Consider the following 57,671-nt stretch of genomic DNA (forward strand, 5'->3'; position numbering starts at 1 on the left):
TATCACCTATGTTATTCAGTGCAATATATCCTAAAGAAGCATTGTTATTCTAAAATTAATAATATACTTAAAATTCTGAAAAGTAAATAAAGGTTTATACTCATTGTTTTTAAGCTTATTTACTAGCAAGCTAATCGTTAAAAATATACAACCTTTTAAAATGCATAATTCTCATAAAAAATGGACTGGTAAAACGAGGAACGTTTGTTTACCAGTCCAAATTTATAATAAAGGGATAACTTCAAAACTATTACAAATAGATTTAATTTTCTATTAAGCTCTTAAAGTCGCGCCTTCAGCTTCTAAAGCAGAAAGAATCTGTTCGTGAACTTTTGCGACTTGTTCTTCAGTTAGCGTATTTGTTTCATCTAAATATTCAAGTCGAATCGCAATGGATTTTTGACCTTCTTCCATGTGTTCTCCTTCATAGACATCAAACACAGAAGCATCTTTCAAAATTTCTCCGCCATTTTCACGAATCCTTTGTATTAAGTTAGCAGCTCTTACTTCTGACTTCACAACTAATGCAATATCTCTTGTTACACCTGGGAATTTAGGAATAGGTTGATAATTGATATATCCCACAGATTGTTGCATGATTTTTTCATAATTCAATTCAAAAACGTAAGTACGTGATAGGTCATAAGATTTTGCTACTGTTGGATGAAGCTCACCGATAAAACCAGTCGCTTCTCCATTTAAAATTACAGCTGCAGTGCGACCAGGATGTAGCCCGTCGATTTGTGCTGTTTCATATTCAAAGTCCAATGCTAATTTATCAGCTACACGATCAACAACACCTTTTAACAGATAGAAATCAACTATTTCTTTTTTACCTTGCCAAGGATTAGAGACATATTCTCCAGTCATGATACCACTTAAGTATTCCACTTGGTCTGGTAACGTGCCTTCCCCGTTACCAAAAAAGACATTACCCAATTCATATAAAGCAATATTATGATTTTTACGTGCTACGTTATATTGTGTTGCATCTATTAAATGTGGGATAAGGCTTTGGCGTAATGTTGAATGTGCTTCACTCATTGGCATTAATAATGAAATCGTTTCTCGATCTACTGTTGTAAATGCAGAGGCACGTTCTTGATCAACTAAAGAATAAGTAATCGCTTGAGATAAGCCTGCACCTTCTAATGCATTTTTAACCACACGTGTTTTACGTTGACGATCAGTAAGTGCGCCACTTGTTACATGCTCAAATACTGGTAGACTTGATGGAATGTTGTCATAACCGTATATTCTTGCGATTTCTTCAATTAAATCAGCTTGTATTGTAATATCACGACGACGTGATGGCACTTTAACAGTGATTTCTGAACCATCTACTTCAGTTTCAAAGCCTAGTTGATTAAAGACACGGATAATGTCTGCCTCTGTAAGATTAAAACCGACTGTTCGATTTACTTTATCAGTAGTAATCTTAATTTCTGTAGTCAACGTGCCCAAATCTCCATCTGAAACGCGACCACTTAAAACTTGTCCACTCGCAAGTGTTTCTAGTAAATAACACGCACGATCGACCGCTTCATCTAAGAATTCTGTTGCCAGTCCTTTTTCAAAACGGCTAGAAGATTCGCTTCTTAAATTTAAACGGCGTGAAGTATGACGAATCGATACTGAATCGAAAATGGCACCTTCGACCACCACGTTTTGTGTTTGTGGGGTAACTTCAGAAAAATCTCCACCCATAACACCACCAAGCGCAATCGGTTGTTTGCCATTTGTGATAACAATGTCTGTATCCACTAATTTTCTTTCTTGATCATCTAAAGTCGTCATCAACTCATTTTCATGTGCTTGTCTAACTACAATTTCATTTGAACCGATTTGATCTTTATCAAACATATGTAGTGGTTGACCGTACTCCAACATGACATAGTTAGAAATATCTACAACATTGTTAAATGGGCGAATACCTGCTTTCATTAAACGTGCTTGCATCCATTCTGGTGAAGGCTCAATTTTTACATTTTTTACAACGCGCGCACTATAATAAGGTACTTTTGAGGCATTTTCTACTTTGACTGATATTGCATCAGCTGCGTTTTCTTCTAATTCAGTCGCTGTTGTTTCAGGTCTTGCTACTTTTTTACCATAAAGCGCCGCTGTTTCATAGGCTGTTCCAATCATACTTAATGCATCTGCACGGTTTGGCGTTAAATCGAATTCCATAGATTGGTCATTGAGATAGAGTGCTTCAAGTGCGTCTGTTCCTGGTGTAATTTTAGATGAAAATTGATAGATTCCGTTTTCAAAAGCTTTTGGCACAACACTACTTGATAAGCCTATTTCTTGTAATGAACAGATCATACCATGAGAGACTTCTCCACGTAATTTTGCCTTTTTAATTTTTATGCCACCCGGTAATCTAGCGCCAACTTTTGCGACAATGACAGTTTGACCTTCACCAATATTCGGAGCCCCACAGACAATTTGTACAGGTGCTTCTTCACCAATATCAACTTGGCAAATATTTAATTTAGCTGCATCTGGATGTGCTACCACTGATTCAACATAACCTACAACTAAATTTTTAATATCTTTTGTAAAATCATGAATATCATCTACTTCAATACCTGTACGTGTAATACGTTCTGCTAAATCTTCGACAGCAACATCAATTTCAACATATTCTTCTAGCCATTCTTTAGATACTAACATCTTGGTCACCTCTATCTTCTACTGCTTTAAATTGATTTAAGAAACGTACATCATTTGTATAGAAATGGCGAATGTCTTCTATACCGTATTTGAGCATTGCAATTCGGTCAGGCCCCATACCAAAAGCAAATCCAGAGTATTTAGTTGAATCAAAGCCTGCCATTTCTAGCACGTTTGGATGCACCATGCCTGCACCTAAAATCTCTATCCAGCCTGTGTGTTTACATACATTACAACCTTTTCCTTTACATTTAAAACAAGACACGTCAACTTCTACTGATGGTTCAGTGAACGGGAAATAACTTGGACGTAAGCGAATTTCACGATCGGCACCGAACAGTGATTTTGCTAATAACTCCAACGTTCCTTTTAAGTCACTCATTTTAATGTTTTCATCTACAACAAGACCTTCAATTTGTGTGAATTGATGACTATGTGTTGCATCATCTGAATCGCGTCGATAAACTTTACCTGGACAAATAATTTTAACAGGACCTTGCCCCTGTCTTTTTTCCATAGTCCGTGCTTGTACAGGTGATGTGTGTGTACGAAGTAATATTTCTTCTGTGATATAAAAGCTATCTTGCATATCTCTAGCTGGATGTGACTTCGGTAAGTTTAATGCTTCAAAATTATAGTAATCCTGTTCTACTTCATAACCTGTAACAATTTCATAACCTAATCCTAAAAATAAATCTTCAATTTCTTCTATAGTCCGCGTTAACGGATGTTGTGCACCGTTCGCAACTTTTCTACCTGGAAGTGTCACATCAATTGACTCTTCTGCAAGCTGTTGATTTAATTTAGCTTCAGCTAAAACCGTTTGACGTGCTTCAATATCACTTTCGATCGCTTGTCTAACGACATTCACTTGTTGACCGTAAGCTGGTTTTTCTTCTTTAGGCAAGTCTTTCATATGTTTCATAAGTCCAGTGACTAGACCCTTTTTACCTAGATATTTAACCTTAACATCTTGCAATGCTTTTTCATCTTCTGCTTGTTGAATGTCTTCAATCGCCTGATGTTTGATTTTCGTCATTTCATCATTTTGCACCATTATTGTTCCTCCTTTAATTAAACCAACACTTGCCTCGTCATCAAAAAAGTAAAAAGTTAATTTTTTACCTTCCCCACTTTATCATTTTAGATTTTTCGTTGACTAAGCGGCAATTTTGTCCTAGCCTATACTTCTTTTCCATTCATTTAATGAAAATAAAAAAGATTCCACCCCAATAGAAATGGGACGAAATCTTTCCGTGGTACCACCCAGTTTTATGTAAAATAAATACATACACTCTGATTTGATGTTGATAACGGATATCACTCCGACTTAAATCTCTTTAAGTAGCTAAAAAGGTGAAAAAAACTATGTAAGTTGAGTATCACTTTCAGTTAATGTCATACTTCCCTAGGCAACTTCTTTAATAGTTTACGTCTTTTTGTTCGCAATTGTTGAATTGTTAATACGTTTATTATATACATGCAGTTAGAAAGGGTCAACCCAGATTCGTTCTCTTTTATCCTTTCAAATAAAACATTAAAACCCCTGCAGCGACTGCTACATTTAAACTTTCAGCTTGTCCATAAATTGGGATGGTTAAATTTTGAGTCGTGTGTTGCAATAATTCAGGTGCAACCCCTTGTCCTTCGTTTCCAACAATTAATCCGAAGCGAGATTGGCGCGTAGCCACTTGATGATAAACTGTTGCTTCTTCAAGTGCCGTTCCATATATCGGGCCATCGAAGTGAGTGATAAAATCTAAAACATTATCGACAACTTGGATAGGAATATGAAAAACACTTCCTTGACTCGCACGCAAAACCTTATCTTGATAAACATCTGCAGTCCCTTTAGTGAGTATCACTAAATCTAAGCCTGCAGCATCCGCTGTTCGAATAAGCGTCCCTAAATTCCCTGGATCTTGGATACGATCTAAAATAAGCACTTGCTGTGCTTGCTTGGTATTCACTTCAGACTTTTCTATTACCGCGAAAACACCCTGTGGGGTCATCGTACCCGACAAACTCTCAGCAACTTTTTGAGTGATTTCATACGTTTCTTCAGTATGTTGAATCATCTCTTGGTCGACCCGTTGTGGTTCAATCATAAATAATTGCCTGATTTTAATGCCACTTTGATAAGCGGCCTCAATTAAATGTGGTCCTTCTATAATCGCTAAACCTTGTTTATCCCGCTCTCTCTTCTTTTTTAACTTATTAAAATTTTTGATTTTTGCATTTTGTATAGATGTGATTTGTTCCATAATAACCTCTTTTCACTTCCGCCTATGCTGTATATGTGGCAACTGTCTCAATTTTGGTTAAAGTATATTATAATATCCAGAAAAATAAGGCTGGAACAGCAATAGTTCCAGCCTTATTTTAACTTAATATTATTAAACTGTAAAAAGTCTATTATTTAGAAACGACTTCTTCACCTTTGTATGACCCACAGCTTGGGCATACACGGTGAGCTAATTTAAATTCACCACAGTTTCCGCACTCTTGAAAACCAGGTACTGCTAATTTAATGTGAGTACGACGTTTGTTTTTTCTTGTTTTAGAAGTTCTTCTTTTTGGTACTGCCATGATTAATCCTCCCTTTTATTCGATTAGACGCATGTATTTCAAAAAGCTTAGCGTGCATGGTTACGATCATCGTATAATTGTTGTAATTTCTGAAGCCTTGGATCGACATTTACTTTTGATTCATCATGAGATGGGTCATTATGCAAATCATCTTCGTCAATAACTTCCCAACCTTGACCACCAGTCAGCATGTCTTCGCTATCATCAGCAACAACGCGCATTGGCTTTTCAAGCATTACGATTTCCTCGGCGATATCTCGGAGGTTAATCATGCCATCCGTTGCAAGATGATAATGCTCATCGTCCTCATCTTCATACAAACCATCTAAGTCAAACACTTCTGTTGTTGATGCATCTAATGGAACATCCACAGGGACTAATGTTCGCGCGCATGCCATAGTATAATTCCCAGTTAAATGCATTTGAGCAACTACTTCGTTGGATTTAACGGTAAGCTCCCCTTCTATTTGAATAGGAGATAAGTCCAAAATATCTAATTTTTGAACAAGATCGTTAAATGTCACGGTTTGACTAAATTTAAAAGGTTGTCCTTGGTATTTTCTTAATTGTGTTATTGACCATTTCATATGGCTTCACCTCTAACAAGCACAAAATTTATTTTAACTTTTGAATCTTAAGTTGTCAAGATTTTTTCTTAACATCTTATGTTCTGATACAATATTTATAATGAAACACGAAAGGACAGAATGCAAATGAAAAGCGTCGCCATGATTACAGAATATAATCCATTCCACAACGGGCATCTCTACCATGCAACTCAAAGTCAACGAGAGGCTAATGCTGATGTCGCTATCGCTATTATGAGCGGTCAATTTATGATGCGTGGCATGCCTGCTATATTTAATAAATTTAAACGTGCACGAATGGCTACAGTGGCTTGTGATATTGTTGTAGAATTGCCTTTACTCGGATCACTTTCATCTAGCGATATTTTTGCTGAAATGGGAATCAAAGTGGCTTCGTATATGCAAGCAGATGTACTCAGCTTTGGTAGCGAAAGTGGTGATAGGATTCAGTTGAAACAAACTGCAGAGCAATTGCTTGAACTAGAAGAGACAGACGCTTTTAAACGTGAAGTTAAATCTGGTAAAAGCTATGCACGCATCGCAGGTGAAATTTTACATACCGACATTTTAGCAGAACCTAATAATGTACTTGCAATCGCTTACATTAAAAATATATTGCGCCATAATCCAAAACTTCAGCCGATGACTATAAGTCGAGCGCACACGCACCACCACGATGACCAATTTCAACATGACTCCCTAGCAAGTGGTACCGCCATTCGCAAAAGTTTATGCGGTAAAGATGATGTTTGGAAAACGATGGTTCCTAAACAAAATGTTCAACTCATGACGCAACCCTATTGCGACTCAGAACGGTTATTTCAATTGATTAAATTGTCAATATTACAACAATCTCCTTCAAGTTTAAAAAGTATTTATACGATGAGCGAAGGGTTTGAGAATAGATTACATAAAGTTATTACTAAAGTTTCAAACTATGATGAATTGATGACAGCACTAAAAACAAAACGCTATACTTATACACACATTCAACGCATTTTGATGAATATTTTACTTAACTTTCAATATAGCGATGTCAATAAGCAACTCCCCGGTGTGAGAATACTGGCAATGTCTCAAAAGGGCCAACAATATTTAAAACATTTAAAATCGATTGCACCCGAAAAACAATTCATTACTAATGTCAATCGTGAAAATGCTCCCCTTTTCAAACATGAAATTAAAGCAACAGAGATATACAATTTATTAACAGATGAAACCATAAATGATTTCAACACACCTGTTTATATCGCACAATAAAGTTTTACAGCTGCAAAGTGCAATAGAAACTCTTTTTTTACAAATAACTATCATAAATAATAAGAAAACGTTTTGAATAGCTAGCACCATCGGTTCACTCCAACTCAAAACGTTTTCCAGTTTGTTATTAAATTTGTTATTCAAGGTTGTACTGAGAAAATCATTTTTTCACCGTAAACATTGTAAGAACAGATGCTTACGTTGAACAGTACACCATTGAACGCAATTGACGTCATAGCGTTTTTAGCGCTTCATTTTCAATTAATTGTATATCTTTTAATAAATGCTCATGGTTCGACGTTGGTTTTTGTCTATTTTCCAAACTTTTTTAATAAAGCTGCTTCAACGTGTTTTGGCACAAACTCTGAAATATCAGCGTCGTATTGTGCCACTTCTTTCACGACACTCGAACTTATAAAAGAATAATCCATAGAACTCATCATATACAATGTTTCGACTTTATCATTGAGTTTCTTATTCATTGAGGTGATTCTTAGTTCATATTCAAAATCACTGACCGCACGTAATCCTCTAATAATTGTCGTCGCACCAATTTCATCACAAAAATCAACAAGCAAACCACTAAATGAATGCACGTATACATTTGAAAGATGTTCTACAGACTTCTCAATGAGAGAAACACGTTCCTCATTTGTAAATGTCCCTTTTTTACTACTATTACGCAACACACAAACGTGTAATTCATCAAAACGGCCAGCACTTCTTTCTATGATGTCTAAATGGCCTTTCGTAATGGGGTCAAAACTTCCAGGAATGACTGCTTTTGTATTAACCATGGTTATTTTCTCCTCTTTTCAAAACACAAGTATCTGTCAAACCATAATGATAACGTTTAACTTCTTCAAATAGTGACGTATCAATTGATTCACGGTGACTATATTCACAAACAATCATACCATTTTGCTTTAATAAATTAAATTTATGAATTTTTTGAAGTGCTTGATCAATAAGCCCCTTTTCATAAGGAGGATCTAAAAAAATCACATCAAATTGAATTTCTCTTTTAGACAAAGCTTTCAAAGCGCGTTCTGCACTATTTTTGTAAACTTCTGCCTGTTGTGTTAAACCTAATTTGTTCAAATTTTGATGTATAATCTTTACCGCTCGGATGTTTTGATCAACAAAAATAACTTGATCCATACCACGAGAAAGTGCTTCTATCCCTAAACTACCACTCCCCGCAAACAAATCTAAACCTAAGCCAGATACTGAGTGAAGACTATTAAATATTCCTTCTTTCACTTTATCCATCGTAGGCCGCGTATGACGCCCTTCCAATGTTTCTAAAGGCTTACTTTTATGTTTTCCTGCAATGACCCGCATTGATTCACACTTCCAATCTGATTTCATTTTTAATATACTTTGAATTATAAGGAGGATATCATCATGCAACAATCTTTTATCGTATTAGGACATGGTCTTACCGACCTTTATGAGTTTAAAACATTAATTCAATATAACTATAAGCGTATTAATCGTATTGTTTTCTTTCATACGCCTAAGTCAGAAAAACAATTAACATCTGTCGCTATGATTATGCAACCTACTGAGGGACGTAAATTTCAAGCAATATATATGATGTTAGATGCAGTACGTTATCCATACCCAGAGAGTAATAAAAAATATGAGCTGATACAATCATTTGCCAAACCCTATAATATTGAAATGGTAGGTATTGACGTGCATGCACCTGATGATTATCCTGAATTAGCATTATATTTTAATTATTTAAAAAGTGTGTTACGATTACAAAATTGGATTCCTCATTTAGAATGACATTATTCGTTCACTTCTTTTGAGTATTCTCTTTTTAAATATTTATAAGGCGAGCCAACAACTCGAGTCACATATTTTAGTTTCATTAATTTTGTCACAACTTCATCTACACGATCTTGGCTGACATACATAGAAACGTATTGTTCTTGCGGATTACTATAAACGATATGGCCATATTTTCTAATATGACGTTCATGTTTCATATTTTTTAAATAAATAATAATCTTTTCACGTTGTATGATATTCATATTTTCACCTCAATCTTTACAATAGTATCGTACCATGAGACTGGTCATCCGAAAAGGCGCTTTAAAGAATCTATCATTCGATGGGAGGAATGTGGAATGACACAATCACGACGTTTGATTACTCGAACTCTATTAAGCATCACCTCGCTCATAGGCGGTGCAGCTTTTATTAAACATTATAAAAAAGGATCGATGCATCGACAAATCCCTGAATTTTTCCAGCATCCTGCCCCCTATATATTTAGCCATCGTGGCGGTATGGCAGAACGCCCTGAATCAACTATCCTTGCTTTCGATCATTCAGTTGAAATGAATCTAACAGGATTTGAAACAGATATTCGCATAACTAAAGATGAAAAAGTGATTGTATTTCATGATGCTGACGTTAACCGTACAACAAACGGTTCAGGTTACGTCCGTGACCATACTTTGGATGAATTAAAATCGCTTGATGCAGGTTATCGTTTTAAAGATATGAATGGTAAAAAACCTTACCAAAATCATCCGGACGCAAAAATTATGACGATGGATGAACTCTTATCTCGCTATCCTGATCAATTAGTCAATATTGATATTAAAGATCAACCTCAAAGTTACGAAGGACAAATAGCTGCCCAACGTTTATATGAGGCAATCAAGCGGAATCACGCAGAAAAACGTGTCTTAGTAACTAGCTTTTATAAAGTACAAATCGAACGTTTTTACGCCATCAGCCGCGGTGAAATTGCACTTGGCGCAAGTCAAGCTGAGGTAACTGACGCAATTTTAAAATTATATTTAGGGCTACATGCATGGTATCGTGGACATGCACAAACGTTTCAAATGCCTACTTATTTTCATCGTATTCCACTCGTTCAGCCAAAATTGATCAACTGGCTCAACCAATCTCATATTATCCCTGGCTATTACGGGGTTAATAGTGTGGATGCAATGCATGACCTTGTAGAACAAGGTGTGCATACGATTGTCACTGATCGTCCTACGATTGGACGTCAGTTTCTCACTGCTTATCAATCCAATATCCAGAATTCATCGCACACATCATCCTAACGCAAAAAGCCAATTTAAACATTTAGAAAAACAAATTTCTTAACATGCTTAAATTGGCTTTTTGCTATTGCTCATTATTTGATGCACTTTTTACTTAACATCCACTTAAAGTTGTGGATGACATTGACAGCTTGCGCCTGTCGCACAACCGCCTGTAGTCAAAGCCTCAAATAGAGGTGTACCTGCATCAATCTTTACATTTTCTGAAACACTAGTTCCAATAATCGTTACGACTTCATCTAAGAGTTGCTGCAATTCTGTTTCACATCTTTTAAAATTAACAACATTTTCATGCATTTCATACGCTCTTTTGAGACGTCTTGTTTGTTTCATCACTTCTTGATAATCAGGATGATAGCGACCAAAACGTTGAACTTCATCATACTTCACTTTACTTTTTAAAAACTCTGCATAGAGGCTTTGCGCAACTTGATCGGATTCTAAAGATGATTTTGCCTTTTGGTAAGCATCGAAAGCTTCTGAAGCTTTAATTTTATCAGCCAATTCATCAGCTTGATCTAAAACTGCCATGAGCGCTTCATCGTACACTTTCTTCATCACCTTTCTCTAAAAATATTAATAAATAATATTGTTGTTCGACTTCGCCACCCATTTCTTGATATTTTTTACTTAACATCCGTGAGCGGTGAACATCTGAATTAATCCAACTATGAACGAGAGATGGAACATCATTGAAATTATAACCTACATTTTGCGATACGGATTGATAATGTAAATCTGTTTTGTTAACAAGGTCGTTTAAGTTACTTTCTGTAAATTCTGTATTAGCAAGATCTCCAGAATTAAATAAATCAACAGTTGCAACATCTTCTAAAGTCTGATTCACTTTTAATGGTTGACGCCCATTTAGTTTGCGAATTTCATTGGTTAGCTCATACAATGTCAATCGTTGGTTCACATTTTGATCTGAAGGCTTATCTTTTGCGTCCTCCTTATCCACTTCTTTAGAGCTACTATTGTTTTGGGCATAAGGATTGATATCTGCTAATGCTTCTTTGTCGAGATAACGAATACCGATAACTTTATTTCTTTGTTGATCAATAAAGACTTGCGCATAAATATTACCGAATTGGATAAGAGACTGCGTTTTAATGTCTTTATCAGATAATTCATAATGATAATTTTGATTTTTTACGGTAAATTCAGGCTCAGTGTTTATTGAATATGAATTAAATAGATTCGACGCTGTTTCATTGATTTTGATAGGACCTGTTTCATTTTGAGATTTCTCCCCCGTCACATAAACCGATTTCACTTTATTGTGTTTTGTTAAAAACAACATATAACGGTCGTTATCTTTAAAAACAAAACATTTATAATCTTTCTGATATGAATAGATGCGATCCGCGATACCGTATCGATCCATAACATGTTGAATCGGCTTACCCATTAAAGTTCCGACACCTCTCGTTAATTTTGGATTTTCACCTTCATTTTTTTTAATATGCGGCGTCTTTTCTTTCTTTGTCGTTGTAGATTGATTCGGATTTTCTAGAACATCAAATTCTAACTTTGGCGAATAAAAAAGATACACTAAAAACCCTACTAACAATAAAACTGCAACTACTTTTAAAACTTTACTTTTCATTGTATCCTCCCTTCACCTATGCTTGTCGTCTATATAACGAACTTTGTCATTTTGTATAATCTGTAATATTGGAAATACGTATTTTCAATGCTACAATTATTAATTTGAACTATTAGGATTCAAAACAAATATATTAATGAGTTAAAAACGCCAATATTAAATGTATGTCTGTCACTCTCATCAAGTCGCTAGAGTCGTAAACTTTAATTGATTAACAAATGACATTACTATCACAAAATGCATATTGTAAAATCGTCGTGCTTTTTATACCATCATTTCAATGCCTTAGTCGTTTAAAAGACAATCGTATTTATTTTAACAAAACAATACCCTTTGTGAGAAAAAATTAACCCCAAATCCATTCCATCATTTAACACGCGTGTCTCAAATTTCAAAAATGACTAAAACGCCATAGTCGAAAAATAAGCTAAAAAGAGCGGAACAGAAATCTAAAGTCACAAAGTAGATTTCGATGCTCCGCTCTTCTAAAATAATGCGATTGGTCTTAAAGAGGCTCAATCAAAATATTTAAAGCCCAAATGTTGCTTTAATTAGAGAAGTTGTTTCTCCACCAGGATAAAGAACATATAAAAGAACATAAACAGCTACACCTGTAATAGCGGTAAAAAACCAAACTACCGATGCAATAGGCCCCACTTTTCTATGTACATTGTATTTGTCTCTTAATCCCGTAATAATTTGTACTAAACCTAACACACCACCAACTGTGGCAAGTGTAATATGAAATATTAGAAAAATCGTGTAATAAACTTTGACGGAAGCAGGCCCACCAAAAGCAGTGTTACCGATAAATATCGTACGACTCGCATAAATTAGAAAGAACGTCACTGCAAACACTGCTGCCCATAGCATTGTTTTTTTATGCTGCTCGATGCGACGTTTCCATATCAAGCGCCAACCTATCGCAACTAATATGGCACTGATAACAATACACGTCGTACTTATTGTAGGTAAAATAGGTACATTCATGATATTCATTCCTCACTCGTAATCTTTTTAAATCATTTTAATTAAAGAGATAACGACAACAAGAGCAAAAAACAGAACGAGGTAATTTAAAGAATAGATAAACATCTTTGTTGCCCATTTTGTTTGATTCGTTGACGTTTTAAAACTTGTCAATCCTAATAATATCCACCCGATATTCAATAATGATGCTAAGACAATAAATACACTACCTAATTCGTGCATTAAGAACGGAAGTGGCAAGAGTAAAACCAACCACAAAAACATACCTAAACGTGTACGCTTAAATCCTTTAACAGACGGCAACATAGGAACTTGAGCCATCGCATATTCATCTTTACGCTTAATTGCGAGTGCATAAAAATGAATAGGTTGCCAACAAAATACAACTAAAAATAATGCCCATGCCATCAAGCTAAGTTCGCCGTTGATTGCAACCCATCCAATTAAAGGTGGTACCGCTCCAGGGAAACTGCCAATGACAGTATTCCATGTTGTATGACGTTTTGACCATATAGAATAAAATGACACATAGCCGACAATACCTGTTAAACCAATCACGCCAGCCGGCATATTAATCATAAACAATAAGATTTCACCAACAATCATCATTCCAAAACTTAATAGAAGTAACTGACGGTTTGAAATACGATCGTTAACGGTCGGTCTATTTTGTTTACTTGGCATCACTTGGTCGATATCTTGGTCATAATAATTGTTAAGTGCACATGCGCCTCCCATTACGAGTGTTGACCCCAACATCATAATAATAATTTGCGGAATAGAAGCTAAAAACGCATGATGAGACATCACAATCGCTAACCAAGCACCCGCAAATGAAGGAATTAAGTTGCCTTGAACAAGACCTAACTTAATAATTTGTTTCAGTTCCTTATAAGTGATGCGGCCGGAAGTGTGTGATATAACTTCTGACTTTGCCATCAATTCCCCCCCTTTTTTCAAATAACATATACACCAATGATATATGAAAGGCGTAAGAATGACCAGTTTAAATAAGAAAAATTTGTGACACTTTATCGACATTCTGAAAAACTTCACTCTAAAACCACATTTTTATGGAAGCTTTTTGATATAATGGCAGTAATGTAAATTAATAAAAATGATTTACTATTTTATGTAATAGTGGGGTGTTTGAGATTGTTTAATAAGCGAAACCTAAAGTGGCTAGCTGTCGTATCAACATTGATAATGACTTGGGTTCAACTTGGTGGTGCACTCGTTACAAAAACGGGCTCAGAAGATGGATGTGGATCTGACTGGCCACTATGCCATGGTGCTTTCTTGCCCCAAAATCTACCTATAGATACCATCATTGAATTGAGTCACAGAGCAGTATCTGGTTTATCAGTGATATTTGTAACATGGCTCGTCATTACCGCTTGGAAAAATATCGGTCATATTAAAGAGGTAAAACCTTTAAGTCTTATTAGTATCGGTTTCTTACTTATTCAAGCTTTGGTAGGGGCTGCTGCTGTCGTTTGGCAACAAAATGATTATGTTTTAGCACTACATTTTGGTATTTCGTTAATTAGTTTTTCATCAGTCTTTGTTTTAACATTAATTATTTTTGATTTAGACCAAAAATATGAAGCGAATAAGGTACATATTAAAAAACCACTTCAAGTATACACTTGGGTGATGACTATCATTATTTATTTAACCATTTATACAGGTGCACTTGTACGACACACGGATTCTAGTCTCGCATACGGTTCATGGCCTATACCATTTAATGACATTGTCCCACATGATGTACATGATTGGGTACAACTCGCTCATAGATTTATGGCACTGATTGCCTTTATCGCAGTCCTTGTTGCTTACATTCATGCGGTCAAATATTATCCGAATATCCGAACAATCCAATACGGGTACACTGCAAGTTTTATACTGATTATTTTACAAGTAACAACTGGGGCATTATCTATCGTTACAAACGTTAATTTAATCATTGCATTATTCCACGCCTTATTTATCACGTTGCTCTTTGGACTAATCAGTTATTTCCTTCTACTTATATTGCGGTCAAATCGCGGAGAACAATAGCACAATTTGCAACTAATCATTTTATTTAACATAAAAGCTAATTCCCTTTTTAAAAGTTGGGAATTAGCTTTTTTATTGTAGAAATCGCTACAACTCGAAATATTTTATGATTCTGCTTCTATCTCAATAAGTAAGTCTTGAGATTCAATACTGTCATTAGCTGAAACATGAACTTTTTTGATTGTTCCTTTAAAAGGTGCTTGTATAGTAGTTTCCATTTTCATAGCTTCACTAATAATCAATGACTGTCCTGCCTCAACTTGCTCACCTTCAGCTACTTTAACTTCTATAATTGTCCCCGGCATCTGTGCACCAATATGTGATGAATCTGTTTTATCCGCTTTCGGTTTCGCTAGATGAGAAGCTTGAATGTTTTCATCTTTCACTTGAATACGACGCGCTTGACCATTCATATCAAAGAAGACAGTTCGTACACCATTTTCATCAGGATTTGTAATTGTTTTAAGTTGGATAATTAAAATTTTACCTTTATCAATCTCAATTTCTATTTTTTCATTATCTCTCATGCCGAAGAAGAATGTTGGTGTATCTAAAATAGCAACATTACCAAACTGCTCATACGTTTTAACATATTGCTCGTACACTTTTGGATATAGCGCATAACTAATGAGATCTTGCTCTGTCACCTTTTCTTGTTGCTTTTCTTGCAATTCTTCACGGAGTGCATCAAAATCGATTGGCTCTAAATATTCACCAGAACGCTCAGTGAGTGGCGCTTGTCCTTTCAATATAACACGTTGCAAATCCTTATTGAAGCCATTAACAGGTTGCCCAATCTCACCTTTAAAAAATGACACAACAGATTCTGGAAAATCTAATTTATGCCCTTGAGAAACAACATCTTTTTCGTTCAACTCATTTTGAACCATATAAAGCGCCATGTCACCGACAACTTTTGAAGATGGCGTTACTTTAACAATATCACCAAATAAGAAATTCACGCGACGATACATGTCTTTCACTTCACTAAAACGTTCACCTAAACCTAAGCTTTTAGCTTGTTGACGAAGATTTGAATATTGGCCACCTGGCATTTCATGTTGATAAATTTCCGTATGTGGCGATTTCATATCACTTTCAAAATCACTATAGTATGGACGTACTGCATCCCAATAATGAGAAAGTGTTTCATGACCTTCGATGTCCATACGAATCTTACGCTCAAAACCACTCATTGCGTAGTAAATTGAGTTACTACTTGGTTGACTCGTCAAACCTGACATCGCAGCAACCGCAGTATCAATAATATCTACGCCAGCATCAATAGCTTGCTTGTATGTTAAAATGCCGTTTCCACTTGTATCATGTGTATGCAAATGAATAGGAAGATTAACTGCTGACTTCAGTTCACCAATTAATTCGTATGCAGCTCTCGGTTTTAATAAACCAGCCATATCTTTAATGGCTAACATATGGAAGCCTTCTCTTTCGAGTGTCTGTGCCATCTTCACATAATAATCTAACGTATAAACATTCGAACGTTTTGGGTTTAAAATATCGCCTGTATAACAGATCGTCCCTTCTGAAATTTTGCCTGCTTTTTGAACCGCTTCATTCGCAATTTTCATTTGCTCTACCCAGTTGAGTGAGTCAAATATTCTAAAGACATCAATACCCGCTGCAGCACTTTCATCAACAAACTTTTGAATGACATTGTCTGGATAATTTTTATATCCTACAGCATTTGACGCACGTAATAACATTTGAAATAGTACATTCGGTATCGCTTTTCTTAATTTATCTAAACGTTCCCACGGATTTTCTTTCAAAAAGTTATAGGCTACATCAAATGTAGCGCCGCCCCACATTTCAAGTGAAAAATTGTCTTTCATCACATTGGCTGTTTCAGGCGCAATTTTCAAAAGATCATGTGTCCGCACGCGTGTCGCTAATAAAGATTGGTGCGCATCTCTAAACGTCGTATCTGTTAATAGGACTTCATCCTGCGCTTTAACCCAATCCGCAACAGCTTGGGGACCTTTCTCATCTAACAACTGTTTCGTCCCTCTTAACTGGGCAATTGCTTTCATATCAAAAGTAGGAATATCAGGGTGTTCAAAATTTGGTTTTGGTCGTTTCTCTACATTCGGAAAACCATTTATTGTAACATTACCGATATATTCTAATGTTTTTGTACCTCTGTCACGCGAAGGTTGAATCACAAATAGCTCTGGTGAAGCTTCAAGAAACTTCGTTGTGTAATCGCCAGATGCAAATTGGGCATGATTAATGACGTTACGCAAAAATGGGATATTCGTTTTTACACCCCTAATACGCATTTCTTGTAATGAGCGCTCCATCTTTTCTCGTGCTTCCTTATAACTGATGGCGTGTGTTGATACTTTAACAAGCAATGAATCATAATAAGGTGAAATTTCTGCACCTTGGAATGCATCACCTGCATCTAAACGAACACCAAAACCACCACTTGAGCGATAAGCTACGATGCGACCCGTATCAGGCATAAAATCTTGAGTAGGATCTTCAGTCGTGATTCGACATTGTATTGCATAACCTAAAGTATGAATCTCATCTTGGCGGGGCATTGCAATCGCTTCATCATGTAGAGACTCACCGTCAGCAATCAAAATTTGTGTTTTAACAATATCAACACCTGTAATCATTTCAGTAATCGTATGCTCAACTTGAACGCGTGGGTTTACTTCTATAAAGTAAAAATCGTCACCAGAAACTAAAAATTCAACGGTTCCTGCGTTGACATATTTAATCTTTTTCATTAAATCGACTGCCGCATCACAAATACGCATTCTTAATGACGTCGATAAACTTACAGAAGGTGCCACCTCTACCACTTTTTGATGACGACGTTGGACTGAGCAGTCTCTTTCATATAAATGAATGATATTGCCTGCCTCATCACCAATGATTTGTACTTCAATGTGTTTTGGATTATCAATAAATTTTTCAATATAAACTTCACTATTACCAAATGACTTTTCTGCTTCGGACTTGGCACGTGTAAAGGCTTCTTCAAGTTCTGATGCTTCTTTTACAATTCTCATCCCTTTACCGCCACCACCGCTTGTCGCTTTAATCATTAACGGGAAGCCTGCTTCTTCCGCAAATGCTTTAGCTCGTTCAAAATTATCAACCGGGCCATCTGTTCCCGGTATCACGGGTAGCTCTGCTTTAATGGCTGTTTCACGGGCTTTGACTTTGTCACCAAACATATCTAAATGTTCGAGGTGCGGTCCAATGAAGATAATATCTTCTTCAGCACATCGTTTTGCAAAATGCATATTTTCACTTAGGAAGCCATAACCCGGATGAATAGCATCAACATCTGCATCTTTTGCCACTTTAATGATGCGTTCAATATTTAAATAACTTTCTGATGGCCCAAGATCTTCGCCAACTAAATACGATTCGTCTGCTTTGTATCTATGTAATGAACTCATGTCTTCTTTTGAATATATTGCAACCGTCTGAATGCCTAACTCTGTCGCCGCTCGGAAAATACGAATAGCAATTTCACCACGATTAGCTACTAATAGCTTATTGATGCGTTTCATTTTATAAGCCTCCTAAATAGTTCGAAAATTCGAAAAATACAATATTAATTATAACAAAAATAGCTCAGTATTTTAAAGTGTCAAGTTTAAAAATCATTTGTATTTTAAAATCAACTATCAAAATTACGATAAATAAAACTTATCATTTACAATAATTTATACAAATAGATAAAATCATTTTATCTGTTATCGTGATTGATGTCAAAAAGAAAAGTGATCTTTAATGGCGTTTGCCATTGTATAAAGCTTTTTAAGATATAAAAAAAGTGCATAAAAACGATATTTAAAATTAAAATTTCGCTTTTATGCACACATGCTTTTAAATTTGTGAAGTTCTTTGAGATGGCTAGATTTTATTTTGCTTTTCATAATAACGTTGCTTTGCATCGTCGTATTTAATTTGTTTGGCAACAATTAAAAGTAATCCCATCGCAGCACTTAAGCTGAGCATAGATGAACCACCAAAACTAATAAATGGAAGTGGCACACCTGTTAATGGAATTAAGCCTGAGATACCGCCTAGATTAACAAATGATTGTAAGGCAATATAACTTGCAATACCTACACAAACTAACTTATAGAAATATGATTTTGTTAGTGATGCAAGCTCAAAAGCGCGATAAACGATAAAGAAAATCAAACCGATTACCAAAAACGCACCCACCAAACCAAGTTCTTCACATATAATAGCGAATATAAAATCGGTATGGGGTTCAGGTAAATAACCCAGTTTCATAATACTATTTCCAAGGCCTCGACCAAACAAGCCACCGTTACCTATTGCTAATAGTGAGTTAGAAAGATGGTAACCTATACCTGATTCATAGTTAAATGGATTTTCCAACGCGCTAAATCGTGCAGTCAAGTATGAAGGTAAAACATTAATTCTAAAAATAACAATAATGATAATGACTACAATTAATGCCCCTAAAGCGTAAGAACCAATCTTAATTAGGTTTTTGACACCAATACCTGAATAAACGATAATACTAAAAAATATAGCACCAGTGAGTAACGTTTGACCTACGTCTTTTTGTAAAAGGACGAGACCTAAACAAAAACCTACAAATAGGATTGGCCATAAAATAACAGAAGGATTTCGCTGAATTTCGAAACGCTTTCTTTCTATAATATATGGAACATATAAAATAATTGCGATTTTTAATAACTCAGAAGCTTGTAAATTCATAAATCCTAAATTCAACCAACTTTTAGAACCGTTAATTTCAGATCCAAATGCAAGTGTCGCAAAAAGTAAGAATATAATCATCGCCATCATGCCGAGTTGTACATTACGTTTTTTTAAGATTTTAACATCCATAATGTAAGCCATGAAGAATACAATACTAAAACCCATCAATACGTAAATAATCTGTCTTGTATAAAAATATGTTCCAGCCACCGGTCTACCGCCTGTTAAAGTTCCTCGTGTCGCAGCTACCATACTTGCACTGTAAACCATTGTTAATCCAATAAAGCAGAGTACAAGATATGTAATTAATAATGGAAAATCGATATATTTAGAGGATCTCAAAATATATCGAAATAATCTTTTCATATTATTCATATGTTAATTCATCCAATTCATCGCACTTACGATGCGAAAAACGTGCTACACTTTGTACCGATAGCAAACGTTAGACACGTGTAAATGCTTCGTGTAATTTTGATAATTCTTTTTCTAAACGTAACATTAGCTTTTTGCCATCTTCTTCACTCACAAGGCCAAGGTTGACTGCAAAATCAACTTCTTTTTGTAAGCCGTACATTTGTGTATCTAAAACTTCCTCATATAAAGGACATTGAGGTAATGTTAAATTATCTATTTGAACTTTAATTAGTTGCAAAATACGTTCTGCATCTTTATTCAACTGGTCATATGCAACATTGCTCATATGTTGTTGCTTACTCATGACAGCGTCCCCCCATAAATTTTCTTTTATAGTAAAAATTTTATCTTATCGGATATTAAAAAGCAAGTAAATTTAGTATGCCTCATTCCTAAGTATGATAAAATGAAATTAGCTAAATTGAGGGAGTGTTTAACAATGATTCAGATTAAAGGTGCTGTTAAATTTCCAATCACGCTTGATAGTACGACTTGGATTTTTGACGATCGAAAAGTAACATTAGAAGATTTAGAAAAAGGCGTCTTTGAAGGTCAAAAACCGATTCAATTTGATGATAATAGAGAATGGAATCGAGCTATATTAGAAGGCCAAACCAATCCACCTACACTAAACTCTGAGATTGATTATAAAAAGCGCGCTGTGTTACAAGGTTCATTTGCTATTAATATGACACCCTTTTTCAAAAATGCAGAGCCTCTTAAAGAGGCCACTATTATTCGTCTGTCTAATGCGGAATCTCATATCGATATCCCTTTTGAACTTCTACCTTATCTCTTTTTCCAATTTGCCAAAGAAGGCAAACGTTTATATGAAGATAATGGCATCGACAGCTTTGTTTACACAGTAGAAGATGGCTATCAATATGAATTCAAGCATGTGACTCATATCGAGGTGCGTTAATTTGTGGAAAGTGAAATGTGTGATATGTGATACTGAAGTTTTATTGGATGAGCACACACGTTTAGCAAAACGATTGAAAAACAATCCAATTAAAACATTTATGTGCGATGAATGTAAAAGTCGCTTAGATACACCCAAACAACGACCAATTTCATCACCTCACACGCAATCTTATCATTCAAAATAAAAACAAGAGCGACAATCACAAGATAGTGATGTCGCTCTTTATTTCTATAGTTTATGCTTCTTCTTTTTTAGGATATGGGTAAAAACCTGAAGCAAATGCTTCCCATAATCTCTCAGGTAATTGGTGTTTATCTTCACGTTCTGGATCGAAATATGAAATGATTTCATCCGTTTGACCAGATTTAATTTTTGAAATGTATGCTGGATCGAATAATAGCTCACGTCCAAGGCACACTAACGGAACGCCTGTACTCAATGCACTTACCGCATCATCAGCAGTAAAGATGGCACCGACACCAATTAGTGGCATACGATTGTTAATCCAATCAAGCAATAGGCCGATACGTTTTTGACCTTTATATTTACCCTCGCGTGTTACTGAGTGAATATCCATCAGTGAAACGTGAAGATAATCAAGTGGTTTTTCAATTAACTCCCTCACTAAACGTTGTGTGAGTTCCATTGAAATTCCTGGGTCTTCCGCTTCCTCTGGTGAAAAACGATAACCTACAATAAAGTCATCTGGTGCTTCTTCATTAACGACACGTAATACTTCATTAACAACAGCCATAGGAAAACGAAGAGACTCGCCCCACTCATCTTCTCGACGATTATAAAATGGAGATACAAACTGATGGATGAGATAGTGATTCGCACCATGAATTTCAACGCCATCAAATCCAGCTTCAATAGCTAGTGAAGCTGCTTTACCATAATCAACAATAGCTTGTTGAATTTCTTCAACAGTCATCGCACGCACTTCGTGTGGTTCTTTGTGACCAAAACCACCTGTTGAAAGTGCGCTAGGTGCTTTTACATCACCATTAGGAACCAATTCTGGCAAAGCTTTAGCGCCCCCGTGGTGAATTTGGATGACTGCTTTAGCGCCTCCTTTTTTCATTGTACGCGCTAGTTCTTTCAATCCAGGTAAATCTTCTTTTTTCGATACTGATGGTTCACCAGGAAATGCTTTACCTTCAATATTGATATAGCTTGCAGCTGAAATAGCTAAGCCTACATCTTTTGCTCGAGGTTCAATATAACCCAACTCTGTAGAAGACGTTGTCCCATCATCATTTGACAACGTATGTGTTAACGGTGCTAAGACAAATCGATTTCTTAATGTGCTTCCGTTAGGTAATTTTAGTGACTCGAATAATGGCTCAAACTTTTGCTCCATTTTAACTCCTCCTCAAATGTGTTCGAACACATTTTAATACAAGACCGATTATAAATAAAATAAACAGCTTATATTAAAACAAATTTACTCTTATTTAAAAAATTCTCTATTTTCAATTAATCAAGTACATTTAGTTAACAATGCAAACACAATAACGACTGTAAAGAATTTCTGTAGACACTTCTCACCTATAATAAAAAGAGCAAGACGTTAAAATCAAATCGATTTTTGTCTCACTCTTTTAAATGAAAGTCACATCATTACGATACACATTGACTTAAATGCCTCGTGTATCATGCCACATGTTATCTAACCAGTCTAATCCACACATCCTGATTAGCAACTTTCACCTGTCGCATTTTATTAATTGTCTTCTGATTCCATCATTTGTTTAATACGTTTGGCTTCTTTTTCACGTAGGCCTTTATTTAAAATTTTCTTTCTCAATCTAACGTTTTCAGGTGTTACCTCTACCAATTCATCATCGTTAATAAACTCTAACGCTTCTTCTAACGATAACTTACGAGGTTTTTTCATTGTTTCTGTTTGATCTTTTGTCGCAGAACGTACGTTAGTTTGATGTTTAACTTTAGTAATATTGACAGTCAAATCATTTTCTCTATTGTTTTGACCTACAATCATCCCTTCGTATACATCTGTTCCAGGTTCCATAAAGTTAATACCACGGTCTTCTAAACCTAAAATCGCATATTCACTTGCAGATCCTTGGTCCATAGAAACTAACACACCGTTACGACGTCCACCAATACGACCTTTAATACGAGGTCTAAATTCATCAAATGTATGGTTAATGATACCGTAACCACGTGTCATGGACATGAATTCAGTTGTATAACCAATTAATCCACGCGCAGGTACGTTAAAGATTAGACGTGTCAATCCATTATCTGTCGTTACCATATCCACCATTTCACCTTTACGTTGACCTAAAGACTCAATCACTGCACCTGAATATTCTTCTGGCACTTCAGCTTGAACACGTTCAAATGGTTCATGTAACACACCATCAATATCTTTTAGAATAACTTGTGGTTTTGAAACTTGTAATTCAAAACCTTCACGTCTCATATTTTCGATTAAAATTGATAAGTGAAGTTCCCCACGTCCGGCAACTGTCCATGCATCTGGTGAATCTGTTGGGGTAACTTTCAATGATACATCTGTTTCAAGTTGGTTGTCTAAACGTTCTTGAATTTGTCGTGCCGTTACAAATTGACCTTCTCTACCTGCAAATGGTGAATTATTCACTTTAAAAGTCATTTCAAGTGTTGGTTCATCAATACGTAATACAGGTAATGCATCTTGATGATCTTGTGGTGTAATTGTTTCACCTACGTTAATGTCTTCCATACCTGAGACAGCAATCAAATCACCTGCATAGGCTTCTTGAATTTCTTCTCGTTTTAAACCAAAATAACCAAATATTTTAGTCACACGGAAATTTTTAACTGAACCATCTAATTTTAATAATGATACGCTTTCACCGACGCGCATTGTCCCTCTAAACACACGCCCTATTCCAATACGACCTACATAATCATTATAGTCAAGCAATGCAGGTTGGAATTGTAAAGGCTCGTCACGATTATCTATAGGTGCTGGAATGTATTCTAAAATCGTTTCATATAAGCTTTGCATATTTTCATCTTGTTTTTCAGGATCAAGACTTGCAGTACCATTAATCGCAGAAGCATAGACAACAGGAAACTCAAGTTGATCATCATTTGCATCAAGTTCAATGAATAAATCTAAAACTTCATCCACCACTCCCTCAGGACGAGCTGAAGGTTTATCAATTTTATTCACAACAACAACAGGTTTCAAGTTCTGCTCTAATGCCTTTTTCAAAACAAATCGTGTTTGTGGCATTGTCCCCTCATATGCATCTACAACTAAAACAACACCGTCTACCATTTTCATAATACGCTCAACTTCTCCTCCGAAGTCAGCGTGCCCAGGTGTATCTAAAATATTAATACGTGTGTCTTTATAGTTAACTGCTGTATTTTTCGCTAATATTGTGATCCCACGTTCTCTTTCTAAGTCATTAGAATCCATCGCACGTTCTTCAACATGCTCATTCTCACGAAAAATACCAGATTGTTTTAATAGTTCATCAACCAATGTCGTTTTACCATGGTCTACGTGAGCGATAATCGCAATGTTACGAACATCTTCTCTAAATTTTGTCATACTTTAATTCCTTTCTCGGGTAAATTACCACTTTCTTTTACAACTCGTTTATTATATCATAGAAATGAAATGAAGAAATAGAGTTAGGTGGGATTAAGATGAAAAAATCTCAATCAATTTTTTTATTGCTATCAATTCTTGCAATTTTCTTTTTAACTATGTTTAGCTTTGCAATCGCTGCAACCAATGTATTTTGGATGATCGTCACATTTATTTTAATGGTAGCAACGTTTGGTGTAGGCTTTTCTTTAAAAAAGAAATACCGTGAAAATGATTGGCTATAACAACCACGAATGACTGCATCTTTTAATAAATTTAAGGGCTGAGACACATTGATGTCCCAGCCCTTTGTTTATACCCATTTTACTTGTTTTTCAACTTTTCATGCAAAGCTATGAGTGTCTCATCATGCTGACGTAAATAATCCTTTCGAATTGCTGTGTGTACTTTTTTATTTCCTACGAGAACAGAATTTGGATACGTCATTGCTAAAGGTTCACCTAAGAAATTTGTCGCAATCCCGCCAACTTCTTCTAATATAATGAGGCCTCCAGCATAATCCCACGGTTGTAAACGTGGTGTCATATATGCGGCAAGCTGCCCTGTAGCAACATATACAATTTCGAGTGCTGCTGAGCCATATGCGCGTGCACTTCTTGAGTCACTTACGATAGGTACTAACATTGTGCTTAATTTAGGTTTTGTGAGCCAATTCGGATTCATCCCAATAATACTCTCACTTACGACGGTATCCTCTAAAAGAGGTAAAGGTTCTTCATTCATCAATGCCCCTTTACCTGATTTGGCATGGTAAAGTACATCTCTCATCACATCATAGACAAACCCTGCATAAGGCTTCCCTTCTTTAAAGATACCTATTGATATTGCAAAGTTTTCACTTTGATGAATAAAGTTTAACGTGCCATCAATCGGGTCAATCACCCAGACAATGCCTTCAGTCGTTTCAATGTCATGACCGTGGCCTTCTTCACCAATAATGCGATGATTTGGATAGCTCTCTTGGATTTGACTCACAATAAACTGCTCTGTCTCTTTATCTACATTCGTTACTAAATCATTGGGGTTCGACTTAGCTTCAATTGCAAGTGTGTCACCCATCTTTTTTCTAATATTATTTCCTGCTTCTAAAACTAAACTTTTCGCAAAATCATATAAATGCATTCGACTCACTCCTATTAATTTCATTATACACTAAAATGGGGCAAGATGAATGTTTCGCAGTTCGGTATATGCTACAATGAAATCAGTTCAACACGGATACATAAGGAGGCGTATGATGACAAAATATACGTTTAAACCCAAAGATTTTAAAGTCTTTGAAGTAGAAGGTCTAGATGCAAGAATGGAAGCTTTAGAACAACAAATTCGACCTCAATTACACGCACTTGGAGATTATTTTACGGATTATCTTGAAACTTTAACTGGCGATACTTTTTATGCACATGTAGCTAAACATGCTAGACGTACAGTCAACCCGCCCAAAGATACTTGGGTCGCTTTAGCAACAAATAAACGAGGTTATAAAATGATGCCTCATTTTCAGATTGGCTTATTCGAAGATCACTTGTTTGTCATGTATGGACTTATGCATGAAGATAAAAATAAAGCTAAAGATGTTGAAGTATTTGAAAACAAATTCGAAACGCTTCTTGATCTGCCTAGCGACTTCCAAATATCTTTAGATCATACACAGCCTGATAAATCTCGTATACAAGATTTATCAAAAGAAGAAGTTCAAAAAGGCATCGCACGCGCTAAAAATGTTAAAAAGGGCGAGTTTTTTGTAGCACGTGCAATCCCTCCTCAATCTGAGCATTTGAAAACGGATAAAGCATTTATTGCCTTTTTAGAAGATACATTTAAGCATCTTTTAAAATTTTACGGTTAGTGTAAAGCATACACGCCATAATAAAAAGACTTGGTCACAGCCAAGTCTTTTTATTATTACTTATCATCTCGATCTAAATCATCTAATCTTTTTAGTGATTCATCTCTATTATTTTGATACTGATTTCCGTTATTTTCTGTGTGTTGCGCTTTGTTGTGATCAACTTCTCTATCTTGTGGTTCATGTACAACATTTTGTCTATCCTGGTGACGTTGTGCTTCAACATCTTGAGGATTTTCTTGATATTGTTGTGAATGGTGTTTAGGATTTTGATAAATGTAGTTTCCATTTTTTGGCTTGCGGACAAGTAACATAATACCTGCAATTAACCACAAAATCCCTGAAATCAAACTTGCGCTTAAAAATACACCTGTTGCAGCAGCTATGATCAGTAATATCCCTGCTAAAATAGGCTTTTTAAACAAGAATACAGCCACAAGCGCAATAACTAAAGGAACAAGAAAAGTAATCAATGAAGTTGGATTAATGCTATTCAATTGAGATGCATCTTGACCAGTCATCTCAATTTGTTGTTGGAATTCTGGATTCTTAAAAATAGCAATTGCACCAATAATAAAAATGAACCAAATCGCGTGTAGAACAATACCTACCCACGTTAAAATTTTCTCTGCTGTACGCTTAAATGGTACTTTTGCATCATTTTTATTGACGATGCGTTCATGATTTTCATGCTGATTATAAACATATTGATCTGACATATTAAAACCTCCTTATTGACTGTATTGCCTTTTTTCAAGCTTGTAAACCCATAATAATTAATATTATCTGTAGTGCTAAATTTTTTGGGGTGTCTAACACAAACTTACATCATTTTACAATAAAGCCATAAGTTTCATCTTCTATTAATAAAAATAAAATCAATATCTTCGACGTCATACACGGGTTGGTACCAAACGTCAAACGGACACCTAAAATTAATGATATATTAAAATAGATAAGATTTAAAGATAATTATATTAAAATTTGAATAAATAGACTAAACCTACAATTTATTGAGACTTTTATTATCATATTCGTTGCAAAGTATATTGGCAAGCTTGACCTATTTTCTACATTATTAAAAGGCACTTATTCCGATGTTCATGTCTAATCTCAAAGCGATACTAAAATCTAACTTTTAATGATTAAAGGCATGCACTGAAATAAGTGCCTTTTTTATTTTGCGATTCGAATAACTTATTGCTTTTCGTCTTCTTGCTCGCTGTCTTCAGCAGACTGTTTCGGTCTGTCTTGTTGCAGTTTCAAACGATTATCGTAATTTTGGCGACGTTGTGTCGATGCACTCACTCTATGCTTTCTTTGTTCTTTTTCATACGCCTTACGTGCTTTTTTCTCTTCTTTACGTTGTGCTTTGAGTTCTGCTTTCTCTTGCTTACGTTGTGCTTTAAGCGCTTCAGGTGATGTAACCGTATCAGCCTCACCATATTCTTCTGAAGCCGTTATATCATTTTCCACATCTTGTTCAGCCTCAGTTTGGTGTAACATTGTACGACTATCATATATGAGAGTGTCGTCTTCTGCATCATTGCTATCATGTGCTGATTGTTCATTCTCATTTTTCTTAATCGGCTTATGATTATACTTTGCAGACCGTGATAATACGACCGGTTCGTCATCAGATGTACCCTCTTTTTCAGCATGCGTTTCCTCATTCTCCACATTGACGTGTACCGGTTGCGTATGAGGCATATTCCCCTCATCTTCATAATACGTATTCTCTCTATATGATGGATAGCCACCCATTTCTTGGTACATAGGTACAAGTTCATACTTTTCTTTTCTTCCAAACATCATTAGTGCAACAATAAAAAAGAATAATGGAACTAAAATAAAAAATAATGGTAATGTAATAATCGCTACTAACAAAAATAGTAGTCCTGATACAATACGATGATTCATTGAAATCAATGCTAGGAATGAAATCAATAGACATACGATTAAATATACGATAAATGCCCATACACCGTTCTGTAACATAATCACAAGTTGGGTTGCATTTAAATTATTACTCGCTAAAAAATCTTGCAAAGTGGCGTTATTGGCAACCCCATTTTCTAGCCTTTGAATTGAATTCTCGTTACTAAAGAGAACCAAGCCAAAAAACATCGCCACAACTGTAGCACCTAATAATAAAATCCAACTCAACCAGCCAAGAATCTTCTCAGCAAGGCGATTTACAGGACGACTGATTTGTGTATATGCTTCTCCAGTCATGCTTCCACTCCTCTTATTTATCTTACTCATTTAATTATAACTAAACTCAATTGAAATCACTAGAATCATAATGCCATTTTGAAATTTAGGAAACGCTCATTGTATTCATTTAAAACATCTGGCCCTAAATCTTTGTATACTTCAAGACGTTTTTGCTCTTGTCGTGTTGGATAAACACGATGATCGTGACTCATTTCTTTTGGCAATAATTTTCTAGCCGTTTGATTGGGTGTACCATAACCCACCCATTCGGTATTTTGCTTACTCACTTTAGGATCCAACAAAAAGTTAATAAATTGATGTGCACCTTCAACATTTTGTGCAGTTTTAGGAATGACCATATTATCAAACCATAAATTTGAACCTTCTTTTGGCACGACATAGTCAAAGTCATCGTTTTCTTGAAACAATGGTGCTGCCGAACCGCTCCAAATGACGGCAACATTCGCCTCATGTTGCTCAAGCATCATTTTTATTTCATCGCCTACAACACCTCGAATATTAGGAGAAAACGTTTTTAAATTTTGTTCTGCCGATTTTAAATGTGCCACATTCGTATCATTTAAACTATACCCCAAACTATTGAGGGATAGACCCATAATTTCTCGGGCACCATCCACCAATAATACATTGTTTTTTAACCGTGGATTTTTTAAATCATTCCAACTATTAAAATCAATATCAGGATATTTTTCTTTATTGTATAAGATGCCGACTGTACCAAAGAAATATGGAATCGAATAAGTATTTTTAGGGTCAAAAGGCTGATTCATATAATGCGGGTCTAGATGCTTCATGTTTGGAATTTTTTCATGGTCAAGTGGACGCAATAAATGCGCTTTACTCATTTTTTCTATCGTGTAATCACTCGGAAAGGCCACATCATAATGCGTTCCGCCATTGCGAATTTTTGCCTCCATCGCTTCGTTAGAATCAAATGTTTCATAAACCACTTGTATCCCTGTTTTGTGTTCAAATTGCTGAATTATTTCAGGATCAATATATTCTCCCCAATTGTAGACGTACAGCTTTTCTTGTTGCTTACCACCAATTTCATCATGGTTAATCCAATACCCGACACCCAAACTGATTAAACCCAGTAAGAGTGCGCCACCAATGAGTTGTATCAATTGTTTCATATCGTCACACCTCTTTTACTGGATTGCTTCTTCTGTTTATGGCGTTGTATCAACTGATAGCTGATTAAGCCAACCATAATCAATGCAAATAAAATCGTAGAAATTGCATTAATTTCCATACTCACACCACGTCGTGCCATCGCATAGATTTCAACAGATAAAACACTAAAGCCGTTACCTGTCACAAAGAAACTAACTGTAAAATCATCCAGAGAATAAGTTAACGCCATAAAAAAGCCGCCAATAATTCCCGGCATGATATGCGGAATGAGCACCTTACTCAATAATTGAAACTCTGTAGCACCTAAATCACGTGCTGCATTCATGATCGAATCATTCATTTCGTATAATTTTGGTAAAACTATAATGACGACAATAGGGATACAAAAGGCAATATGTGAAATGAGGACAGATGTAAAACCTAATCCATATCCCGTAAAATGACCAATCGCTGTAAACATAATTAAAAATGAAGCTCCGATTACAACATCAGAAGAAACCATTAAAACGTTATTTAAAGTGAGCAATGACATTTTTAATGTTTGGTTCCGAAGTTGGTACAACAACAATGCTCCAAAAACACCAATTATGGTTGCAATACTCGCTGCTAATAACGCAACCGCAATCGTATTAAAAACAACTTGCAAGAGATGTTTATTTTGAAATAAAGCTTGATAATGTTCCAATGTAAAACCTTCAAAATGTGTCATATTCCCTGCACTATTAAATGAATACAACATTAAAAAGAATATCGGCAAATACAAAACGACTAATAAAGTGTACAAATAAGTTTTACCGTACCATTTCATTTTGATGTGCCCCCTTTTTGCTTACTTCGTGTTAATACCATGACAAATGCCATGAATAGCACTAAAAATATTGCAATTGTTGAGCCCATACCATAGTTTTGTATCACCAAAAACTGTTCTTCAATCGCTGTACCAATATTAATCACTTTATTACCGGCAATCAATCTTGTAATCATAAATAAAGATAATGCAGGAATAAAAGTCACTTGAATACCTGTTTTCACACCTTCAGCCGTTAACGGTAATAAAACTTTTCTAATCACCGTCGCTCGACTTGCCCCTAAGTCTTGTGCTGCAAAAAAGAGTTGATCAGGGATATCTTTCATACTGTTATAAATTGGAAGTAACATAAACGGAATATAAATATATGCCGAAACAAAGATAAAGGCTGGCGCTGTGAATAGTATAGGCTGTGCTGGTAGATGAAAGGACATCAAAATTTTGTTGATAAATCCATCATGACTGAAAATACCAATAAATGCATATGTCTTAAGTAGTAAATTCATCCATGTTGGTATAATCATGATTAACAACCAAGTAGCTGCATTTTTAGATTGTTGAATAAAATAGGCAGCCGGATAACTAACTAAAAGACAAATCAAGGTAATTATAAAGGCATAAATAATAGATTCACCGAGCATCATCATATAATGTGCTGTTAAAAATTGACGATAATTCATCAAAGTAAAGTGTCCATTTTCATTGACGAATGAAAAATAAAGGAGTAAAACGACAGGTATGATAATGAAGAAAACCATCCATAGCAAATAAGGGATAGCGAGCCAACGATTAATGTGTTTCATAGTTTAATTCTCCATAACCTTCTATTCGTTTATCAAACTCTTCTTCAGTTTCACCCGGCACCATGATATGAATCGCTTCTGGCTCAAAGTCGAGTCCTACACGCGCTCCTATATTTGCATTTTTAGTCGATTGAATTGTCCATTCATACCCTTTTCGATCTTCACATATCATTTCGTAATGTACACCTCTAAATAGCGAACTCGTCACAGTCGCTTTAAAAAGCCCTTTTTCTTCAGGAACAACTGTAATATCTTCTGGTCGAATAACGACATCGACTTGCGTTTGTGATGGGATGTCTTTATCTACACAATCAAAGTTTTGACCATAGATATTGACGATATAGTCCTCCATCATAACACCCTCAACGATATTCGATTCACCAATAAAATCTGCCACAAATCGATTGACAGGCTCATCATAAATATCAAGTGGTGTTCCAAATTGTTCAATTTTTCCTTCACGCATGACGAAAATGAAGTCGCTCATCGCTAAAGCTTCTTCTTGATCATGTGTTACGAATACGAAAGTGATTCCAAGTCGTTTCTGCAACGCTCTTAATTCATATTGCATTTCAGTGCGCAATTTCAAATCTAATGCGGATAACGATTCATCGAGTAGTAAAATCTCTGGTTCATTGACAATTGCACGTGCTATCGCAATACGTTGTTTTTGTCCACCACTTAATGCATGTATAGAACTTTCAATATATCTTTCAAGTTTTACTAATTTAAGTGCTTCTTTTACTTTTTCATCAATTTGTTGCTTATTTAGCTTTTTTAATTTCAAACCAAATGCCACATTATCATATACATTTAAATGTGGAAATAAAGCATAATCTTGGAAAACGGTATTGACTTGTCGCTGATTTGCAGGCCGTTGATTAATATTTTTACCTAAATACACAATTTCTCCCACGTCCGGTGATTCAAACCCGGCAATCAGTCTTAGCATCGTCGTCTTACCACATCCTGATGGCCCAAGTATAGTATAAAAATAACCAGATTCTATCTCTAAATCGACTGCATCTAAAATTGTCGTTTCATCATACTTTTTAGTAATCTTCTTAAAAGATAATAACTCACTCAATTCTAAAACCCTCCTATAAATATGATGATGTAGCAACAATCATCAACTTTGCACAAACATGACCCGCATTAGATAAACGGTGTGTGGCATGTGCTTTAAAATAAAGTGCATCCCCCTGTTCAGCAGTATATTGATGCTCGCCTAAAGTTAGTGTAACCTTCCCTTCTAAACAATATACAAATGTGTCAGAGACAGAAGGCTGAAAATCTTTATATGACGCATAAGGTTGCAATGTCAGTAATAAAGGTTCCATATCAAACTCATTCGAACGCTTTACTGGCCATTGTAAAAAATACCCTTTTTCATCTTCATCATAAGTCAGTTGCTCATTTTTTGGATAATGTACTTTTGTGACGTATTTCGTATCAAAAAATTCTTTTGGAGAAGTACCTAACACTTCTAGAATATTTAAGAATGTTTCCATGCTTGGAGAAGTTTTATTACTCTCAATTTGAGAAATATAGCCCTTAGATAAATCTGTCCTTTCACCAAGCTCTTCTTGCGTTAAATTTTTTAAGCGTCTCAAGTTTTTAATCTTTTGACCAATCTCCATAAAGTTCCTCCACTCAAAAAAGCGACTTGTTTACTTTTACTAAACATTTTGTTTAATGCTTAATAAAAATAACAAATCGCTCACGAAATTACAATAGTTTTTTACTTGTTTGATAAAATTTCTTGATCCGGATTTTCTTTAGCTTGTTTCATTACAAAATAGCTGTCATAGCCACTGTGCTTTCTGAAATCCTCAAAAATACGTTTCTCATCAGCTTTACCAGGAACAACTGCTTTAAAACGACGATAACGTGCCATTAAAACTTCTCTTGCAATATGTTGTTCATAGTAGGATTCAATCGCATTAAAAAATGTAATGACATCCATAATTTCATCTTTTGACCAGTCCATATCAATCGGATAATGATAATCCATTCTAGCCCCTCCTTAAAGTTGGAATCCATTCCACACATCTCGTTGTTCATTCTAACATTGTTCGAGAAATGAAAAAAGGGACTGAAACAGCGATGTTTCAGTCCCTCGTCTATATAACTATTATTACATTGTATGGATTGGTAATCCTAAAGCTTTTTCAGCTGCTTCCATGCTCATTTCACCTAAAGTTGGGTGGGCATGTACAGTTAAAGCGATGTCTTCAGCGTTCATACCTGATTCAATTGCTAAACCTAGTTCAGCAATCACATCTGATGCACTTGTACCTACCACTTGCGCACCGATTAATGTGTCATCTTCTTTAAGTGTAATCAATTTAACGAATCCGTTTGTATCATCTAATGATAATGCACGGCCGTTTGCTTGATAAGGGAATTTAGAAGCTTTATATTCGATGCCTTCTTCTTTAGCTTGTGCTTCAGTATAACCCACTTGTGCCAATTCAGGCTCAGTGAAACATACCGCTGGCATACCAATGTAATCTACTTCTGCATTTTGTCCAGCAATCGCTTCAGCAGCAACTTTTGCTTCATAACTTGCTTTGTGTGCTAATGGTAATCCTGGAACAATATCACCAATTGCATAGATACTATCAACAGAAGTACGGCTTTGTTTATCGACTTCAATTAAACCACGATCTGTAAGTTTAACGCCTGCTTCTTCTAAACCAAGCTCGTCTGTATTTGGACGGCGACCTACAGTTACTAATACGTAGTCAGCTTCGATTGTTTTTTCTTCGCCTTTAACTTCATAAGTCACTTTAACGCCATTTTCAGTTTCTTCAGCAGATTTAGCTAAAGCTTCAGTTTCGATCTTCATACCTTTAGCTTTCATTTCTTTCTTAACTGGCGCAACCATTTGTTTTTCGAAACCGCCTAAGATTTCTTTTGCACCTTCAAGAATTGTTACTTCAGTACCGAAGTTCGCATAAGCAGTACCTAATTCTGAACCGATATAACCGCCACCAACAACGACTAATTTTTCTGGTACTTCTTGTAAGTTTAATGCGCCTGTTGAATCAAGAACACGACCACCAAATTCAAAATTAGGAATTTGAATTGGACGTGAACCTGTTGCAACGATAGCATTTTTAAAGTTGTAAGTTTGTGCACTTTTTTCATCCATAACACGTAAGCTGTGTGCATCAACGAAATAAGCTTCACCTTTAACGATTTCAACTTTATTACCTTTTAATAAAGATTCTACACCGCTTGTTAATTTGTTAACAACTGAACCTTTAAAAGTTTGAACTTTACCGAAGTCTAAAGAAACATTTTCTGCTGTAATGCCAAGGTCTGAACCGTGTTGAGCTTGCTCAAAGCGGTGAGAAACATTTAATAACGCTTTAGAAGGAATACAACCTACGTTTAAACACACACCACCTAAGTTACCTTTCTCAACGATTGTTACTTTTTGACCTAATTGTGCAGCACGGATTGCTGCAACATAACCACCAGGACCTGCCCCAATGACAATAGTATCTGTTTCAATTGGAAAATCTCCGACTACCATATTTTACCCCTCCATTAATAATAGTTCTGGATTGTTTAATAAACGTTTGATGTGGTTCATAGCATTTTGACCTGTTGCACCATCGATTTGTCTATGGTCAAAGCTAAGTGATAATGCTAATACAGGCGCTGCTACAATTTCACCATCTTTTACGATAGGTTTTTGTGCAATACGGCCAATACCTAAAATAGCAACTTCTGGATGGTTGATAACTGGTGTGAACCATTGACCACCTGCAGAACCAATGTTACTGATTGTACATGTTGCGCCTTTCATTTCGTCAGAAGTTAATTTACCATCACGAGCTTTTACAGCAAGTTCATTAATTTCATCTGAAATTTCGAACATTGATTTACGGTCTGCATTTTTAACAACAGGCACTAATAAACCTCTTTCTGTATCTGCTGCAATACCGATGTTCCAATAATGTTTATGAACAACTTCACCTGCTTCTTCATTAAATGAAGTGTTAAGTGCTGGGTATTTTTTCAATGCAGAAACTAATGCTTTCACAACATATGGTAAGAATGTTAATTTTGTACCTTGCTCAGCAGCAATTTCTTTAAATTTCTTACGGTGATCCCATAATTCTTGAACATCAATTTCATCCATTAATGTTACGTGAGGTGCTGTATGTTTAGAGTTAACCATTGCTTTAGCAATTGCTTTACGCATTGCAGGGATTTTTTCAGTTGTTTCAGGGAATTCACCTTCAGTTGAAACTGTTGATGCTGCTGGTGCTGCAGATTCTTGAGGTGCTTCAGATGCTGATGCAATTTGTGATTCAGGTGCTGCTTGGCCACCACCATTAATGTATGCATTTACATCTTCTTTAGTAATTCTACCATTTTTACCTGTACCATTTACAGCTTTAATGTTGACATTATTATCGCGTGCATATTTACGTACAGACGGCATTGCTTTAACGTGTCTATTTTCATCGACTTCACCAGCTTCTTGAGGTGCTGCAGCTGGTTCAGCTTTTGCTTCTTCTTGAGGTGCTTCTTCTGCTTTATCAGAACCACCGTCATGACTATGACCGCCTTTGAATTCCATTTCTTCAGCATCAGGTGCGTCAATCATTACAATTGTATCGCCGACTACTGCAACTGTTCCTTCTTCAACGAGTACTTTTTCTACAGTACCGCTTACAGGTGATGGAATTTCAACAACTGATTTATCATTTTGTACTTCACATAATACGTCATCTTCTTCAATAGTATCTCCAGCTTTAACAAACCACTTTACGATTTCACCTTCGTGGATACCTTCACCAATATCGGGTAATCTAAATTCAAATGCCACGTTGTTTCCTCCTAAAAATCAATTTTTAATAATAAGTTATCCACACAGATTTAGGAGAAGAAACGGCCGACCGTTTCATTCTCCATTTGTGCCTCTGTGACTTTCTCGTTTAACACATCTTCTCAATTTCTCTATTAAAACTCTAGCGTTGCTTTTGCTTGCTCAATAATGTCATTTTTATTTGGTAACCAAACATTTTCTGCTTGTGTGAATGGGTAAATCGTATCTGGTGCAGCTACGCGACCAATTGGTGCTTCTAATGATAAGATGGCACGTTGTGATAATTCTGATACCACGTTCGCTCCAACACCTGCTTGTTTTTGAGCTTCTTGAACAACAACCACACGACCTGTTTTTTCAGTTGATGCAACTAAAGTATCAATATCTAATGGTTGTACTGTACGTAAGTCAATTACTTCAACTGAGTGACCTTCTTTTTCAAGTTCTTCAGCTGCTTTTAATGATTCTTGTACCATCGCACCGTAAGCGATAATTGTTAAATCAGTACCTTCACGTTTAACGTTAGCTTTACCGATTTCAATAGTATATTCTTCTTCTGGTACTTCTTCACGGAATGAACGATATAATTTCATATGTTCAAGGTAAACAACTGGATCATTGCTGCGGATACTTTCGATTAATAATCCTTTTGCATCGTATGGACCTGATGGGATAACAACTTTCAAACCAGGAGATTGTGCTAAAACACCTTCTAAGTTATCAGCATGCAATTCTGGTGTGTGTACGCCCCCACCAAATGGTGTACGAATTGTAACTGGTGCAGCTTTAGAGTTACCTGTACGGAAACGATGACGTGCAATTTGTCCTGCAACAGAGTCGAATACTTCAAATACGAAACCTAAGAATTGGATTTCCATAATAGGACGGTATCCTTGTGTTGTAAGACCTAAAGCTAAACCACCGATTCCTGATTCAGCTAAAGGTGTATCGAATACACGGTCTTCACCGAATTCTTTTTGTAAACCCTCTGTTACACGGAATACACCGCCGTTTACACCAACGTCTTCACCAAATAACAAAGTGTTTTCGTCATTTTTAAGTTCAGTTGCTAGCGCATTATTAATCGCTTGAACCATTGTCATTTGTGCCATGGCTTACTTCGACTCCTTCTCTTTGTAGATTTCGTATTGTTCTTTAAGGTTGTAAGGCATATCTTCATACATAATTTCCATTAATGAAGTTACAGTTTGTTTTTCTGTTTTATCTGCTTCTTTAATAGCAGCTTTAATTTCATTTTTAGCTTGTTCGATGACTTCATTTTCTTTGTCTTCTGACCATAAGCCTTTATTTTCTAAGAATTTTCTGAAGCGAACAAGCGGATCTTTTTTCTCCCATTCTGAATCTTCATCAGAAGTTCTATATTTCGTTGGGTCATCCCCAGCCATTGTATGTGGGCCATAACGGTAAGTCATTGTTTCAATTAATGTTGGACCTTCACCATTAATTGCGCGTTCACGTGCTTCTTTAGTTGCTTGGTATACTGCCAAAGCATCCATACCATCAACTTGAATACCAGGGATACCTACTGCAATTGCTTTTTGAGCTAATGATTTAGCTGCAGTTTGTTTATCACGTGGTGTTGAAATCGCGTAGTTGTTATTTTGAATAACAAAAATCGCAGGTACTTTGTATGCTGAAGCAAAGTTAATACCTTCATAGAAGTCACCTTGTGAAGAACCACCGTCACCAGTATAAGTGATAGCTACGGCTTTTTTACCTCGTTTTTTAAGACCTAGTGCCACACCTGCAGTTTGGATGTATTGTGCACCAATAATGATTTGTGGGCTTAACGCATTCACTCCTTCAGGCATTTGGTTACCTACAAAGTGTCCACGTGAGAATAAAAATGCTTTAGTCAATGGTAAGCCGTGCCAAATTAATTGTGGTACATCACGGTAACCAGGAAGAATAAAGTCTTCTTGTTCTAAAGCGTATTGTGAAGCTAATTGTGAAGCTTCTTGACCAGCAGTCGGCGCGTAGAAACCAAGGCGACCTTGTCTGTTCAATGAAATTGAACGTTGGTCTAAAATACGTGTCCATACCATTCTTCTCATTAATTCAACTAACTGTTCATCCGATAAATCCGGAAGTAAATCTTCGTTCGTTACATTTCCATCTGCATCTAAGATTTGAACCATCTCAAATTTCGACTCAGTATCTTTCAATACTTGTTCTGCATCGAATTGGGCTTTTAACTTAGCAGCCATGCAATTCACCATACCTTTCCCGTTTATAAATATAATTCAACTTACTTTAGTGTAACACAAAACATAAAAACTGTTAAACAGTTTTATGCAACTTCTGTAACACTTGATATAACAACAGTATGGCCAACTGTTATACTATTGAACTCGAACTGTTATATTCTAATTGTTAGCGATTTCATCGACATCTTGCTTCTCTGTTTGAACTTTTCGAATTGCTTTTGTATAGTTATCAACCTTTTTCTTCATTTCTTTTTGTGCTTTATTTAAAGCTTCGGAACGTTTATCCACTTCTTCTTGTGTGCCAGAAGAATTTTTGAAATAACCAAATAAGTCTTTCTCTTTATTAATAATATTTTGATAGCCTTTCACAAAATCTTTATGCTTTTTATATTTTTCTTCTAATGCTTGGTTTAACTGGTCGTATTCTTTTTTGTCATCTTTATCTTCAATTTTGTTAGATTCTTTTTTGATATTTTGAAAATCTTTCTCTGATTGCGCCATTGCTTTAGACTCTTTATCAAGTTGTTTTTCTCTTTGTGCTGCATTATCTAAGAAAGCTTTAACCTTATCTTGGACTTTGCTAATATCTTTTCCACTTACTTCTTTAGAAATTTTTTCTTTCTCTTTTTCGAGTTTATTCATTTCTTTATTAATGTTTTGAATTGGCGCTTCTGCTTTTTGCATTTTTTCAAGTCCATTATTGTAATTCTCAAAATACTCTTTGTCGTTATTACAACCTGCCAGCAATATCGTTGCAGCCATTGCTACACCCATTGTTTTTTTGAATTTCATAATTTATGGTCCTCCTTATATTGTCAATGGCTATATTAATGAAATTTCCTTCATAATTCAAATGATGCTTCGTTTTCTGCGTCAATTCATAACTTTACTTTACAAAAGCTTATCATTGTAACGATTTTGAATTGCTGAGTCATATCTCACTCATTTGTCATTATACCAAAACACATCGCATACAACTCAATATTATGCATTAATATGTTAAACTTGGCGTAAACTTTTAAAGGAGGTCTATTTAAATTAAAATAATATGGTACCCGTAAAATACGTCTTAAACCATACTTAAAAGTGGCACTTTTTCATTTTTAGAGATGTTAGCATAGTATAGAATAAAATCACAACTTCCTTTTTAATTTTGTCAAATAATTATTGAGTAATTAAGAGTAAACGACTATCACTTTTAAGTCATTTTTTGATATATTAATAAGTAAGGAAGGTGTCAAATATGTTAACAATGAAAGATATTATTAGAGATGGACATCCAACACTTCGCCAAAGATCAAAGGAAGTGGAGTTCCCATTAACTGACGAAGAACGTCAAACTTTATTAGATATGCAAACTTTTTTAAGAAATAGTCAAGATCCAGAAATTGCTGAAAAATACCAATTACGTAGTGGTGTAGGTCTCGCTGCACCTCAAATCAATGTACCTAAACGTATGTTTGCCATTTATTTACCAGATGATGGAAATGGCAATTCATATGATATGGGTATCGTCAATCCTAAAATCGTAAGCCATAGCGTACAAGATGGTTATTTACCTACAGGTGAAGGATGTCTAAGCGTTGACGAAGACGTGCCCGGTTTAGTTCACCGTCATTATCGAATCAAATTAAAAGGTTATGATATCGATGGTAATGAAATCAGTTTGAGACTTAAAGGTTATCCCGCCATTGTCGTGCAGCATGAGCTTGATCATTTAGATGGCGTTTTATTTTATGATCGCATTGATCACGATAACCCACTTAAGCCAAAAGATGGTGCAGTCGAAGTTTAAATATTGTCAAATTGATATTCAGTAAATTCTAATTATAAATAGCAAAGCCCCAAACCTCTGATGAATTTAAGTGAGATTTGGGGTTTCGTTAAATGAGCTATCGCCTGAGCCGTAGATAGGTTAAATATGTAGTGATATACATCATTGCCTTATTTAGACTGTTTGTTAATCCTTCCTACATTGAGACTATAAAAACACATCTCTTCTTTGCTTATGTCTAATTCCTTCATCATCCAACGCCTCTTTAAGTAATTCAAAAGTTTCCATGTCTAAAAACTCTGGATCATGATGATGTCTAATAAAGTAGTGGTTATCTTGTGTTGCTTGCTCTTCTTCATATTCAAAAAACATTGTGACTTGTTCATTTCTGACTTCGAACTGAATCTCAATTAATTTTTTGTCCTCTCGATTACGTTCCTCTTTAACTTCTGTTAATAACTGCGCTACACTTTTCATCTTCATCACCTTTTTTCGGGACATTTTAAAGAGATATACTATTTATCTCATTTAGGTACTATTTTAGTTTATCACATTCCGCTTTATTTATTCGATGACTTCATGTAAAATAAAAGCAACTGGGCTGTATTTGAAATACAATACACCTCATCAAGAACGGAAATCAAAATTAGCGATGTACATGCGAGATTAAAGTGAATGAAATGATGAATTGAATGTTATTGAACACATTGTTTAATCATGATTCGGTTCATGTTTTTTATTTTAAAATTCAATTTTTAACCCTGTGGCATGTAAATCGATTTATTATAAAGAGATATCCAATTTAGGAGGAACGAATTAATGTCAATTTTTAAAGTATTTTATCAACATAATCGTGATGAAGTGATTGTACGTGAAAATACACAAACGATTTATGTTGAAGCACAAACAGAAGAACAAGTTCGTCGTTACTTAAAAGAACGCAACTACAATATTGAATTCATAACTAAATTAGAGGGCGCACATTTAGAGTATGAAAAACAATCCGATCATTTTAACGTGGAGAAAGCACAATAATGAAACAACTTCAAAAAAATGAAGTGGGCGTCTATGCGTTAGGCGGCTTAGGTGAAGTCGGTAAAAATACTTATGCCGTTGAATACAGAGACGAAATCGTAATCATTGATGCAGGTATCAAATTCCCTGACGATAGTTTACTTGGTATCGATTATGTTATACCAGATTATACGTATCTTGAGCAGAATCAAGATAAAATCGTGGGATTAGTAATCACACATGGTCACGAAGACCATATCGGTGGTGTGCCCTACCTGCTTAAAAAGATTAACGTACCAATTTATAGCGGACCGCTTGCATTAGGTCTTATTCGTAATAAATTAGAAGAACATCATTTGTTACGTCAAGCTAATTTAAACGAAATCACAGAAGATACAGTGATCGAATCTAAATATTTCAAAATTAGTTTCTACCTTACAACACACAGTATTCCAGAAACTTATGGTGTCGTTGTTGATACACCTGAAGGTAAAGTTGTACACACAGGCGACTTTAAATTTGATTTTACGCCTGTAGGTGCCCCTGCCAATATTGGTAGAATGGCAAAACTGGGTGATGAAGGGGTCCTTTGTTTACTTTCTGACTCCACGAACTCCCTTGTTCCCGACTTCACTTTAAGTGAACGTGAAGTCGGTCAAAATGTTGATAAAATTTTCCGTAATTGTACTGGACGTATCATCTTTGCAACATTTGCATCTAATATTTACCGTGTCCAACAAGCGGTTGAAGCTGCTGTAAAGTACAATCGAAAAATCGTGACATTTGGTCGATCAATGGAAAACAATATTAAGATCGGTACCGAACTCGGTTATGTTAAAGCACCACCTGAAACTTTTGTAGAACCAAGTAAAATTAATAGTATTCCAAAACACGAATTACTTATTTTGTGTACGGGTTCTCAAGGTGAGCCTATGGCCGCTTTATCTCGAATCGCTAATGGTACGCATAAGCAAATTAAAATTATTCCTGAAGATACAGTTGTTTTCAGTTCTTCTCCAATTCCAGGTAATACAAAAAGTATTAATCGCACGATCAATGCACTTTATCAAGCGGGCGCAGAAGTGATTCATAGTAAAATATCAAATATTCACACTTCTGGACACGGGTCTCAAGGTGATCAACAATTAATGTTACGCCTTATTCGACCTAAGTTCTTCTTACCTATTCATGGTGAATATCGTATGCTAATGGCACATGGTCAAACAGGTATTGATTGTGGTGTCAAAGAAGAAAATGTTTTTATTCATGATATAGGTGATGTGCTTGCGCTTACACGTGATAGTGCACGTAAAGCAGGTCGTATCCCATCAGGCACAGTCCTTGTTGATGGTAGCGGTATTGGTGACATCGGCAATGTTGTTATTAGAGACCGTAAACTCTTGTCTGAAGAAGGACTAGTTATTGTCGTTGTGAGTATTGATTTTAATACGAACAAACTTTTATCAGGCCCTGATATTATTTCACGCGGTTTCGTATATATGCGTGAGTCAGGCCAATTAATCTATGATGCACAGAAAAAAATCAAACAAGATGTGATTAATAAATTGAATAACAATGAAAATATTCAATGGCACCAAGTTAAATCTTCTATTATTGAAACATTGCAACCTTATTTATATGAAAAAACAGCAAGAAAACCAATGATTTTACCAGTCATCATGAAAGTAAATGATAAAACAAAATAATTAAAGTCATAATATAAATATGATAAAATAGAGGGGCATGCGAAAAATCAAATTCGTAAGCTCCTCTGTTATTTAATGCTACAACAATTTTAATGCGCGTTTAAACTCAAAAAGGACGAAGTTGACATTCATGTCCCAACTTCGTCCTTTTATTTTAAGACTAATGTGCCATTTTTTTCTCAAATCGCGTTAAGTCATTATCATGGCCAATAATGATTAAAATATCATCAAATTCTAATGCAATGTCTGGATCTGGTGCTACAATAATCTCTTTTCCACGCTTTATCGCTATAATATTGATACCAAATTTAGCACGCACGTCGAGCTCAATTAATGTTTGGCCCGCCATTGTTTCACTTACCTTAATTTCAACAATAGAGTGTTCATCTGACAGTTCTAAGTAGTCTAACACTGTCGCACTTGCAACATTGTGTGCAATACGACGCCCCATATCTCTTTCAGGGTGTACGACTGTATCGGCACCTATTTTATTCAAAATTTTAGCATGATAATCATTTTGTGCCTTTGCTGTTACTTTTTTGACACCTAACTCTTTTAATATAAGTGTTGTCAGTGTACTTGCTTGAATGTTTTCACCGATTGCGACAATGACATGGTCAAAATTACGAATCCCTAAACTTTTCATTACCGCCTCATCCGTCGTATCTGCCACGACAGCATGTGTTGCAATATCACTATATTCATCTACACGGTTTTCGTCTTTATCTATCGCCATAACATCCATGTCTAACGCATTTAATTCTCTAACAATACTGCCACCAAAACGCCCTAGTCCAATGACTACATATTCTTTATCCATTACAGGCCTCCTGAAGTTGATTTTACGCTAAAATATGTGCGGAATGCATACGTGGGAAAAGGAGTGAAACAAAATCTAAAACATCTTTTAGACTTTCATTTCACTCCTATTAAAAATATTTTCAATAGCCCTTTGGTACTCGCGACAATGCCCAAAACAACATTTTCTTCAAAGAGCCACTTTAATGACTTACATGCATCAATCATACTTTATTGTCTCATAGTATACGCACATCAATTAATGATAATCTTATATTACTACAAATTCATGTGTTATGCATGAATGAACTGATTAAAATCAACAATCACATGTTTTTATTTTGAATGCGTTAATAGCCTTTTTTATTACCTCTCACATAGTCTTTATCAAAAACAAATAACTTCAAAATAAAGTAAAGTGAAGGAATTAAAAGCAACAGACCGCATATAAAAGCGATGGTCAATACAAGTGCCATACTATCATTCGTTACCGCATCATCTATATGAATATAAGGGTAAAGAATGTACGGCAATTTGCTGAGACCGTAACCGAAAAATGCTGTTCCCATTTGTAGCATTACAAATAAGAATGCAATACCGTGCGCCTTTTTGAAGTATGTGAGCACCCCAGCAATTAAAAATGATACGAAACTGATTATGAATAACCAGCCGTAATCAAAAACCGCTGCATTAAAGTGTGCTTTATTTTGCATTCTTAACGATAAAAATACAAATAACGACATCAAAATCATAGGAGCCCCCCACATGAGAAACCACTTACGTAACAGTGCATAGGCTTTCCAATCTTGAGCACGATGCGCATAGAATGTTAAAAATCCTGATGATATATATAGCACTGAAACGATAGCTAATAAAACAACCGCCCAACCGTATGGACTTAACAACAACTCTGTCCAGTTGAGATCGATACTTCCTGAAGCTGTCTTCTTAAGGAATCCACCTTCTGAAATTGTTAATGCTGTCGATAATGCTGCAGGGATTAATAATCCTGAAACACCATATATCATTAACCAAGACAACTTACTATCTTGACCATAGTTTTCAAATGCATAAAACGCGCCTCTTGCAGCTAGTAGAATCAATGCAATGGAACCCGGTATAAGTAAAACCGTGCCATAATAGTAAGCTGTATCTGGAAAGAAACCAACAATACCGACAAAGAAAAAGACAAAGAATACATTGGTAACTTCCCATACTGGGTTAAGATAGCGTTGTATCAGACGATTAATATAATGAAATTGTCCAAAAAGTTTCGCATGAAGTGAAAAGAAACCAGCACCGAAATCGATAGATGCCACAATGATATAGCCGAATAAAAACAACCACAAAACAGTGATACCAATGATTTCATAACTCATCAAAAATCACCTCTACTTCTTGCGATACGTTCAACATCTTCGTATGCCGCTTTATTTTTAAACATTCTTACTAATACGTATGTTGCAGAGAACAAGAGCACGAAATAGAGTATTGCAAAAAGCATAGTCACAAAAACAAGACCATTTGCATCTGTTGCAGCATCTTGAACTTTTAAGAATCCTCTGACTATCCAAGGTTGTCGACCGAGTTCTGTTAAAAACCAGCCGAATTCAATCGCTAACATGGCTGCAGGCCCTGTCAATAAAGTCGCATACAGAATCACCTTATGATGTGGATTTAATTTTTTCACCCACATCGCAATGACGTATGCGAATGAAACAACGAAACAAAAAATACCAAACGTCACCATAAGATCAAAGAAGTAATGCACAATCAAAGGTGGTAACTCATCTTTTGGAAAATCGTTTAATCCTTTCACTTTCGTATCAAAGTGACTATCGGATAGAAAACTTAAGGCGCCAGGAATATGGATTGCACCTTTTACTTCCTGAGTAGACTCATCTAACACACCAAATAAAACTAAATCCGCATTGGATTCGGTATCAAAGTGCCATTCATATGCAGCAAGTTTTTCTGGTTGTTCATGGTGTAAAAACTTAGCTGATAAATCGCCTGCTAACATGGATAGCATCGTAAAAAGCAAACCTGCAATCATCGTCATTTTGAGTGCTGCTTGATGATATTGGCGATCTTTTTCTACTTTATTTTTAAGTAATTTAAATGCTGCAATACTTGCTAAAATAAAGGCCATTGTCATTACCGCAGTTGTAACAACATGGAATGAACGAACAAAGAAAGAAGCATTAAACATTGCTTCTATTGGATCAACATTGACCATTCTTCCATCTTTAAATACCATTCCTGCTGGTGTATTCATAAAAGAGTTCACTGACGTAATAAATAAAGCTGAAAACATACCACCAATAATAACCGGGATACTAATTAAAAAATGTATCCATTGATTTTTAAAACGATTCCAAGTATATAAATAAATACTTAGAAAAATGGCTTCAAAGAAAAAGGCAAAAGTTTCCATAAATAAAGGTAATGCGATGACATGCCCACCAATTCGCATAAATGTAGGCCATAGTAATGATAACTGTAAACCAATAATTGTACCTGTTACTACACCAACGGCCACAGTAATTGTGTAACCTTTCGACCACCGTTGGGCTAATGCTATATGTTGATCACTTTTCTTTTTAATACCGATAAATTCAGCAATTGCAAAGAAAAGTGGCATACCGACGCCTATTGTTGCAAAAATAATGTGGACTGCAAGTGTCATTCCTGTCAAAAACCGGCTAATATCCACTGCATCCATTTTGAGTCCCTCCTTAGTTTTAAAAGTAAAGTGATTTTTATTATAAGCCCATCTTTCACTGTTTTAATATCTTTTTGTTCATCTAATACGTGACAATTTATTGACAAGACTTAAATTTGTCATTTTTAATCAAACTATAAATTTGCTTTTTGACCATTTTTAACTTATGATGAAGAACAAATTGAAAAGAAAGTTGGCTCAATCATGGCTGAAGTAATTATCTATACACAAAATGACTGTCCGCCTTGTGCATTTGTTAAAAATTATCTCAACGAAAATCACGTTAATTTTGAAGAGCGCAACATTGCACATGCACAATATCGAAATGAAATGATCGACTGGGACACATTTTCTACACCTTTTATATTGATTGATCAGGTCCCTATGTTCCAAGTCGATTTAGATCGATTAAATCAAAAATTGGGGATTCCTACTTCATAATAGTGGGAATCATCTCGTATGTAACAGACGTCATATTGTAAAGCGTTATCGTTAATTTGTGTAAAACAAAACAGGAGTCTGCACTTTGAGGTGCAAGCTCCTGTTTTGTTTTACAGTAAAGTGAACTAAGCCTGACTTGTTTTTGATTTGACTAAATCTACAACTTCATCAACAGTAGCACAATTAATTGCGCGGTCTGCTAATTGTGTCATCTCTGTTTGACTTAAATTTTTAATTTGTCGGCGTGCTTTTAAAATGGATGTCGCGCTCATTGAAAATTCATCGAGCCCTAAACCAATTAATAGTGGTATAGCTGTTTCATCTCCAGCCATCTCACCACACATACCTGTCCATTTACCTTCTTTATGAGATGCTTCAATCACTTGCTTAACTAAGCGTAAGATTGATGGGTTATAAGGTTGGTAAAGATATGATACACGTTCTGACATACGGTCAGCTGCCATCGTATATTGAATTAAGTCATTTGTTCCAATACTAAAGAAGTCAACTTCTTTAGCAAAAACATCAGCTAAAGCTGCTGTAGATGGAATTTCCACCATAATACCTAATTCAATATCATCACTAACTTCAACGCCTTCTTGTTTTAAGTTTTCTTTTTCTTCAAGAAGAAGTGCTTTTGCATCGCGGAATTCTTTTATAGTAGCAACCATTGGGAACATAATGTTCAATTTCCCGTAAGTTGAAGCGCGTAATAACGCTCTTAACTGCGGACGGAAAATTTCAGGTTGATCTAAACATAGACGAATTGCACGATAACCAAGGAATGGATTCATTTCCTTAGGCAAGTTGAGATATGGCAATTCTTTATCTCCACCGATATCTAACGTACGGACAACCACACGTTTACCATTCATTTCTTGTAAAACTTTTTTATAAGCTTCAAATTGCTCATCTTCTGAAGGCATCGTATCGCGACCCATATATAAAAATTCTGTACGATATAAGCCGATACCTTCTGCACCGTTATCTTTTACACCTGGCAAATCATTAGGTGTTCCAATGTTTGCGGCAAGTTCGACATGTTGACCATCTTTTGTTTTTGATGGTTCATCACGTAATTGTTTAAGTGCTTCACGATCAGCAAAGAATGATTCACGCTTATGTTGATACGCTTTTAATTCATCTTCCGTAGGATCAATGATGACATCTCCAGTTAAACCATCAATAATCACCATATCACCTTGTTCCACAGATTCAGTAATTGATTTTGTCCCTACAACAGCTGGAATCTCTAATGAACGACTCATAATCGCTGAGTGTGAAGTACGACCACCAATATTTGTAACGAATCCTTGAACATATTGTTTATTTAATTGTGCTGTATCTGACGGTGTCAAGTCATGGCCCACAATGACGACGCTTTCATCAATAATACTTGGATTAGGTAATTCAACACCAAGTAGATGTGCTAAAACACGTTTGGACACATCACGTATATCTGCAGCACGTTCTTTCATGTATTCATTATCCATTGATTCAAAAATTGTAATAAAGTTTTGTGACACTTCAGTTAACGCATGTGGTGCGCTTGCTTTGTTATTCTTTATTTTTTCTTCAATAGGATTAATCAATTCTGGATCATCGAGCACTAATAAATGCGCATCAAAAATGGCCGCTTTGTCAGCACCCAATTGTTCTTCCGCATTGTTGCGAATTTTTGTTAACTCTATTTTAGAATTTTTCAACGCATCGTTGAATTTGTGGATTTCTTGTTCAGGCTGATCTGTTGTCTCTTGACTAAAACTCAAATCAGGTTCAACGAGCAAATACGCTTTGGCAATAGCAACACCGTCTGAAGCTGCAATTCCCTTAATTATATTTGACATTATTTTGTTAACCCTTCTTTTGATAAGACTTCAGTAATCGCACTGATTGCTTCTTTTTCATCACTACCATCAGCATAAATAGTAATTTCTGCGTCTTTTCCGACACCTAAGCTCATAACACCCATGATTGATTTTAAGTTGACTTTTTTAGCGTTGTACTCTAATTGAATATCTGAGTCAAATTTAGAAGCTGTTTGAACAAGCATTGTTGCAGGACGTGCATGAATACCTGTTTCGTCAATAATTACATATGATTGTTGTTCCATCTTACATCTTACTCCTTCAATTTCTAGATTTACTAGCTTAAATTATTACTAACTTTGCTACATAGCTTAACATTACCAAATTCTATATTTAAATTCAATTCGAAAATGCTTTCATCCCTTGTTTTTCACAGGATTGGTTCAAAAAATCGTCACTGAATTTTATAATTTATAACAATGCCTTAACAACGTTTTCACATTTTTGAATGTGATCTTTCCCTACTTTATTCATAAAGTAATAACTAATTGATGCCGATACCGCTTGTCCTACAAGAGGAAACCAACGTGTTTGTTTAGCTGCTGCACGTTTTGCGACATCTCTCACAACTACTTTTAAAATACCGCTTGATACTTTCTTTCCTATGAATTGACTGCCTTGAATGCCTGCAGCCATCAAGACACGATTTTTCATATCGTCGCTCATTTTATTCACTTGTTTGTGATCTAAACCATAAATTTTATTGACATCTTCTATAATGTCACGCATTAATTTCATATCGACCCCAAAATCGAATCCAGGTATTGGAACGATGGTTGCACTCGATGAAAGAAAAGCTTTTTTCTTCACGAGGTTTTCAGCACGTTGACGTCTTTCATTTATTTCTGAAGTAGTAACCGGTAATGCATTTTTTCGTTTTATGTTTTCAATATTTAATACTTTATTTCCTAATGTTTCGCTAATTTTATTGGAAATACCCATTTCAACTCCACCTTTCAAAGCGTTATCACCTTCTTATACCCCGTTTCAGCTGCAATTATTACTGAAGTGTCACAAAAATCAATTTAAGATATTTCGACGGTTTAAAATGTGGATGTGTCTTGAAATCTTTAGGCAAGCCCATCACCTCATCAATTTGATAAGCAATCTCTTCATGATCTAACGTTTTTTTAACCATATTTTTAAACGCTTTTAATGAATAAGCACTGTGATTTGTACTTAAAATAAGACTACCCTTCGCATTTAATAGTGTTAAAGCCCCTTCAATCAATTGCGGGTAATTTTTAGCAACAGAAAAAGTTTTCTTTTTATTGCGGGCAAAGCTTGGTGGATCAATCACGATTGTATCAAATGTCAGACCATGTCTTTCTGCATATTTATAAAAATCAAATGTATCCATCACAAAAATATTTTGTGATTTCGGATCGATACCATTGAGTCCAAAATTTTCTTCAGTCATGGGACGCGAACGATTTGCTAAGTCTACACTTGTTGTTTTTGCACCGCCTGTTGCAGAAATTACTGAAAACGCACCTGTATAACTAAATAGATTTAAAACTTTTCTATCTTCTGAATAATAGTCTCTTAATTTTTTTCTTGCTTCTTTTTGATCTAAAAATATACCTGTCATCGGGCCATCATCGAGGTGCACATTGTAAAACGTGAAATTTTCCTCAATCACAATTGGAAATTCTGGTTTTTCCCCTTCAACCCATCCGCCTTTAATAGATTGATGTTTAAATCTTGTTTTTTCAAAAATTGAACGAAACGGAAAGACCTGTTTGATAGCCTCGAGAATAGAATCACGAAATTGATAAATCCCTATCGAATACCATTGAATCAATAAGTGACCATCATAAGAATCAATAGTTAAACCACCTAATCCGTCACCTTCTCCATTGAATAAACGAAAAGCATTGGTTCCTTCAATTTGATAGTAGTATTGTCGTGTTTCTAGAGCTTGTTCAAATAACTGTTCAAAAAAAGCTTGATTAATTTCATCATCTTTTTGATATGATAATATCCAACCTAACCCTTTATGTTGTCGTCCAACGTAACCCACTCCGATAAAAGTATTTTTAGATGTTAATAATTGAAATAAATCTCCTTCTTCTAGTCGATCTTGGCGATAGATGTCCTCTTCTTCTATCAAAGGGTATTGATTAAGATATTTATCTTCTTTTCCTTTATTTAGTACTGCGGTTTTCATATAATCAGCCTTTCCCTTCTTATCATTACCACCATCTTAACACGAAAAATATAGGAGTAACATTGTTATCATAGTAGTCGTGTGGACTTTCCAAGATGAAGATGAAAATGTTTGCTTTGTTTTTGATTTAATATCACTAGGTCATATGATTTCTTTTTTAAGTATTAATACTTTTTCCTCACACCGAAACACAGGCATATCATACGAAGTTTTATCATAAAAAGAAAGCGCTAAGACAATTTTCTAGCAAAATCATCTCAGCGCTATTGATTTTGGGATTGATGTCCCAGTCTCTTCAAGCTTGTATTCATTTATTGCGATTTTCTTGGTACAGGACCTGGTTGTCTCAATTGTAAGACGAAAGCAATAATCGTCGGAACTAACATTAAAATTAGAATTGGCGTGATGAAAATGGATAATAACAATCCGTGTACGACAATTACGATATACTCTGTAAATAATTTAAAAAATAAAATACTAATCATAAATAATTGTAAATAATAATATTTACCTCTTAACATTCGCGTTACAGACGTTAAAATAAATAAAATGGCAACAATTAAAAGAAGAAATAGACTAATCCACTCGTATACATATTGTGTTTGTGAAAGTTGCCAATCTCCAGATAAAAATAAGGCATTGCGGTTGTTAAATTCTAATAAAATAAAGAACAACAGAATCACACCACAAGCAATTGTTACGTAGCCTTTATTTAACCATTTTGGACGTTTTTTTAGAAACGTAGGGATATCATCTTCTTCCAATCTCGCCCATTTAAACCATTTTTCTACAATCGTTTCACGCTTAGCGCGTAAGCGTTCGATATCAATACTTCTACGTGTACGATGCGAAATATCATGAGTAAATTCAACTGTACGATCTTGGAAGTCCTTGAAATGAATTTTAGAGGTGTTCGCAAATTGATACTTCTTACTTCTAGAATATGGATTTTCTTCACCTGTTATTTCTTCTTGCGATACAGGTAGTGAACGACGAAGAAATAAGAAATTCCATATTGCCATTTGTCCAATCAACCATAATACGACGAAAAATGTATTGATACTTAAAACATCAATCGGTGCTATTTGACGACTTTCAATTCTTGTATAAAGTGCCAATTGTGTAATGATATAACAAATGCCATAACTAAAAATAATCCATAAATAATGCTCTTTACGATGTAATGGATTCAGCTCATCTTTATACGCAATATAACCAATATGAATTAGAAATGGAATAATGAAAACAAATGCAATCCATCCATACACTTGTGACATAAAAATGAGTGTTAAAACGAAGAAAATGATTCCAATAAGTAAAAATAAAATAGATATGTCGTAATCAAATCGTGTCGTATTTGTGAGTGTTCGACCTATGAATAGCATTAAAATACCAAAAAGAAGAATAATAATGCCACTTGCTAGCGGGATATCACCAATATACTTACTCATCACGCGGATAATTTCATTGAAAAAGGCCATAATGAAGTCCCATAAATTATCAATCTTAGAAATATGGTGCTTACCATCCTTTAACTCATGAATGAGTGGAATATTTATAAAAATAATCACACTTAATAAAATTGACAGTGCACCGATAATATAGCTATAAATGACCTCGGTGTATTTGTTAAACAAAGACATCCTCTCACCTCAAAGTTATTATATACGAACTATGAATACCTGTCTGTAAAATTAATCAAATTCAGTCTTTAGAATGAGAATTTTCAATACTTAAGTAGCATCAAAATTTTAACTTGATTTCCCCACAATTGCGTACAGCAAGCATCCACGTATATACAATTGAAAACTTCAAAAAATACTTGATTGGTTTAGTATACCAAAAGATAGCCAGCACCTTAACCATTTCACTCATGCTTAAAATGACAAACTAAGCTTCGTATATCGATCAAATTTTAGCACCGCTTCATCAATACGACTCAAATGATTTGAAACGAAAAGCACTTTTTGATACATAAGTTTAAAATATCAAATCCCTTGGATGTCTCATCTCCCCCTCATCGCAGCCAAAACAGCATTGATATACATCCTTTAAAATCTTGTTTAAAACAATTATGTTTAGACTTTTTCAATATGGGTTATGTATTATTATAGCTTTAAACAAAAGGGAGGCGTTTTAAATGTCTGAAAAAGATATTAAAAAAGCTGCAGAACAAGCAAAAGATAAAGAGCAAGAATTAAAAGATAAAAAAGAAGATGCTAAAGAAGGCGCTGAAAAAACAAAAGACGATATTCAAAAAACTTTTGAATAATGCGATCTTTTTATTTGAAAGCTGTGCATTTATAGAAGTTTAACAAGGGATAGGACGTTAACATGTTCTAATCCCTTCTTTTATATATAACATCTAATTAGGTATATCATTCAAAGCATAATATTGAAATTGTCGGCCACCTCACCATTAAAAAGAATGTTGAAGAGTGTTGACTTTTGAATGGGCTAGGTGTACATTGACATTAACAATTAAATACGCACGCACTAGGGGTGTGAAAGCTGAGATGAGGATAAGCCTCGAACCCTTTGAACCTGAACTAGATGATACTAGCGTAGGAAAGTGTTTCATTTATAATGGATACGCCTTGTTATAGGAGAAAAGCGCATGCTTCAATTAAGATGACTTGTATCCCATATAAATTATCACAGCATATACGTCTGTCTCTAGTGTAAGAGATATGCGTATTTTTTTAATTTTGGGAGGTATACAAATGAAGAAAGGTTTAACATTATCAGATATTCTAGTCACTGTATTGGTTTCAGTCATTTTTGCAGTGATTTATAATTTATGGTGGATTGTGAATAATACAGTTCAACCTTTAGGGTTACATTTAGATCAACTTATGTATGGTATGTGGTTTAGTGCCGCTGTTGTCGCATATCTTATCATTCCAAAAATGGGGATTGCGCTTTTAGCTGAATTTGCTGCAGGTGCTGGGGAAACGATTCTCATGGGACGTTTTGATATTCCTACTATTATTTATGCATTGCTACAAGGTCTTGCTTGTGAGATTGTATTTGCTATTTTCAGATATAAATCTCGTGCATTAATGGTAGCTGTACTTGCGGGTATGGCAGCAGCAATCATTAGTTTACCGATTGACTGGTATTATGGTTACTTAAATGAAGTTGCCACTTGGAATCTTATTTTACTCATTTCATTCCGTGTTATCAGTGGTGCAGTCTTAGCGGGTGTATTCCCTTATATTTTAGTCAAAGCCCTGGATCAGACTGGTGTCACTAAACTATTTCGACCTGCATCAAAAGATGATTATGATACATTGTAAGGTGGCTTTATTGTGCTAAAAGTTAAAAATCTACGCTTAAAATATCCGAGCGCACCCTATAAAATTTTTGATGGTATCGATATTGAAATAAAAGATAAAGAAAAAGTACTTTTACTTGGCCCTTCAGGTTCAGGTAAAAGTACTTTACTCAATGTTTTAAGTGGTATCGTACCGAATTTAATTGATTTACCTATGAAATATGATGAATTGGAAATTGCTGAGCATTCAGGCGTTATTTTCCAAGATCCTGATTCACAATTTTGCATGCCACAAGTGAATGAGGAGCTTGCTTTCATTTTAGAAAATCAGCAAGTCCCCCGTCATGAAATGGATGCACAAATTCAATGGGCTTTAAAACAAGTGGGCCTTGATATTAATCCTAAACAATTGATCCATCATCTTAGCGGTGGGATGAAACAGAAGTTAGCCATTGCTGGCACTTTATTACAACGTGCAGATACTTTATTTTTAGATGAGCCCACAGCAATGCTTGATACAGAAGCTACTGAAAATTTATGGACCTTGTTGAAAACGCTATGGCAAGACCAAACGGTATTAATTGTTGAACATAAAGTGGCACATATTTGGGACTATGTTGATCGTGTCATTTTAATGAATCATCAAGGTGAAATCATTCAACAGGGTACGCCAAGCGATATTATGAAAAATTATGAATCTCTACTCACTGAATTTGGCGTATGGCACCCTAAAGCATGGTCGCATGCACCTGAACCGCAAAAAGCATCCTTTTCTGAGGAGACATCATTATTTGAATTGGCGTTTCATCAAGGGGCTGTCCAAAGAAATCGTCAAACTTTATATGAAGTAGAAGACTTGTCCATTCGTTCTGGAGAGTGGATAACTTTAACTGGGAAAAATGGAACAGGCAAAACGACGCTATTAGAATCAATCATGCAGTTGATTCGTTATAAAGGCAAGATGACTTTCAATGGCCAAAAACTCACTAAAATTAAAGATGCTGCGCAACACATGTATCTGGTTTATCAAAATCCGGAGCTACAATTTATTCAAAATAGTGTATACGATGAAATCTATATTAATTACCACCATATGGATTCTAAAAATGCCAAATCTCGCACGTCTGAGATGCTCGCACTTCTTGATTTAGAGCATGTCTCACAGCAACATCCTTTTGAACTCTCAATGGGACAGAAAAGACGTTTAAGCGTGGCAACAGCTTTAAGTACTGAAGCAGATATCATTCTCTTAGATGAGCCTACATTTGGTTTGGATAGTCACAATACATTTAAACTTATTGAATTGTTTCAAAAACGTGTCGCTCAAGGACAAACGATTTTAATGGTAACCCATGACCCACATATTATTCAACGTTATCCATCAAGACGTTTAGAAGTTAGAGACAATCAATTGCATGAAGTCGAGGTGGTGAGTGAATGATAGAGTCATGGAAAATACGCAATACGTTTATGGATCAAGTGAACATTGTAACGAAGTTATTTTTAGGCATCGCATTATTCTTTTTCATCATTTTTATTCATAATTTTGATTTTATGATTTACCTCGCCACAATTATGTTTATATTTATGTGGCTTGTTAGTGGAACTAAATGGAAAGTTGTTTTAACCTTTGCGCTTATTGCGACATTTTTTGCGCTGACCTCATCTCTTTTTATGATTTTTTATGGACATGGGAAGCACGTCTTATTTTCGTTTGGTTTCGTTAAAATAAGTACTGAAAGTTTAGTCAGAGGTCTTCACCTCTCTTTTCGAACAATGACAATCAGTTATTTTGGCTTGTCTATAGCATTCACTTCGCAAGTCATTATGATTTTTTATAGTTTTATGCAACATCTAAAAGTCAAACCTAAAGTTGCATATGCATTTATGGCTGCGTTTCGTATGATTCCTTTAATGATTGATGCTTTATTCCAATTAAGAAATTCATTAAAGATGCGCTACCAAATGATCGATAATCAAAATTATTCAGGCTTTAAACGATTGAAACATTTACTCATTCCTTTATTAAGTCAAAATATCCGAAAAGCACATCGCCTTTCAGTAGCAATGGAGAAAAAAGGCTTTAAAGATGGGCCCCGCACATATTACTATCATGTGCCGTTCAGCTATAGAGATATCATTTTAATCATCGTTACATTAGGTATTGTAATGCTGTCTTTCATATTAGCAGGTACAATGCCATTAACTGGAATTACAGATGCGCGCTAACACGAGTCATGCATCTGTTGCGTTTTCATGATCTCGATGATATGAAAAGGCATCGTACAGATTTCCTTTTAATCCCGTTTATAATTCCATCTGCAAAGGAAATCGGCACGTCACTTTAATCATAAAAAACACTGTGATAAAGTGACGAACCATCGATGATGTAAGGCATATTCCCATACAATGCCTTACCTTTGGCAGAGTAGACGTATATTGACGAAAGTTTGTTATAAAGCTTACGCGCAATATCGTCTGCTTATGTCGCTTTTTTATATGAGTATTTTTTTGCACTCTGTCGAATCGGATAGTTACGCAAAAAAGACGTTAAGCCGCATAACATGGCTTAACCTCTTTTTTGGATGAGCTACAATATGAGACGCAATACTCAATCACACATAGATACCCTTTCTTCTAATATAAGAAAATACAACCTCCTCGATTGACGAACGACGTAATTGAGGAGGTTGTATTTCTGTTTCAATTTCTATCATTGAATTGATGACGTTTCTTCATGTAAAGTTTATCAATTATGACAATGCTTTATTTGCAATATCATTTCGATAAAATAAGGCATCACTTTCTATTTGAGCTACACGTTGATACGCTTGCGCCTGAGCTGATTCAATTGTTGTGCCTTCACCGATTGCTAAAATCACACGGCCACCAGAAGTCACATATTGATTATTTTCATATTTTAATCCACTTACAAAATAATGGTCTAAATCATTTTCAAACCCTGCAACAGCTAAACCTTTATCATAGTCACCTGGGTACCCTTTTGAAGCAAGCATCACGCCGACTACAGCATTTTCTTTCCATTTCATTTCAATAGGTTGCTTTTCATCTAACGCAATGATATGTGCCATAAGGTCACTTTCTAAGCGTGTTAATAAAACTTGTGCTTCGGGATCACCAAAGCGTGCATTAAATTCTATGACTTTAGGACCTTCTTTCGTTAAAATCGCGCCAATATATAATAGACCAAAGAAGTCATAACCTTCTGCCTGCATCGCTTTTGCAATAGGCTGAGCAATCTTTTCATTAGCTTCTTTTAAAACTTGGTCACTGATATGTGGAACTGGGCAATAAGCACCCATTCCGCCCGTATTAGGACCTTGATCTTGATCGAAAGCCCGTTTATGATCTTGCGCAATCGTATCAA

57 protein-coding genes and 1 riboswitch (1 of these 58 running past the window's edge) are annotated in these 57,671 nt (G+C 35.4%); of the genes, 16 read left to right on the forward strand and 41 right to left on the reverse strand.

Going from position 1 to position 57,671, the window contains the following annotated elements; translation table 11 throughout:
* Positions 1 to 273 precede the first annotated feature (273 nt).
* From pheT to CD118_RS06380, 5 genes are all read right to left on the reverse strand, one after another.
* A complete protein-coding gene (gene pheT, locus CD118_RS06360; RefSeq protein WP_060830076.1) occupies positions 274 to 2,679 on the reverse strand; it encodes a phenylalanine--tRNA ligase subunit beta in 2,406 nt (801 codons plus the stop codon).
* A complete protein-coding gene (pheS, locus tag CD118_RS06365; protein WP_060830077.1) occupies positions 2,666 to 3,736 on the reverse strand; it encodes a phenylalanine--tRNA ligase subunit alpha in 1,071 nt (356 codons plus the stop codon). The genes pheT and pheS overlap by 14 nt, the downstream gene beginning before the upstream one ends.
* A gap of 460 nt (positions 3,737 to 4,196) precedes the next feature.
* Positions 4,197 to 4,943: a TrmH family RNA methyltransferase gene (locus tag CD118_RS06370; RefSeq protein WP_103356417.1), complete on the reverse strand. Its 747-nt coding sequence runs from the start codon at positions 4,941 to 4,943 to the stop codon at positions 4,197 to 4,199.
* Positions 4,944 to 5,094: 151 nt separating this feature from the next.
* Complete coding sequence (gene rpmF, locus CD118_RS06375; protein WP_016424794.1) at positions 5,095 to 5,268, reverse strand: 50S ribosomal protein L32; 174 nt, start codon at positions 5,266 to 5,268, stop codon at positions 5,095 to 5,097.
* A 47-nt stretch (positions 5,269 to 5,315) separates the two neighbouring features.
* A complete protein-coding gene (locus CD118_RS06380) occupies positions 5,316 to 5,855 on the reverse strand; it encodes a YceD family protein (protein ID WP_016424793.1) in 540 nt (179 codons plus the stop codon).
* A gap of 126 nt (positions 5,856 to 5,981) precedes the next feature.
* Here CD118_RS06380 and CD118_RS06385 point away from each other — a divergent pair, with 126 nt between their 5' ends.
* Complete coding sequence (locus tag CD118_RS06385; RefSeq protein ID WP_103356418.1) at positions 5,982 to 7,115, forward strand: nucleotidyltransferase; 1,134 nt, start codon at positions 5,982 to 5,984, stop codon at positions 7,113 to 7,115.
* Between the two features lie 311 nt (positions 7,116 to 7,426).
* Here the strand turns inward: CD118_RS06385 and coaD are convergent, their stop codons facing one another.
* Together coaD and rsmD are read right to left on the reverse strand one after the other, a co-directional pair.
* Positions 7,427 to 7,912 (reverse strand): pantetheine-phosphate adenylyltransferase, encoded by a 486-nt coding sequence (coaD, locus tag CD118_RS06390; protein WP_050345795.1) that lies wholly within the window; start codon positions 7,910 to 7,912, stop codon positions 7,427 to 7,429.
* Complete coding sequence (gene rsmD, locus CD118_RS06395; protein ID WP_050331330.1) at positions 7,905 to 8,459, reverse strand: 16S rRNA (guanine(966)-N(2))-methyltransferase RsmD; 555 nt, start codon at positions 8,457 to 8,459, stop codon at positions 7,905 to 7,907. The genes coaD and rsmD overlap by 8 nt, the downstream gene beginning before the upstream one ends.
* A gap of 63 nt (positions 8,460 to 8,522) precedes the next feature.
* Here rsmD and CD118_RS06400 point away from each other — a divergent pair, with 63 nt between their 5' ends.
* Entirely contained in the window at positions 8,523 to 8,912 is a 390-nt protein-coding gene (locus tag CD118_RS06400) for a DUF7147 family protein (protein WP_050345796.1), read from the forward strand.
* A 2-nt stretch (positions 8,913 to 8,914) separates the two neighbouring features.
* Here CD118_RS06400 and CD118_RS06405 read toward each other — a convergent pair whose 3' ends face one another.
* Positions 8,915 to 9,160, reverse strand: coding sequence for a YlbG family protein (locus CD118_RS06405; RefSeq protein ID WP_016424788.1), 246 nt, complete (start codon positions 9,158 to 9,160; stop codon positions 8,915 to 8,917).
* Positions 9,161 to 9,256: 96 nt separating this feature from the next.
* Between CD118_RS06405 and CD118_RS06410 the strand changes: the two genes are divergently transcribed.
* On the forward strand, positions 9,257 to 10,210 hold the full coding sequence (locus CD118_RS06410) for a lysophosphatidylglycerol phospholipase D (RefSeq protein WP_060830079.1): 954 nt from the start codon (positions 9,257 to 9,259) through the stop codon (positions 10,208 to 10,210).
* A gap of 105 nt (positions 10,211 to 10,315) precedes the next feature.
* On the opposite strand, the gene CD118_RS06415 is transcribed toward CD118_RS06410, so the two are convergent.
* The 4 genes from CD118_RS06415 to cyoE form a co-directional block, all read right to left on the reverse strand.
* Entirely contained in the window at positions 10,316 to 10,759 is a 444-nt protein-coding gene (locus tag CD118_RS06415; protein WP_050331333.1) for a YlbF/YmcA family competence regulator, read from the reverse strand.
* Entirely contained in the window at positions 10,749 to 11,819 is a 1,071-nt protein-coding gene (locus CD118_RS06420) for a CAP domain-containing protein (protein WP_103356420.1), read from the reverse strand. Before CD118_RS06420 ends, CD118_RS06415 begins: the two co-directional genes overlap by 11 nt.
* 528 nt (positions 11,820 to 12,347) lie before the next feature.
* On the reverse strand, positions 12,348 to 12,809 hold the full coding sequence (locus CD118_RS06425) for a DUF420 domain-containing protein (protein WP_060830081.1): 462 nt from the start codon (positions 12,807 to 12,809) through the stop codon (positions 12,348 to 12,350).
* 27 nt (positions 12,810 to 12,836) lie between these two features.
* Positions 12,837 to 13,748 (reverse strand): heme o synthase, encoded by a 912-nt coding sequence (cyoE, locus tag CD118_RS06430; RefSeq protein WP_060830082.1) that lies wholly within the window; start codon positions 13,746 to 13,748, stop codon positions 12,837 to 12,839.
* 216 nt (positions 13,749 to 13,964) lie between these two features.
* Between cyoE and CD118_RS06435 the strand changes: the two genes are divergently transcribed.
* Positions 13,965 to 14,873 (forward strand): COX15/CtaA family protein, encoded by a 909-nt coding sequence (locus CD118_RS06435; protein ID WP_050345800.1) that lies wholly within the window; start codon positions 13,965 to 13,967, stop codon positions 14,871 to 14,873.
* Between the two features lie 104 nt (positions 14,874 to 14,977).
* On the opposite strand, the gene CD118_RS06440 is transcribed toward CD118_RS06435, so the two are convergent.
* The 3 genes from CD118_RS06440 to CD118_RS06450 all read right to left on the reverse strand — a co-directional run bounded on the left by CD118_RS06440 (position 14,978) and on the right by CD118_RS06450 (position 20,340).
* A complete protein-coding gene (locus CD118_RS06440; protein WP_060830083.1) occupies positions 14,978 to 18,427 on the reverse strand; it encodes a pyruvate carboxylase in 3,450 nt (1,149 codons plus the stop codon).
* Positions 18,428 to 18,773: 346 nt separating this feature from the next.
* Positions 18,774 to 19,994 carry a cell division peptidoglycan polymerase FtsW gene (gene ftsW, locus CD118_RS06445; RefSeq protein ID WP_050331339.1) on the reverse strand — a complete coding sequence of 407 codons (1,221 nt, stop codon included), beginning with the start codon at positions 19,992 to 19,994 and terminating at the stop codon, positions 18,774 to 18,776.
* Between the two features lie 70 nt (positions 19,995 to 20,064).
* Positions 20,065 to 20,340, reverse strand: a complete 276-nt coding sequence (locus CD118_RS06450; RefSeq protein ID WP_050345802.1) for an Fpa/YlaN family protein — start codon at positions 20,338 to 20,340, stop codon at positions 20,065 to 20,067.
* A 135-nt stretch (positions 20,341 to 20,475) separates the two neighbouring features.
* Here CD118_RS06450 and CD118_RS06455 point away from each other — a divergent pair, with 135 nt between their 5' ends.
* Entirely contained in the window at positions 20,476 to 20,958 is a 483-nt protein-coding gene (locus tag CD118_RS06455; RefSeq protein WP_050345803.1) for a hypothetical protein, read from the forward strand.
* 1 nt (position 20,959) lies between these two features.
* Complete coding sequence (locus CD118_RS06460) at positions 20,960 to 21,145, forward strand: DUF2197 domain-containing protein (protein WP_050332208.1); 186 nt, start codon at positions 20,960 to 20,962, stop codon at positions 21,143 to 21,145.
* A 51-nt stretch (positions 21,146 to 21,196) separates the two neighbouring features.
* Here the strand turns inward: CD118_RS06460 and CD118_RS06465 are convergent, their stop codons facing one another.
* Positions 21,197 to 22,324 carry an NADH-dependent flavin oxidoreductase gene (locus tag CD118_RS06465; RefSeq protein WP_060830084.1) on the reverse strand — a complete coding sequence of 376 codons (1,128 nt, stop codon included), beginning with the start codon at positions 22,322 to 22,324 and terminating at the stop codon, positions 21,197 to 21,199.
* A 363-nt stretch (positions 22,325 to 22,687) separates the two neighbouring features.
* Entirely contained in the window at positions 22,688 to 24,538 is a 1,851-nt protein-coding gene (gene typA, locus CD118_RS06470) for a translational GTPase TypA (protein ID WP_060830085.1), read from the reverse strand.
* A 92-nt stretch (positions 24,539 to 24,630) separates the two neighbouring features.
* Here typA and CD118_RS06475 point away from each other — a divergent pair, with 92 nt between their 5' ends.
* Positions 24,631 to 24,822, forward strand: coding sequence for a DUF5325 family protein (locus CD118_RS06475; protein WP_228480309.1), 192 nt, complete (start codon positions 24,631 to 24,633; stop codon positions 24,820 to 24,822).
* Between the two features lie 79 nt (positions 24,823 to 24,901).
* On the opposite strand, the gene CD118_RS06480 is transcribed toward CD118_RS06475, so the two are convergent.
* A complete protein-coding gene (locus tag CD118_RS06480) occupies positions 24,902 to 25,720 on the reverse strand; it encodes an inositol monophosphatase family protein (RefSeq protein ID WP_060830086.1) in 819 nt (272 codons plus the stop codon).
* A gap of 115 nt (positions 25,721 to 25,835) precedes the next feature.
* Between CD118_RS06480 and CD118_RS06485 the strand changes: the two genes are divergently transcribed.
* Positions 25,836 to 26,447, forward strand: coding sequence for a YktB family protein (locus CD118_RS06485; protein ID WP_050331346.1), 612 nt, complete (start codon positions 25,836 to 25,838; stop codon positions 26,445 to 26,447).
* A gap of 56 nt (positions 26,448 to 26,503) precedes the next feature.
* On the opposite strand, the gene CD118_RS06490 is transcribed toward CD118_RS06485, so the two are convergent.
* The 13 genes from CD118_RS06490 to CD118_RS06550 form a co-directional block, all read right to left on the reverse strand.
* Complete coding sequence (locus CD118_RS06490; protein ID WP_060830088.1) at positions 26,504 to 27,166, reverse strand: DUF4064 domain-containing protein; 663 nt, start codon at positions 27,164 to 27,166, stop codon at positions 26,504 to 26,506.
* A 478-nt stretch (positions 27,167 to 27,644) separates the two neighbouring features.
* Complete coding sequence (gene auxB, locus CD118_RS06495) at positions 27,645 to 28,682, reverse strand: lipoteichoic acid stability factor AuxB (protein WP_103356421.1); 1,038 nt, start codon at positions 28,680 to 28,682, stop codon at positions 27,645 to 27,647.
* A gap of 65 nt (positions 28,683 to 28,747) precedes the next feature.
* A complete protein-coding gene (locus CD118_RS06500) occupies positions 28,748 to 29,821 on the reverse strand; it encodes an ABC transporter substrate-binding protein (protein WP_103356422.1) in 1,074 nt (357 codons plus the stop codon).
* Positions 29,818 to 30,630, reverse strand: coding sequence for an ABC transporter permease (locus CD118_RS06505; RefSeq protein ID WP_060830091.1), 813 nt, complete (start codon positions 30,628 to 30,630; stop codon positions 29,818 to 29,820). The genes CD118_RS06500 and CD118_RS06505 overlap by 4 nt, the downstream gene beginning before the upstream one ends.
* Positions 30,627 to 31,433 carry an ABC transporter permease gene (locus CD118_RS06510; protein WP_060830092.1) on the reverse strand — a complete coding sequence of 269 codons (807 nt, stop codon included), beginning with the start codon at positions 31,431 to 31,433 and terminating at the stop codon, positions 30,627 to 30,629. The genes CD118_RS06505 and CD118_RS06510 overlap by 4 nt, the downstream gene beginning before the upstream one ends.
* Complete coding sequence (locus CD118_RS06515) at positions 31,420 to 32,520, reverse strand: ABC transporter ATP-binding protein (protein ID WP_103356423.1); 1,101 nt, start codon at positions 32,518 to 32,520, stop codon at positions 31,420 to 31,422. Before CD118_RS06515 ends, CD118_RS06510 begins: the two co-directional genes overlap by 14 nt.
* A 13-nt stretch (positions 32,521 to 32,533) precedes the next feature.
* On the reverse strand, positions 32,534 to 33,073 hold the full coding sequence (locus tag CD118_RS06520) for a helix-turn-helix domain-containing protein (protein ID WP_103356424.1): 540 nt from the start codon (positions 33,071 to 33,073) through the stop codon (positions 32,534 to 32,536).
* Between the two features lie 101 nt (positions 33,074 to 33,174).
* Positions 33,175 to 33,447: a UPF0223 family protein gene (locus tag CD118_RS06525; protein ID WP_050345812.1), complete on the reverse strand. Its 273-nt coding sequence runs from the start codon at positions 33,445 to 33,447 to the stop codon at positions 33,175 to 33,177.
* 123 nt (positions 33,448 to 33,570) lie between these two features.
* Entirely contained in the window at positions 33,571 to 34,977 is a 1,407-nt protein-coding gene (gene lpdA, locus CD118_RS06530) for a dihydrolipoyl dehydrogenase (RefSeq protein WP_050331355.1), read from the reverse strand.
* Positions 34,978 to 34,980: 3 nt separating this feature from the next.
* A complete protein-coding gene (locus CD118_RS06535; RefSeq protein ID WP_103356425.1) occupies positions 34,981 to 36,282 on the reverse strand; it encodes a dihydrolipoamide acetyltransferase family protein in 1,302 nt (433 codons plus the stop codon).
* A 134-nt stretch (positions 36,283 to 36,416) separates the two neighbouring features.
* Complete coding sequence (locus CD118_RS06540; RefSeq protein ID WP_050331356.1) at positions 36,417 to 37,394, reverse strand: alpha-ketoacid dehydrogenase subunit beta; 978 nt, start codon at positions 37,392 to 37,394, stop codon at positions 36,417 to 36,419.
* 3 nt (positions 37,395 to 37,397) lie between these two features.
* Positions 37,398 to 38,510 carry a pyruvate dehydrogenase (acetyl-transferring) E1 component subunit alpha gene (gene pdhA, locus CD118_RS06545; protein ID WP_050331357.1) on the reverse strand — a complete coding sequence of 371 codons (1,113 nt, stop codon included), beginning with the start codon at positions 38,508 to 38,510 and terminating at the stop codon, positions 37,398 to 37,400.
* A 159-nt stretch (positions 38,511 to 38,669) separates the two neighbouring features.
* A complete protein-coding gene (locus CD118_RS06550) occupies positions 38,670 to 39,302 on the reverse strand; it encodes a YkyA family protein (RefSeq protein ID WP_103356426.1) in 633 nt (210 codons plus the stop codon).
* A gap of 451 nt (positions 39,303 to 39,753) precedes the next feature.
* Between CD118_RS06550 and def the strand changes: the two genes are divergently transcribed.
* Positions 39,754 to 40,305 carry a peptide deformylase gene (gene def / locus CD118_RS06555; RefSeq protein ID WP_050345814.1) on the forward strand — a complete coding sequence of 184 codons (552 nt, stop codon included), beginning with the start codon at positions 39,754 to 39,756 and terminating at the stop codon, positions 40,303 to 40,305.
* A gap of 186 nt (positions 40,306 to 40,491) precedes the next feature.
* Here def and CD118_RS06560 read toward each other — a convergent pair whose 3' ends face one another.
* Positions 40,492 to 40,761, reverse strand: a complete 270-nt coding sequence (locus CD118_RS06560) for a hypothetical protein (protein ID WP_050331359.1) — start codon at positions 40,759 to 40,761, stop codon at positions 40,492 to 40,494.
* Positions 40,762 to 41,103: 342 nt separating this feature from the next.
* Between CD118_RS06560 and CD118_RS06565 the strand changes: the two genes are divergently transcribed.
* Positions 41,104 to 41,319: a DNA-dependent RNA polymerase subunit epsilon gene (locus CD118_RS06565; RefSeq protein WP_016424756.1), complete on the forward strand. Its 216-nt coding sequence runs from the start codon at positions 41,104 to 41,106 to the stop codon at positions 41,317 to 41,319.
* A complete protein-coding gene (gene rnjA / locus CD118_RS06570) occupies positions 41,319 to 43,004 on the forward strand; it encodes a ribonuclease J1 (RefSeq protein ID WP_050331360.1) in 1,686 nt (561 codons plus the stop codon). The genes CD118_RS06565 and rnjA overlap by 1 nt, the downstream gene beginning before the upstream one ends.
* A gap of 160 nt (positions 43,005 to 43,164) precedes the next feature.
* Here the strand turns inward: rnjA and CD118_RS06575 are convergent, their stop codons facing one another.
* The 3 genes from CD118_RS06575 to CD118_RS06585 form a co-directional block, all read right to left on the reverse strand.
* Entirely contained in the window at positions 43,165 to 43,824 is a 660-nt protein-coding gene (locus CD118_RS06575) for a potassium channel family protein (RefSeq protein ID WP_050331361.1), read from the reverse strand.
* Between the two features lie 328 nt (positions 43,825 to 44,152).
* Positions 44,153 to 45,181, reverse strand: a complete 1,029-nt coding sequence (locus CD118_RS06580; protein ID WP_103356427.1) for a cytochrome d ubiquinol oxidase subunit II — start codon at positions 45,179 to 45,181, stop codon at positions 44,153 to 44,155.
* Positions 45,181 to 46,527 carry a cytochrome ubiquinol oxidase subunit I gene (locus CD118_RS06585; protein WP_060830098.1) on the reverse strand — a complete coding sequence of 449 codons (1,347 nt, stop codon included), beginning with the start codon at positions 46,525 to 46,527 and terminating at the stop codon, positions 45,181 to 45,183. Before CD118_RS06585 ends, CD118_RS06580 begins: the two co-directional genes overlap by 1 nt.
* A gap of 204 nt (positions 46,528 to 46,731) precedes the next feature.
* Between CD118_RS06585 and CD118_RS06590 the strand changes: the two genes are divergently transcribed.
* Positions 46,732 to 46,968: a glutaredoxin family protein gene (locus tag CD118_RS06590; RefSeq protein ID WP_103356428.1), complete on the forward strand. Its 237-nt coding sequence runs from the start codon at positions 46,732 to 46,734 to the stop codon at positions 46,966 to 46,968.
* Positions 46,969 to 47,093: 125 nt separating this feature from the next.
* On the opposite strand, the gene ptsP is transcribed toward CD118_RS06590, so the two are convergent.
* From ptsP to auxA, 5 genes are all read right to left on the reverse strand, one after another.
* Positions 47,094 to 48,815 carry a phosphoenolpyruvate--protein phosphotransferase gene (gene ptsP / locus CD118_RS06595; RefSeq protein WP_103356429.1) on the reverse strand — a complete coding sequence of 574 codons (1,722 nt, stop codon included), beginning with the start codon at positions 48,813 to 48,815 and terminating at the stop codon, positions 47,094 to 47,096.
* Positions 48,815 to 49,081, reverse strand: a complete 267-nt coding sequence (locus tag CD118_RS06600; protein ID WP_016424749.1) for a phosphocarrier protein HPr — start codon at positions 49,079 to 49,081, stop codon at positions 48,815 to 48,817. Before CD118_RS06600 ends, ptsP begins: the two co-directional genes overlap by 1 nt.
* Before the next feature lie 166 nt (positions 49,082 to 49,247).
* A complete protein-coding gene (locus tag CD118_RS06605; protein ID WP_103356430.1) occupies positions 49,248 to 49,778 on the reverse strand; it encodes a DUF697 domain-containing protein in 531 nt (176 codons plus the stop codon).
* A 58-nt stretch (positions 49,779 to 49,836) separates the two neighbouring features.
* Positions 49,837 to 51,006, reverse strand: a complete 1,170-nt coding sequence (locus CD118_RS06610; protein ID WP_103356431.1) for a class I SAM-dependent rRNA methyltransferase — start codon at positions 51,004 to 51,006, stop codon at positions 49,837 to 49,839.
* Positions 51,007 to 51,317: 311 nt separating this feature from the next.
* On the reverse strand, positions 51,318 to 52,649 hold the full coding sequence (gene auxA / locus CD118_RS06615) for a lipoteichoic acid stability factor AuxA (RefSeq protein WP_060830103.1): 1,332 nt from the start codon (positions 52,647 to 52,649) through the stop codon (positions 51,318 to 51,320).
* Between the two features lie 497 nt (positions 52,650 to 53,146).
* Between auxA and graF the strand changes: the two genes are divergently transcribed.
* The 4 genes from graF (at position 53,147) to CD118_RS06630 (ending at position 56,512) form a co-directional block, all read left to right on the forward strand.
* Positions 53,147 to 53,278, forward strand: a complete 132-nt coding sequence (gene graF / locus CD118_RS12105) for a glycopeptide resistance-associated protein GraF (protein WP_016424745.1) — start codon at positions 53,147 to 53,149, stop codon at positions 53,276 to 53,278.
* A 216-nt stretch (positions 53,279 to 53,494) separates the two neighbouring features.
* Positions 53,495 to 53,594: riboswitch (TPP riboswitch) on the forward strand.
* A 135-nt stretch (positions 53,595 to 53,729) separates the two neighbouring features.
* Entirely contained in the window at positions 53,730 to 54,305 is a 576-nt protein-coding gene (locus CD118_RS06620) for an ECF transporter S component (RefSeq protein ID WP_016424744.1), read from the forward strand.
* A 12-nt stretch (positions 54,306 to 54,317) separates the two neighbouring features.
* Positions 54,318 to 55,724, forward strand: a complete 1,407-nt coding sequence (locus CD118_RS06625) for an ABC transporter ATP-binding protein (RefSeq protein WP_103356432.1) — start codon at positions 54,318 to 54,320, stop codon at positions 55,722 to 55,724.
* A complete protein-coding gene (locus tag CD118_RS06630) occupies positions 55,721 to 56,512 on the forward strand; it encodes an energy-coupling factor transporter transmembrane component T family protein (RefSeq protein ID WP_050345824.1) in 792 nt (263 codons plus the stop codon). Before CD118_RS06625 ends, CD118_RS06630 begins: the two co-directional genes overlap by 4 nt.
* 524 nt (positions 56,513 to 57,036) lie before the next feature.
* Here CD118_RS06630 and purD read toward each other — a convergent pair.
* Positions 57,037 to 57,671, reverse strand: partial view of a phosphoribosylamine--glycine ligase gene (gene purD / locus CD118_RS06635; RefSeq protein ID WP_103356433.1) — the 3' portion only. Its footprint extends 607 nt past the window's final position; the window shows 635 of its 1,242 coding nt (coding positions 608-1,242); the start codon falls outside the window, past its right edge; the stop codon is at positions 57,037 to 57,039.

It is taken from the genome of Staphylococcus coagulans, assembly GCF_002901995.1.
Classification (GTDB): Bacteria; Bacillota; Bacilli; order Staphylococcales; family Staphylococcaceae; genus Staphylococcus; species Staphylococcus coagulans.

Excerpts from the sequence above, each read along its gene's own strand:
- pheT (WP_060830076.1), bottom strand. The coding sequence starts at position 2,679 with ATGTTAGTATCTAAAGAATGGCTAGAAGAATATGTTGAAATTGATGTT.
- pheS (WP_060830077.1), bottom strand. The coding sequence starts at position 3,736 with ATGGTGCAAAATGATGAAATGACGAAAATCAAACATCAGGCGATTGAA.
- CD118_RS06370 (WP_103356417.1), bottom strand. The coding sequence starts at position 4,943 with ATGGAACAAATCACATCTATACAAAATGCAAAAATCAAAAATTTTAAT.
- rpmF (WP_016424794.1), bottom strand. The coding sequence starts at position 5,268 with ATGGCAGTACCAAAAAGAAGAACTTCTAAAACAAGAAAAAACAAACGT.
- CD118_RS06380 (WP_016424793.1), bottom strand. The coding sequence starts at position 5,855 with ATGAAATGGTCAATAACACAATTAAGAAAATACCAAGGACAACCTTTT.
- CD118_RS06385 (WP_103356418.1), top strand. The coding sequence starts at position 5,982 with ATGAAAAGCGTCGCCATGATTACAGAATATAATCCATTCCACAACGGG.
- coaD (WP_050345795.1), bottom strand. The coding sequence starts at position 7,912 with ATGGTTAATACAAAAGCAGTCATTCCTGGAAGTTTTGACCCCATTACG.
- rsmD (WP_050331330.1), bottom strand. The coding sequence starts at position 8,459 with ATGCGGGTCATTGCAGGAAAACATAAAAGTAAGCCTTTAGAAACATTG.
- CD118_RS06400 (WP_050345796.1), top strand. The coding sequence starts at position 8,523 with ATGCAACAATCTTTTATCGTATTAGGACATGGTCTTACCGACCTTTAT.
- CD118_RS06405 (WP_016424788.1), bottom strand. The coding sequence starts at position 9,160 with ATGAATATCATACAACGTGAAAAGATTATTATTTATTTAAAAAATATG.
- CD118_RS06410 (WP_060830079.1), top strand. The coding sequence starts at position 9,257 with ATGACACAATCACGACGTTTGATTACTCGAACTCTATTAAGCATCACC.
- CD118_RS06420 (WP_103356420.1), bottom strand. The coding sequence starts at position 11,819 with ATGAAAAGTAAAGTTTTAAAAGTAGTTGCAGTTTTATTGTTAGTAGGG.
- CD118_RS06425 (WP_060830081.1), bottom strand. The coding sequence starts at position 12,809 with ATGAATGTACCTATTTTACCTACAATAAGTACGACGTGTATTGTTATC.
- cyoE (WP_060830082.1), bottom strand. The coding sequence starts at position 13,748 with ATGGCAAAGTCAGAAGTTATATCACACACTTCCGGCCGCATCACTTAT.
- CD118_RS06440 (WP_060830083.1), bottom strand. The coding sequence starts at position 18,427 with ATGAAACGCATCAATAAGCTATTAGTAGCTAATCGTGGTGAAATTGCT.
- ftsW (WP_050331339.1), bottom strand. The coding sequence starts at position 19,994 with ATGAATAATATGAAAAGATTATTTCGATATATTTTGAGATCCTCTAAA.
- CD118_RS06450 (WP_050345802.1), bottom strand. The coding sequence starts at position 20,340 with ATGAGTAAGCAACAACATATGAGCAATGTTGCATATGACCAGTTGAAT.
- CD118_RS06455 (WP_050345803.1), top strand. The coding sequence starts at position 20,476 with ATGATTCAGATTAAAGGTGCTGTTAAATTTCCAATCACGCTTGATAGT.
- CD118_RS06465 (WP_060830084.1), bottom strand. The coding sequence starts at position 22,324 with ATGGAGCAAAAGTTTGAGCCATTATTCGAGTCACTAAAATTACCTAAC.
- typA (WP_060830085.1), bottom strand. The coding sequence starts at position 24,538 with ATGACAAAATTTAGAGAAGATGTTCGTAACATTGCGATTATCGCTCAC.
- CD118_RS06480 (WP_060830086.1), bottom strand. The coding sequence starts at position 25,720 with ATGCATTTATATGATTTTGCGAAAAGTTTAGTTTTAGAAGCAGGAAAT.
- CD118_RS06485 (WP_050331346.1), top strand. The coding sequence starts at position 25,836 with ATGACAAAATATACGTTTAAACCCAAAGATTTTAAAGTCTTTGAAGTA.
- CD118_RS06490 (WP_060830088.1), bottom strand. The coding sequence starts at position 27,166 with ATGTCAGATCAATATGTTTATAATCAGCATGAAAATCATGAACGCATC.
- auxB (WP_103356421.1), bottom strand. The coding sequence starts at position 28,682 with ATGACTGGAGAAGCATATACACAAATCAGTCGTCCTGTAAATCGCCTT.
- CD118_RS06500 (WP_103356422.1), bottom strand. The coding sequence starts at position 29,821 with ATGAAACAATTGATACAACTCATTGGTGGCGCACTCTTACTGGGTTTA.
- CD118_RS06505 (WP_060830091.1), bottom strand. The coding sequence starts at position 30,630 with ATGAAATGGTACGGTAAAACTTATTTGTACACTTTATTAGTCGTTTTG.
- CD118_RS06510 (WP_060830092.1), bottom strand. The coding sequence starts at position 31,433 with ATGAAACACATTAATCGTTGGCTCGCTATCCCTTATTTGCTATGGATG.
- CD118_RS06520 (WP_103356424.1), bottom strand. The coding sequence starts at position 33,073 with ATGGAGATTGGTCAAAAGATTAAAAACTTGAGACGCTTAAAAAATTTA.
- CD118_RS06525 (WP_050345812.1), bottom strand. The coding sequence starts at position 33,447 with ATGGATTATCATTATCCGATTGATATGGACTGGTCAAAAGATGAAATT.
- lpdA (WP_050331355.1), bottom strand. The coding sequence starts at position 34,977 with ATGGTAGTCGGAGATTTTCCAATTGAAACAGATACTATTGTCATTGGG.
- CD118_RS06540 (WP_050331356.1), bottom strand. The coding sequence starts at position 37,394 with ATGGCACAAATGACAATGGTTCAAGCGATTAATAATGCGCTAGCAACT.
- pdhA (WP_050331357.1), bottom strand. The coding sequence starts at position 38,510 with ATGGCTGCTAAGTTAAAAGCCCAATTCGATGCAGAACAAGTATTGAAA.
- CD118_RS06550 (WP_103356426.1), bottom strand. The coding sequence starts at position 39,302 with ATGAAATTCAAAAAAACAATGGGTGTAGCAATGGCTGCAACGATATTG.
- def (WP_050345814.1), top strand. The coding sequence starts at position 39,754 with ATGTTAACAATGAAAGATATTATTAGAGATGGACATCCAACACTTCGC.
- CD118_RS06560 (WP_050331359.1), bottom strand. The coding sequence starts at position 40,761 with ATGAAAAGTGTAGCGCAGTTATTAACAGAAGTTAAAGAGGAACGTAAT.
- CD118_RS06565 (WP_016424756.1), top strand. The coding sequence starts at position 41,104 with ATGTCAATTTTTAAAGTATTTTATCAACATAATCGTGATGAAGTGATT.
- rnjA (WP_050331360.1), top strand. The coding sequence starts at position 41,319 with ATGAAACAACTTCAAAAAAATGAAGTGGGCGTCTATGCGTTAGGCGGC.
- CD118_RS06575 (WP_050331361.1), bottom strand. The coding sequence starts at position 43,824 with ATGGATAAAGAATATGTAGTCATTGGACTAGGGCGTTTTGGTGGCAGT.
- CD118_RS06580 (WP_103356427.1), bottom strand. The coding sequence starts at position 45,181 with ATGAGTTATGAAATCATTGGTATCACTGTTTTGTGGTTGTTTTTATTC.
- CD118_RS06585 (WP_060830098.1), bottom strand. The coding sequence starts at position 46,527 with ATGGATGCAGTGGATATTAGCCGGTTTTTGACAGGAATGACACTTGCA.
- CD118_RS06590 (WP_103356428.1), top strand. The coding sequence starts at position 46,732 with ATGGCTGAAGTAATTATCTATACACAAAATGACTGTCCGCCTTGTGCA.
- ptsP (WP_103356429.1), bottom strand. The coding sequence starts at position 48,815 with ATGTCAAATATAATTAAGGGAATTGCAGCTTCAGACGGTGTTGCTATT.
- CD118_RS06600 (WP_016424749.1), bottom strand. The coding sequence starts at position 49,081 with ATGGAACAACAATCATATGTAATTATTGACGAAACAGGTATTCATGCA.
- CD118_RS06605 (WP_103356430.1), bottom strand. The coding sequence starts at position 49,778 with ATGGGTATTTCCAATAAAATTAGCGAAACATTAGGAAATAAAGTATTA.
- CD118_RS06610 (WP_103356431.1), bottom strand. The coding sequence starts at position 51,006 with ATGAAAACCGCAGTACTAAATAAAGGAAAAGAAGATAAATATCTTAAT.
- auxA (WP_060830103.1), bottom strand. The coding sequence starts at position 52,649 with ATGTCTTTGTTTAACAAATACACCGAGGTCATTTATAGCTATATTATC.
- graF (WP_016424745.1), top strand. The coding sequence starts at position 53,147 with ATGTCTGAAAAAGATATTAAAAAAGCTGCAGAACAAGCAAAAGATAAA.
- CD118_RS06620 (WP_016424744.1), top strand. The coding sequence starts at position 53,730 with ATGAAGAAAGGTTTAACATTATCAGATATTCTAGTCACTGTATTGGTT.
- CD118_RS06630 (WP_050345824.1), top strand. The coding sequence starts at position 55,721 with ATGATAGAGTCATGGAAAATACGCAATACGTTTATGGATCAAGTGAAC.